Annotated in this window: 37 protein-coding genes, 3 tRNA genes and 1 pseudogene; 24 read left to right on the forward strand and 17 right to left on the reverse strand. The window is 35.6% G+C overall.

The window, feature by feature from the left end:
* Positions 1 to 133: 133 nt before the first annotated feature.
* The 3 genes from B0A66_RS19635 to bshC form a co-directional block, all read right to left on the reverse strand.
* Entirely contained in the window at positions 134 to 553 is a 420-nt protein-coding gene (locus tag B0A66_RS19635) for a nucleoside-diphosphate kinase (RefSeq protein WP_031456090.1), read from the reverse strand.
* A 205-nt stretch (positions 554 to 758) separates the two neighbouring features.
* Positions 759 to 2,030 (reverse strand): acyltransferase family protein, encoded by a 1,272-nt coding sequence (locus B0A66_RS19640; RefSeq protein ID WP_089051566.1) that lies wholly within the window; start codon positions 2,028 to 2,030, stop codon positions 759 to 761.
* A gap of 125 nt (positions 2,031 to 2,155) precedes the next feature.
* Positions 2,156 to 3,745 (reverse strand): bacillithiol biosynthesis cysteine-adding enzyme BshC, encoded by a 1,590-nt coding sequence (gene bshC / locus B0A66_RS19645; protein WP_089051567.1) that lies wholly within the window; start codon positions 3,743 to 3,745, stop codon positions 2,156 to 2,158.
* 273 nt (positions 3,746 to 4,018) lie between these two features.
* On the opposite strand from bshC, the gene B0A66_RS19650 reads away from it, so the two are divergent.
* From B0A66_RS19650 to B0A66_RS19660, 3 genes are all read left to right on the forward strand, one after another.
* Positions 4,019 to 5,296 (forward strand): MFS transporter, encoded by a 1,278-nt coding sequence (locus B0A66_RS19650; RefSeq protein ID WP_089051568.1) that lies wholly within the window; start codon positions 4,019 to 4,021, stop codon positions 5,294 to 5,296.
* Positions 5,297 to 5,310: 14 nt separating this feature from the next.
* Entirely contained in the window at positions 5,311 to 5,943 is a 633-nt protein-coding gene (locus B0A66_RS19655; RefSeq protein ID WP_123868268.1) for a hypothetical protein, read from the forward strand.
* Between the two features lie 94 nt (positions 5,944 to 6,037).
* Positions 6,038 to 8,242: a B12-binding domain-containing radical SAM protein gene (locus tag B0A66_RS19660; RefSeq protein WP_089051570.1), complete on the forward strand. Its 2,205-nt coding sequence runs from the start codon at positions 6,038 to 6,040 to the stop codon at positions 8,240 to 8,242.
* Between the two features lie 21 nt (positions 8,243 to 8,263).
* On the opposite strand, the gene B0A66_RS19665 is transcribed toward B0A66_RS19660, so the two are convergent.
* Both B0A66_RS19665 and B0A66_RS19670 read right to left on the reverse strand, forming a co-directional pair.
* Positions 8,264 to 8,950 (reverse strand): response regulator transcription factor, encoded by a 687-nt coding sequence (locus tag B0A66_RS19665; protein ID WP_089051571.1) that lies wholly within the window; start codon positions 8,948 to 8,950, stop codon positions 8,264 to 8,266.
* Positions 8,947 to 10,209, reverse strand: a complete 1,263-nt coding sequence (locus B0A66_RS19670; protein ID WP_089051572.1) for a sensor histidine kinase — start codon at positions 10,207 to 10,209, stop codon at positions 8,947 to 8,949. Before B0A66_RS19670 ends, B0A66_RS19665 begins: the two co-directional genes overlap by 4 nt.
* Before the next feature lie 163 nt (positions 10,210 to 10,372).
* On the opposite strand from B0A66_RS19670, the gene B0A66_RS19675 reads away from it, so the two are divergent.
* Positions 10,373 to 10,792 (forward strand): DUF1573 domain-containing protein, encoded by a 420-nt coding sequence (locus B0A66_RS19675; protein ID WP_089051573.1) that lies wholly within the window; start codon positions 10,373 to 10,375, stop codon positions 10,790 to 10,792.
* Positions 10,793 to 11,026: 234 nt separating this feature from the next.
* Here the strand turns inward: B0A66_RS19675 and B0A66_RS19680 are convergent, their stop codons facing one another.
* A complete protein-coding gene (locus B0A66_RS19680) occupies positions 11,027 to 11,539 on the reverse strand; it encodes a C40 family peptidase (RefSeq protein ID WP_089051574.1) in 513 nt (170 codons plus the stop codon).
* A 178-nt stretch (positions 11,540 to 11,717) separates the two neighbouring features.
* Between B0A66_RS19680 and B0A66_RS19685 the strand changes: the two genes are divergently transcribed.
* From B0A66_RS19685 to mgrA, 4 genes are all read left to right on the forward strand, one after another.
* On the forward strand, positions 11,718 to 12,806 hold the full coding sequence (locus tag B0A66_RS19685; RefSeq protein WP_089051575.1) for an SGNH/GDSL hydrolase family protein: 1,089 nt from the start codon (positions 11,718 to 11,720) through the stop codon (positions 12,804 to 12,806).
* Positions 12,803 to 14,182, forward strand: a complete 1,380-nt coding sequence (locus B0A66_RS19690) for a sialate O-acetylesterase (protein ID WP_089051576.1) — start codon at positions 12,803 to 12,805, stop codon at positions 14,180 to 14,182. Before B0A66_RS19685 ends, B0A66_RS19690 begins: the two co-directional genes overlap by 4 nt.
* A 340-nt stretch (positions 14,183 to 14,522) precedes the next feature.
* Complete coding sequence (gene bglX / locus B0A66_RS19695) at positions 14,523 to 16,814, forward strand: beta-glucosidase BglX (RefSeq protein ID WP_089051577.1); 2,292 nt, start codon at positions 14,523 to 14,525, stop codon at positions 16,812 to 16,814.
* 229 nt (positions 16,815 to 17,043) lie between these two features.
* Entirely contained in the window at positions 17,044 to 18,033 is a 990-nt protein-coding gene (mgrA, locus tag B0A66_RS19700; protein WP_262490233.1) for an L-glyceraldehyde 3-phosphate reductase, read from the forward strand.
* A gap of 34 nt (positions 18,034 to 18,067) precedes the next feature.
* On the opposite strand, the gene B0A66_RS19705 is transcribed toward mgrA, so the two are convergent.
* The 6 genes from B0A66_RS19705 to B0A66_RS19730 form a co-directional block, all read right to left on the reverse strand.
* Positions 18,068 to 20,053, reverse strand: coding sequence for a glycoside hydrolase family 97 protein (locus B0A66_RS19705; RefSeq protein ID WP_089051579.1), 1,986 nt, complete (start codon positions 20,051 to 20,053; stop codon positions 18,068 to 18,070).
* Between the two features lie 122 nt (positions 20,054 to 20,175).
* Positions 20,176 to 21,462, reverse strand: a complete 1,287-nt coding sequence (locus B0A66_RS19710) for a glycoside hydrolase 5 family protein (protein ID WP_089051580.1) — start codon at positions 21,460 to 21,462, stop codon at positions 20,176 to 20,178.
* A 107-nt stretch (positions 21,463 to 21,569) separates the two neighbouring features.
* The gene (locus B0A66_RS19715) at positions 21,570 to 22,760 is read right to left on the reverse strand and encodes an AGE family epimerase/isomerase (protein ID WP_089051581.1); all 1,191 of its coding nucleotides are present in this window, start codon (positions 22,758 to 22,760) and stop codon (positions 21,570 to 21,572) included.
* Between the two features lie 6 nt (positions 22,761 to 22,766).
* Positions 22,767 to 23,957, reverse strand: a complete 1,191-nt coding sequence (locus B0A66_RS19720) for a glycoside hydrolase family 130 protein (protein WP_089051582.1) — start codon at positions 23,955 to 23,957, stop codon at positions 22,767 to 22,769.
* 29 nt (positions 23,958 to 23,986) lie between these two features.
* Positions 23,987 to 25,378: an MFS transporter gene (locus B0A66_RS19725; RefSeq protein WP_089051583.1), complete on the reverse strand. Its 1,392-nt coding sequence runs from the start codon at positions 25,376 to 25,378 to the stop codon at positions 23,987 to 23,989.
* A gap of 181 nt (positions 25,379 to 25,559) precedes the next feature.
* Positions 25,560 to 26,690: a glycoside hydrolase family 26 protein gene (locus B0A66_RS19730; protein WP_089051584.1), complete on the reverse strand. Its 1,131-nt coding sequence runs from the start codon at positions 26,688 to 26,690 to the stop codon at positions 25,560 to 25,562.
* Positions 26,691 to 26,993: 303 nt separating this feature from the next.
* Here B0A66_RS19730 and B0A66_RS19735 point away from each other — a divergent pair, with 303 nt between their 5' ends.
* The 8 genes from B0A66_RS19735 (at position 26,994) to B0A66_RS19775 (ending at position 39,370) form a co-directional block, all read left to right on the forward strand.
* Entirely contained in the window at positions 26,994 to 27,872 is an 879-nt protein-coding gene (locus tag B0A66_RS19735; RefSeq protein ID WP_089051585.1) for a helix-turn-helix domain-containing protein, read from the forward strand.
* 314 nt (positions 27,873 to 28,186) lie between these two features.
* On the forward strand, positions 28,187 to 31,393 hold the full coding sequence (locus B0A66_RS19740; RefSeq protein WP_089051586.1) for a SusC/RagA family TonB-linked outer membrane protein: 3,207 nt from the start codon (positions 28,187 to 28,189) through the stop codon (positions 31,391 to 31,393).
* A gap of 12 nt (positions 31,394 to 31,405) precedes the next feature.
* Positions 31,406 to 33,004: a RagB/SusD family nutrient uptake outer membrane protein gene (locus B0A66_RS19745; protein WP_089051587.1), complete on the forward strand. Its 1,599-nt coding sequence runs from the start codon at positions 31,406 to 31,408 to the stop codon at positions 33,002 to 33,004.
* A gap of 19 nt (positions 33,005 to 33,023) precedes the next feature.
* Positions 33,024 to 34,073: an IPT/TIG domain-containing protein gene (locus tag B0A66_RS19750; RefSeq protein ID WP_089051588.1), complete on the forward strand. Its 1,050-nt coding sequence runs from the start codon at positions 33,024 to 33,026 to the stop codon at positions 34,071 to 34,073.
* A 95-nt stretch (positions 34,074 to 34,168) separates the two neighbouring features.
* The gene (locus B0A66_RS19755) at positions 34,169 to 35,401 is read left to right on the forward strand and encodes a glycoside hydrolase family 27 protein (protein ID WP_089051589.1); all 1,233 of its coding nucleotides are present in this window, start codon (positions 34,169 to 34,171) and stop codon (positions 35,399 to 35,401) included.
* Between the two features lie 12 nt (positions 35,402 to 35,413).
* Positions 35,414 to 36,373, forward strand: a complete 960-nt coding sequence (locus B0A66_RS19760) for a glycoside hydrolase family 5 protein (RefSeq protein WP_089051590.1) — start codon at positions 35,414 to 35,416, stop codon at positions 36,371 to 36,373.
* A 598-nt stretch (positions 36,374 to 36,971) separates the two neighbouring features.
* Complete coding sequence (locus tag B0A66_RS19770; protein WP_089051592.1) at positions 36,972 to 38,051, forward strand: outer membrane beta-barrel protein; 1,080 nt, start codon at positions 36,972 to 36,974, stop codon at positions 38,049 to 38,051.
* A gap of 242 nt (positions 38,052 to 38,293) precedes the next feature.
* Positions 38,294 to 39,370, forward strand: coding sequence for an outer membrane beta-barrel protein (locus B0A66_RS19775; RefSeq protein ID WP_089051593.1), 1,077 nt, complete (start codon positions 38,294 to 38,296; stop codon positions 39,368 to 39,370).
* 233 nt (positions 39,371 to 39,603) lie between these two features.
* Here the strand turns inward: B0A66_RS19775 and B0A66_RS19780 are convergent, their stop codons facing one another.
* The 5 genes from B0A66_RS19780 to B0A66_RS19805 all read right to left on the reverse strand — a co-directional run bounded on the left by B0A66_RS19780 (position 39,604) and on the right by B0A66_RS19805 (position 45,333).
* Positions 39,604 to 40,509: an N-acetylmuramoyl-L-alanine amidase gene (locus tag B0A66_RS19780; protein WP_089051594.1), complete on the reverse strand. Its 906-nt coding sequence runs from the start codon at positions 40,507 to 40,509 to the stop codon at positions 39,604 to 39,606.
* Between the two features lie 34 nt (positions 40,510 to 40,543).
* Positions 40,544 to 41,098: a hypothetical protein gene (locus B0A66_RS19785; RefSeq protein WP_089051595.1), complete on the reverse strand. Its 555-nt coding sequence runs from the start codon at positions 41,096 to 41,098 to the stop codon at positions 40,544 to 40,546.
* Between the two features lie 41 nt (positions 41,099 to 41,139).
* Positions 41,140 to 42,453 carry a 30S ribosomal protein S12 methylthiotransferase RimO gene (gene rimO / locus B0A66_RS19790; protein ID WP_089051596.1) on the reverse strand — a complete coding sequence of 438 codons (1,314 nt, stop codon included), beginning with the start codon at positions 42,451 to 42,453 and terminating at the stop codon, positions 41,140 to 41,142.
* Positions 42,454 to 42,671: 218 nt separating this feature from the next.
* A complete protein-coding gene (locus tag B0A66_RS19800) occupies positions 42,672 to 44,177 on the reverse strand; it encodes an OmpP1/FadL family transporter (protein ID WP_089051598.1) in 1,506 nt (501 codons plus the stop codon).
* Between the two features lie 46 nt (positions 44,178 to 44,223).
* Positions 44,224 to 45,333, reverse strand: coding sequence for a hypothetical protein (locus tag B0A66_RS19805; RefSeq protein ID WP_089051599.1), 1,110 nt, complete (start codon positions 45,331 to 45,333; stop codon positions 44,224 to 44,226).
* Between the two features lie 102 nt (positions 45,334 to 45,435).
* Between B0A66_RS19805 and proS the strand changes: the two genes are divergently transcribed.
* The 8 genes and pseudogenes from proS to B0A66_RS19845 all read left to right on the forward strand — a co-directional run.
* Entirely contained in the window at positions 45,436 to 46,914 is a 1,479-nt protein-coding gene (proS, locus tag B0A66_RS19810; protein ID WP_089051600.1) for a proline--tRNA ligase, read from the forward strand.
* A gap of 80 nt (positions 46,915 to 46,994) precedes the next feature.
* Positions 46,995 to 47,066 (forward strand) — tRNA-Glu (locus tag B0A66_RS19815).
* A 44-nt stretch (positions 47,067 to 47,110) separates the two neighbouring features.
* A tRNA-Glu gene (locus B0A66_RS19820) sits at positions 47,111 to 47,182 on the forward strand.
* 44 nt (positions 47,183 to 47,226) lie between these two features.
* Positions 47,227 to 47,298 (forward strand) — tRNA-Glu (locus tag B0A66_RS19825).
* A gap of 159 nt (positions 47,299 to 47,457) precedes the next feature.
* The gene (rpsT, locus tag B0A66_RS19830; RefSeq protein ID WP_089051601.1) at positions 47,458 to 47,709 is read left to right on the forward strand and encodes a 30S ribosomal protein S20; all 252 of its coding nucleotides are present in this window, start codon (positions 47,458 to 47,460) and stop codon (positions 47,707 to 47,709) included.
* 335 nt (positions 47,710 to 48,044) lie between these two features.
* On the forward strand, positions 48,045 to 48,443 hold the full coding sequence (locus B0A66_RS19835; RefSeq protein WP_089051602.1) for a helix-turn-helix domain-containing protein: 399 nt from the start codon (positions 48,045 to 48,047) through the stop codon (positions 48,441 to 48,443).
* 163 nt (positions 48,444 to 48,606) lie between these two features.
* A complete protein-coding gene (locus B0A66_RS19840; RefSeq protein WP_089051603.1) occupies positions 48,607 to 49,359 on the forward strand; it encodes a hypothetical protein in 753 nt (250 codons plus the stop codon).
* A 404-nt stretch (positions 49,360 to 49,763) separates the two neighbouring features.
* A pseudogene (locus B0A66_RS19845) lies at positions 49,764 to 54,618 on the forward strand (hypothetical protein); the annotation flags it as partial.

The following is a 54,618-nucleotide window of genomic DNA, read 5'->3' on the forward strand; positions in this document are numbered from 1 at the left end:
CGCTATTTCAGGACAAGACATAGCTTTAATAAAAAAGAAACCACTTCGTAAGAAGTGGTTTCTTTTTTATGCGATCTAGTAATCTAAAAATCTAAGCTAGTCTAAGAAGTCTAACAATCTAAAGATCTAAAAATTAAAATTGCTCTCTTCCTGCGAAGTGAAATGCACCTTCGATAGCAGCGTTTTCATCGCTATCAGAACCGTGAACTGCATTTTCTCCAATAGAAGTAGCGTATGCTTTACGGATAGTTCCTTCAGCAGCTTCAGCTGGATTTGTAGCTCCAATTAAAGTTCTGAAATCTTCTACTGCGTTGTCTTTTTCTAAAATTGCAGCAACGATTGGTCCACGAGACATAAATTCTACTAATTCTCCGTAGAAAGGTCTTTCTGCGTGAACTGCATAAAATGCTTTAGCATCTGCTACAGTTAATTGAGTTAATTTTAATGAAACGATTTTGAAACCGCCATTAGTAATCATTGCCAAAATGTTTCCGATGTGTCCGTTTGCAACAGCATCCGGTTTAATCATTGTAAAAGTTCTATTAGTTGCCATTTTTGTGTTTTTATATTTTGTGCAAAATTAGACTTTTTTTGTGAATTGATTTTAATAAATTCATAATTTAAATGATGTGAAACGATGTTTTAGAGAAGAAAACTTAAAAAATACGAAAGCGTTAGAGTTTAAACATAATCTTACAACCAAAAAAAAGACGCATCGTAATGCGTCCTTGTTTATAATGAATTAGTTCAAAGAAGTTTTATACTTTGAAAATCAGTTTGTTTCTGTAGAAAATCCATAAGATAAATGTCCAGATAGCAACATAAACCAAAGCGCCTGCAAGCGAGGCCGTCATTGGATTGCTGAAAAATGGTGCAATACCAAAACGGTACAAATAGTCTAATAAATTTGTTTTTTCTAAAGCATTATCAGGATTTGTAACGGGAATCATTACGAGTGCCTGCGGAATAATTTGCGAGAAGAAAAATACAATCATGGGATTGACACCCCAGATTAAGAACAGTTTAAATCCTTTTTGATAATTGGCAATGTCAATAATGTAATACAACAAAGCAAGGCAAGCCGTAGCTAATCCGGTTGTGTACAGAACGTAACTGCTTGTCCAAAGCGATTTGTTGATAGGGAAAACGATGTTCCAAAGTAATCCCGCTATGATAAGTGCGACTCCGGCAATTGCCATTTTTGAAGCCTTTTGTTTTTTTGTTATTTCGCGTTGTAATAATTGACCAATTAATAATCCAATAATTCCGTTTACGATTGATGGAATAGTACTTAAAATTCCTTCCGGATCCCAGGTTACGGTGCCGCTATACATGTGACCTTTTAGAAAAACACTGTCAACCCAGGCTGCCAGATTGGTGCCAGGCTCTAAATTTGCAGGTCCAATTCCGGGAACAGGAACTAAGGTCATGATTGCCCAATATCCTAATAGTAAAACGGATCCAACTATAATTTGAGTTTTTTGTGTTGTTTTTAGGTACAATAAAGAGGCTACAAAATACACCACGGCGATACGTTGTAAAACGCCGGGAAGACGAACATCATGATAGGCTTCGATACCACTGTAAGCTAAAAAGAGATAAACAAACAATATAGAAAAAGCGAGAATGTTTTTGATTCTGGAGCTAAAACTTCCCATTAAGGCATATCCAACTGCAATGGTAATAAGCATTCGGACGATAAGCAATGGAATGCTATCGAGACCAAATAATTGTATTTTAGAGAAATAATTAAAGAAAATTCCAAGGCACAACATGCGTAAGGAACGTACTAAGATTTTACTAAAAGTAGTGCTATCGTACTTTTTGTCCGGCATGGCAAGCGGAATCGCTACGCCCATGATAAAAATGAAAAACGGAAAAACCAAATCGGTTGGTGTGCAGCCATGCCAATGGGCGTGTAATAAAGGCGGATAAACATTTCCCCAATCTCCGGGATTGTTTACAATGGTCATTAATAAAATAGTTAATCCTCTGAAGACATCTAATGAAATCAAGCGCTCTCTGGTCATAGGTTTTGGTAATAGGTTAGTTTTTGTTTTAAAAGTTACTATTTGGTTTAGAGAGGCAATACTTTCAGATGAGGTGGTTATTTGTTTCTGAAACTTATTACTTTATTGTTTTTGCTGTTTCTTATTTATATGGTTATAATGTCAAAATTAGATTCTAAAGGTTTTAGTTTTTGAATCAAAAGAGGAATCAATTGCTCGCCCTTTTCCAGGTAAAACTCTGAAAAGTTCGTCTGACGTTCCTGCAGACTTTGATTCGGGAATAACTCGCATTGTAAATCGGTTACACGTTGTAACTGATCCTGCAATTTTCGTTTTTGAGCTTTTAGTAAACGTTTTTCCAGATTTTCTAATCCTTTGGTTTGTTTCACTTCCTGTGCTTTTACTGCTCCGGTAAAAGACTGATCTGTTTGCGCTGCCAATTCATGCAGATACTGAAATTGTTTTGCCAGTATTTCTTTTTGCGGCGTTAAGTCAATCGGAAATGGTGATATTTTATGTGTAATCGCATTCGTTAGGTGAGCTGGTTTTGTGAATAAATCTTTCCAGCTTAAACCTAATTGATCTGCTTTTTTAGCTTGTTTTTCGGTAGTTAAAAGAACTGAGTTTCGAACTAAAAGAATTGGAAATGTAATGTTTACAGCATCAAAGAATGATTTTAATTCTAACCAATACGCAATTTCTCCGCCTCCCCCAATGTAGCATAAATTCGGTAAAATGATTTCCTGATACAGCGGACGCATAATAACATTGGGACTGAATTTCTCCGGATTACGTTCTAATAATGTAAAGATTTCTTCTTTAGAAAAGGATATGCGGGTATTGTTTATGATGTATTTGTCGTTCTCAAAAATGATTCTTTCGCGCAAATCATCTTCGATATAAAATAAATTTATTTCGCGTGGATTGACCTGTACACTATATTCGCTAAGTTGCTCGATTGTTTTGGAAACAGCTTTGAATGAGGTTTGCTCGGTTAATTCTTCTTTGACAAAAGGAACAAATGCTTTTTTAAGATTAGCATCATCAGCATCCAGAATTACTAAACCTTGGTTTGCAAATAAAGTATTCGCCAGGAAACGAGTTGCATCAGCAAGATTATCGTGTTTTAGATACGCTTCTTCAAACCATTTTTTGATTGTTCCGGCATTAGTACTTGAACCTAATTCAAGTGAATAGATTTCAAAGAATTCTGCTAAACCTTCTGTCGAAAGTCGGCCAACAGGACCTGTGCTTTCCTTGTTCCATCTGAATTTTTTTCCTTTGAAATTAAAATAGTTAATCTCATCAAAATCATGATCTTCTGTCGCCATCCAGTAAACGGGAACAAAATTATACGTCGGATATTTTAGTTTTAATTCCTTGGTAAGATTTATAGCTGAAATGATTTTGTATAAGAAATACAAAGGACCGCTAAACAAATTGAGCTGATGTCCTGTTGTAATGGTAAAAGTATTTTGAAGCGCTAAAAGTTCAATATTTTGTTTTGTTGCATCAGAAATGTCAATGTTTTGGTATTGATTTTTTAAGGTGTCAACAAGAGGAATTCGGTTTGCGTTATCAAAATTAGCGGCTTTTTCGGTAAGCTGTTTTTCGAAATTTTCTAAAGTTGGAAAATTATTATACAGCGGTTTTAATTCAGCTTTCTGATCTAAATAATCTTGCATTAGTTTAGAAAAATATCCGGAAGATTGAAAGCTGATACAGTCGGTAGGCATAATTTTAGGTTTATTTTTTGATAGCTGTAAATTTAATGAAAATATACAGTTAAAAACGTTTTTAACGATTGCTTAAGATTCAATTTTTGATTTTTATTTTAAAGCTCCGATTATCAAGTTTTTAATTCTAATCTGAAAACTATTTTGTAAAGTTGAAATGATAGGTTATTTGTTAAAAAACATGTGTTGTTTTAAAACTATTTCAGGTAAAGATGAATTATTCGTGATGAAACCATATTTTTGTAATCAAAAAAAAAGTTATATCTCTTTTACATGGAAACAAGCCCGAACAAGAAAAACTCCTTAAAGCATGTTCTTTTTGGAAGCCTAATTGGAACAACAATAGAATTTTTTGATTTTTATATTTATGCCAATGCTGCCGTCTTGGTCTTTCCACAATTATTTTTCCCTAGTTCAGATTCGACAATGGCAACATTAGAATCGTTAGCCACTTTTTCGATTGCCTTTTTATCACGTCCGCTTGGTTCTGCTTTTTTTGGGCATTATGGTGATAAAATTGGGCGTAAGTTTACTTTAGTTGCCGCTTTATTAACAATGGGAATTTCTACCGTTACTATTGGATTTTTGCCAAGTTATGCCAGTATTGGTGTTGCTGCTCCATTGTTGTTAATGTTATGCAGGTTTGGACAAGGTGTTGGTTTAGGAGGAGAATGGGGTGGAGCTGTTTTGCTGGCGATAGAAAATGCACCTCCGCACAAACGTGCCTGGTATGGAATGTTTCCGCAATTAGGCGCTCCAATTGGATTGCTGCTCTCCGGTGGAACTTTTTTATTATTGACGGATTCCATGAACAATGAAGACTTTATGAATTATGGCTGGAGAATTCCGTTTATTGCAAGTTCACTTTTGGTAGTAGTTGGTTTTTATATCCGAACTAAAATCACCGAAACACCTTCATTTGAAAATTCTAAAAAACAGGATGAAGAAGTAAAAGTTCCGTTTTTTACTTTAGTTAAATCGTATAAAAATCAATTGATCTTTGGAACGTTTGCTGCTATTACTACATTTTTGGTTTTTTACCTTATGACGGTGTTTACATTAAGTTGGGCGACTTCTGATTTAGGTTATGCCAAAAGAGATTTCTTATTGATTCAGTTGTTTTCGGTTTTGTTCTTTGCTTTGTTTATTCCGATTTCTGCACTTGTTGCCGATAAATTAGGAAGACGAACGGTATTGATTATCACGACTGCTGCAATTGCGCTTTTTGGATTTTTCTTTTCGTTTTTCTTAAACTCAGGCAGTTCTTTTATGGTAACCTTCTTTTTGTGTTTTGGAATGGCATTAATGGGATTCACATACGGACCTTTAGGAACTTTTCTATCTGAATTGTTTCCGACTACAGTGCGTTATTCCGGAGCATCGTTAACCTTCAATATGGCAGGAATTCTTGGCGCTGCTTTTGCCCCAATGATCGCTATTTGGCTCGCAAGTACCTACGGATTAACCTATGTTGGTTTTTATCTGACTATTGCGGCTTGCATTTCTTTAGTTTCGTTTTTAGTGATTTCTAAGAAAGTGCATCAATTTTAATGGTAAAGAATAATATGAAAAATTGTATTTTGATTGCCTTGTTGTTATTGTTGCTTTCTTGTAAAAAAGAGGAAAATACAAATAGTGATGAAATTGAAAAAGTAGAAACTACCTCTCATTATGCGGTAGAAGATACGATAGTTGCTGATACAGCTGCTGTAGCTGTTGAAGAAGAAAGCCCCGAAACAGAATCTGTTGAAGAAGAGTCTGGAAATAGCAACATTAATTTTGAAAAATTTAGTGTAGAGGTTGATAAGGATTTTAAAAAAGCGCCTTTAGATTGGGCAAGCAATGAATATTCAGGAATGTTTAAGACCAGAATTATTGAAGCATACAAATCAGACAAGATTGATTTTGCGGGTCATTATATTGGTGTGTTATTTGGTTGCGGAGCCGGATGCGTGTCTGGATTTATGATTGATGTGCGTGATGGTAAAATTTACAGCGCTCCTTTAGGTGAACAAAATTCGTGTTTTTTTAATCAAAATTATGCTGTTTGCGAAGACAATAGCCGTTTGTTTGTATCTGCTATTTGCAAAGAAAATGAAGACGACGAGAAATTGTTTTACATCGCCTATTTATGGGATGAGGATCAAAAAGTATTTAAGGAAATTGAATCCAAAGAATTTATAACAGCAGAAAAATAACGTTTTTAGCACCCTATCGAAAACAATATAAAAGGATATTTGTTATACTTCTAAAGTTTAATAAATATCCCTTATTTTTGCAAAAATATTTCTTTTGAAAACCAAACTCTTTGTCATTACACCTCCTTTTACGCAGTTAAACACACCTTATCCGGCGAGTGCGTATATTAAAGGTTTTTTAAATACTAAAAATATCGAATCTGTTCAGGCAGATTTGGGTATTGATGTCATATTGGAATTGTTTTCAAAAAAGGGATTAATTGATTTGTTTGAATTTTCAAATCCAAAGTTTCAGGGTTCGGGTACTGAAGTTTCAGATAATTCCAAACGTATTTTTGCTTTGCAGGATGAATACATCAAAACGATTGATGCTGTAATTCAGTTTTTGCAGGGAAAAAATCCAACGCTGGCGTTACAAATCTGTCAGGAAGATTTTCTGCCAGAAGCTTCTCGTTTTGCACAGTTAGAAGAACTCGACTGGGCGTTTGGTACAATGGGAACGCAGGACAAAGGAAAACACTTGGCGACACTTTATCTTGAAGATATTTCGGATTTTATTGTAGAATGTGTCGATGAAAATTTTGGCTTTAGCCGATATGCAGAGCGATTAGGACGAAGTGCCAATTCTTTTGATGAACTTTATGAAGCTTTACAGCAAGAACCAACTTATATCGATTCGATTTTAATTTCACTTTTAAAAGCAAAGATCGAAAGTATAAAACCCACAATATTTTTAATTTCTGTTCCTTTTCCTGGGAATTTATACAGCGCTTTCAGATCGGCGCAATGGATAAAAAAACACCATCCTGAAATAAAAATTTCTATGGGCGGTGGTTTTCCAAATACCGAATTGCGTTCACTTTCAGACGCTCGTGTTTTTGAGTTTTTCGATTTTATTACGTTAGATGATGGTGAAGTTCCTATTGAAGAATTAATAGCAAATGTTGAAAATCCGGATCATGGTTTTTTTAAGAGAACCTTTTTATTAGAAAACGGAGCTGTTGTTTACAAAAACAATTCCTTACGACACGATTACAAGCAAGCGTATGTAGGAACTCCTGATTATTCTGATTTGCCTTTAGATAAATACATTTCGGTAATCGAAATTGTAAATCCAATGCACAGAATGTGGAGCGACGGGCGCTGGAATAAACTGACCATGGCGCACGGTTGTTATTGGGGAAAATGTACTTTTTGTGATATTTCATTAGACTACATAAAAGTATACGAACCGGTAGCCGCTAATTTGTTGTGCGACAGAATGGAAGACATGATGGAGCAGACAGGACAAAACGGATTCCATTTTGTTGACGAAGCAGCACCGCCAGCCTTAATGCGTGCTTTGGCACTTGAAATTTTACGACGAAAATTAGCCGTAACTTGGTGGACAAATATTCGTTTTGAAAAGAGTTTTTCACAGGATTTATGTTTGTTGCTAAAAGCTTCGGGCTGTATTGCGGTTTCTGGTGGATTAGAAGTAGCTTCAGACCGATTACTAAAATTAATTGACAAAGGTGTTACCGTAGAACAGGTAGCAAAAGTGACCCGCAATTTTACAGAAGCAGGTATTATGGTTCACGCGTACCTGATGTACGGATATCCAACACAAACGATTCAGGAAACTGTTGACAGTTTAGAAATGGTGCGTCAGTTGTTTGAAGCGGGTATTTTGCAATCCGGATTCTGGCATCAATTTGCGATGACAGCTCATAGTCCAGTCGGATTGTATCCGGAGAAATTTGGTGTTACGAAAGCGACAGAAGCAATTGGAACTTTTGCCAATAACGATATTGAATATACAGACTCAACTGGAATTAATCACGATAAATTCAGTTTCGGATTAAAGAAATCACTTTTTAATTTCATGCACGGAATCTGTTTTGATTACGAATTACAGGATTGGTTTGATTTTAAAATTCCGAAAACTAAAATAGATCCCGATTTTATTTATAATGCCATTCAGGAAGGAAATGATTTTAATACGAAACCGAATGCAAAAGTGGTTTGGTTAGGTGGTAAACCTTTTGTAGAACAGTATACGAAATCTAAAAAAGGACAGACCTGGGAAATGATGACTTTTACATTTCATGATAAAAAAGAAAGTTTCACGATTCAGACCAATAAAGAAGAAGGTGAATGGTTAGTCGATATCTTAACTAAGATAACCATAGCTAACAGTAAAAATTATACATTTCAGGAAGTCAAAGCTGATTTTGAAACCAATCTCGAGGATTTTGAATTGTTCTGGTATTCAAAACCAGTAAACACGTTGCGTGAGTTTGGTTTACTGGTATTGTGATAAATTTGGTGCTAGAAAACACTATTCCATTTTGAACCTAAAACCAACGCCATGAAGATTCTCTATCATGATGTTTTTTTCGTTGATTAAAATTTTACGTAGACGTGAAATAAAAACATCCAGACTTCGTCCCATAAAATAATCATCGGTTCCCCAGAGTGCAGTTAATATTTTTTCTCTTTTTAGAACCGTATTTTTATTGTCAAAAAATAATTTCAGTAATTCGGCTTCACGTTGTGTCAGACCAATTTTTTCTTCCTCATTAAAGAGAATGAAATTTTTAGTGTCAAACTGATATTTTCCGATTTCATAAACAGACTTTTCAATCGCTCTGTTTTTTTGAGAACGTTTCAGGAAAATTTCAATCTTTAGCAAAAGCTCTTCAATGCTAAAGGGTTTTACCAGATAATCATCTGCGCCTAAGCGTAATCCTTTTATACGGTCTTCTTTTAAGGTTTTGGCAGATAAAAAAATAATAGGAATATCGGTATCTGTTTTTCGTATTTCAGTGGCCAGGTCAAAACCATTCATTTTAGGCATCATGATATCAAAAATGCAGATGTCAAAATCTTCATTATTAAAAGCGCTCAAACCTGATTTTCCATCCGTGCAATGTACGACCTCATAATCGTTTTGCTCGAGATTGTCTTTTGTTAGAAACGCTAATGTTTCATCGTCTTCGGTATAAAGAATTTTAAAATTTTTCATTTTTTATAAGGAATTGATAGGTGAATCGTAACACCTTTTTCTACATTATTTAGGGCATAAATTTTCCAGTTTTGCAGCTCGCAAATATTTTTCACATAATACAAACCAAGTCCAAAACCGGCAACTTCATTACTTTTTGAGTTTTGAATACGATAGAACTTATCAAATATAGAGGAAATTTTCTTATTATTTATGCCAATTCCGTTATCAATAAACGCTATTTTTAACGTTGTTTTTTCTTCTTTTAGTGTAATTGTGATTTCAGGTTGTTCCTCACAATACTTAACGGCATTGTCAAGCAGATTGTATACCAGATTGCTAAAATGAAAAACATCAGTCTCAATTGTATAGTCGTTTGAAAGCGTATCTATTTTAATTTTTGCTTCAGGATATTTCAAGACAATATTATCAATCGTTTCTTCCAGAATAGGAATTACTAAAACAGATTCCGGTTTGAGTTCTAAAGTGGTATAATCTGATTTGGCAACATTCAGTATTTTTTCGATATGATGGTTGAGCTTATTACTTTGCTTGATGATGATATCCGTGTACGTCAGCAGTTTTTTATCTTCTTTGATCGGATTTTGAGCAATCAGATATTTAGATGCAATTAAGATGGAAGATAAAGGTGTTTTGAATTCATGCGTCATATTATTGATGAAGTCACGCTGCAATTCGGAATATTTCTTTTGTTGTAAAAGTGTAAAAATGGAGTACACATAAATAAGCAGAATAAAAATTAGCGCAAGCGAAAGCACAAACCAAAAACGCATCGAACTAAACAAATACGAGGTTTCATTTGGAAAACGTACTGCAAAATAATAGACCAGATTTTTATGTTTAGGAAAATAGACAGATTGTTTTACTCTGTTATTTTGAGATAATGAAATATAATTGCCATAAATCATTTCGTCGCTTTGGCAATTGTACATCGCATATTCAAAATCAGTGGTGATATTCATTTTTTTGAATTCATTTTTTAAGTAGAATTCTAAAATATCAGGTTCAAAATCGTTATCGACATTTACGATATAATAATCGTTGGCAATTTTCTGAACCGGATTCTGAGCAGGCAATTCGTGATTGGTACCTTCGTACAGTTTTTTAGTAACCTCAAGAAGGGCGATATGCGTTTTCTGACTCAGTTTTTTTTGCTCCAGCGTAAAAGCTTCTTTTGTCCAAAGTAATTGCGCAATCAAGATACCTATGATGGCAATAAGTCCTAAAAGAATGATGCTATTGAGTTTATTTATTTTCAAGAAAAAATCAGATTTAAAATTGAAATATAGGTAAAAAATCCTTTAAAAACGGCTGTTAACAAGTCGTTAACAAACATTTGACAACGCTTAACAACGACATAAACAGGTCTGTAGTACCTTTGAATTATAAATTTAACCATAAATCACTTAAAATAGATATAATATGAAAATTATTAAAATTTCAATGCTTGCTTTAGCATTAGGCTTAATGTCTTTTTCAGCAATTGCACCAGTTCAGTCAGTAGTAAGTACAGATGAAGTTATCGTAGCAGAAACAGCTTCGACAATCGTTTGGAAAGCAGAAACAATTGATGTAGGTCAGATTCCACAAGGAACACCAAAAGCAATTGTATACGAATTTAAAAACACAGGAAAAACAGCTGTTGTAATTACAAATGTTCAGGGATCTTGCGGATGTACTGCAACTGATTACACAAAAGAACCAGTTCAGCCAGGTAAATCAGCAAAAGTAACAGCAACTTACAACGCAGCTGCTAAAGGTGGTTTCACAAAAACAGTTACCGTAACAACAAGCGCAGAAACAGCTCCAAAAGTACTTACTTTAAAAGGAACAGTTATTTAAGAATAAAAGGTTGGTTATAAAGTGAAAAACTCCAAATACATTATGTGTTTGGAGTTTTTTTATTTTTAGATAGTTCGATTTTTAGATTGTTGGATTGTTAGAATTTTAGATTTTAGATTTCAGACTTTAGACTTTAGATTTTTGAAGAAAGAGAAAGATTATGTAATGAATTAAAAATTAAAAATTAAAAAATCATAACTTACATTTCACATTTCACATTTCACAATTCACAATTCATAAGACGTTAATACACTTATAAAAACGCTTGGTGTAATGTTCTGTCTCAAGAGAAGTAATTGTAACGCTTTTTACTTTTCCGGAAGAAGAATGTATAAATTTTGACTGCATACCATTGGCTTCGCAGATAATTCCTAGATGACCTACAACGGTTTTGTCTTTGTACCCATAAAAAACCAAAATATCTCCCACTTTAAAATCTTCCGGAGCAACCGGAGTACCTAAGTTTTTGTAACTGCCCGAACTTCTGGGTAAGCTAACGTCGAAATGTTTAAAAACATAACTCACAAAACCGGAGCAGTCAAAACCTTTTTTAGGATCGTTTCCTGCATAGAGGTACGGTGTTCCTAAATAATTTTTGGCATACGCCACAATCGAATCGCGGTCTATTGCTGTTTGTGTTTTTACGATAGTTCTTTGAACAGTTTTTTGCGGAACAACCTTTTCTGTATTTTTTGATGAAGAAGGGAAAAAGGATAACGCAGTAAGAATACAGAGGATTAATTTCATTTTGATGGAATAACTAAAAGTGTTTATTTCATAAAGGTAAGCCGTTGCTTTTGAATATCAAAGAAATTACTGACTGCTGTTTTGGTGTTTTTTTATTACTTTTTGATGTTTTAGTATCTTCCGCAACATTATAATTCGGGTATATTTGTGAATCACAATTTTATTTAGCCTTTAAATTATGTTTCTAAAAAAAATACCACTTTTAATTTTGTTTTTGCTGACTTCTATCATTTTAACAGCACAAGACAAGAATAATGCCTATTTGTATGAAGGACGTGTTGAAAAAAAGCAAAATGACAATGTTGTTTTGATCGGAACGGCGTCTTCTGTTTCTTTTAATTTTACCGGAAACGAATGTTCGATTACCCTACAAAGTGTGGATGCATGGGAACATCATAATTATGTGTCTTTGATTTTAGATGGAAAATATATAGGCAAACTACGAATAGAAAAAGGAGCAGCACAATCTTTTCCCATAAAAATCAAGGAGGCTAAAAAAGAACACCGACTTGAGATTTACAAAACTACCGAAGCCCATAGCGGTGGTATTTTGTTTGTAGGAACAACAGCAAAGCTAACGTCGATTACTGCAAAAAAGAAAAAGAAAATTGAGTTTATTGGTGACTCGATTACCTGTGGTGCGGCAAGTGATGGATCTGATATTCCATGTGATAAAGGCGAATACTTTGATCATCATAACGGATATTACGCTTACGGTCCTGTTCTTTCGAGAAAAATTGGAGTTGATTACCTGATGAGCTGTGTTTCGGGAATTGGAATGTATAGAAACTGGAACGATGAGAACAAAGACGAAGCGATTATGCCGGTCGTTTATGAAAATTTGTATTTAAATAAAACACTTCCGGAACCTAAGTATGACTTTGCTTTTCAGCCCGATATTATCAGCATTGCTTTAGGAACCAATGATTTTTCCGGTGGCGATGGTAAAAAAGAACGCTTACCATTTAATGCAGAAAAGTATGTATCGAATTATATTGGCTTTATCAAAATGCTATACAAACACAATCCAAATGCGCAGTTGGTGCTTACCAATAGTCCAATGGTGAGAGGAGAAAATGCCGTTGTTTTCGAAGATTGTCTTAAAAAAGTAAAAGCGGCATTTGACACTGATAAAACACACAAACTTATTTTGATTTTTAAATTTAAACCAATGCAACCGCATGGTTGTACAGGACATCCCGATGTAGCAGATCATCAGATTTTGGCGAATGAATATGGTCCGTTTTTAAAAAAGTTACTTAAATGAAAAATAATATATTTAAGTTTGTTTTCTTTCTGATGATTTCCAGTACTATGATGGCAAACGTTACACTTCCGAATATTTTTGGTGATAATATGGTCTTGCAGCGAAACTCGCAAGTGAAAATTTGGGGTTGGGCAAATCCAAAAGAAGAAATCAAATTGGTTTCCGGCTGGAACAATCAGGAATATAAAACCGTTGCCAATAATCAGGCGCACTGGGAAATTGTAATCCAAACACCCGAAGCGGGAGGACCTTTTACAATTTCGATAAAAGGTTATAATGAAGTAATCCTGAAAAACATTCTGATTGGAGAAGTCTGGCTTTGTGCGGGACAATCGAATATGGAAATGCCGGCAAGCTGGGGAATCGATAATGGTGAAGAGGAAGTGAAAAAGGCTGCAAATCCTAGCATTCGATTTTTTTCTGTTCCAAAATTAACTGCTGTAACGCCACAAAATAATGTGTCAGGAAACTGGACAGAATCTACTCCGGAAACCATGAAGCAATTTAGTGCGGTTGGCTATTTCTTTGCCAAACGTTTGCAGGAAGATTTAAAAGGCATTCCAATTGGTTTAATATCATCTAACTGGGGCGGAACTCCCGCTGAAATCTGGATGCCGGAAGAAGTGGTTCAGAACGATCCTGTTTTATTAGAAAATGCCAAGAAGCTAAACGAAGAAGAATACGGTCCAAGACAACCCGGACGCGCTTACAACGCCATGATTTATCCGCTTACAGGATTTAAAATTGTAGGAACGATTTGGTATCAGGGTGAATCGAATGTTGGCTCTTTGGTATATGACAAAACATTAGGCGCGTTGATTTCGTCTTGGAGAAAAATGTGGCAAAATGATTTTCCGTTCTACTATGTTCAGATTGCACCTTATAAAACAGGAAGCAATAACTTCTCGAATGTTACTTTACGTGATTCGCAACGCAAGATGCTGAAAGAAGTTCCAAATACCGGAATGGCAGTTATTAGTGATGTTATTGAGGTAAAAGAAATTCACCCAACAGATAAAAAGTCGGTTGGCGTTCGCTTAGCAAATCTGGCTTTGGCTAATACGTATAAAACCAATTCTAATTTGGTTAATGGTCCGCTTTATTCATCTGTTACCATAGAAAAGAATAAAGCCATAGTTTCTTTTGACTATGCTGAAGGATTATATTTTAAAGATAAAAAAAACGATCAGTTTGAAGTAGCAGGTCAGGATGGTATTTTTTACCCAGCCGAAGCTTCCATAAAAAACAATCAGGTGATCTTGACAAGCAAAAAAGTTCCGGTTCCCGCAAAGGTTCGCTTTGCCTGGGGAAATACCATTGTGTCCAATTTGTTTAACAAAGCAAATTTACCAGCTTCTTGTTTTAGTACGGAATGAGAGATTGATTTTAGATTTTAGATTTTAGAATGTAGATTTTAGATTTTTGGATTCTTAGATTCTTAGATTGTTAGACTTTAAGCCCAATCTTGTCATCTCGACGAAGGAGACCCGAGCGAAAGCGAACAGACGAAGTAGATCCCCACGAGAAACTCGACAAAGATTAGTAATACTTTACGAAGCTACTTACTAAGATCTATCCGTCGAGATGACAAGATTGTACACAAGTTCGCGTGAGGGATAGCAGCGGAAAGCCCACAGCCTGACGAAGGAAGGGCGAGGACTTGAAGCGAATAGCCCGACCCGGAGGGACACGCCCAAAAAAGAAAACTATTTAACCATGAAACATAATACAATAACCATTGGGGTGTTTGCCCTGCTTACTTTTGGAAATATGAATGCACAGAAAAAAGCTTATTTAGATAAAAACAAAACGATTGAACAACGTATCGATCTTCTTTTGCCATTAATGACTTTGGAGGAAAAAGTGGGGCAAATGAATCAGTACAATGGTTTTTGGGATGTAACGGGACCGGCTCCAAAAGGAGGAACTGCGGAATTGAAATACGAGCATTTGCGAAAAGGCTGGGTAGGATCGATGCTTACGGTGCGCGGTGTGAAAGAAGTTCGTGCTGTGCAGAAAATTGCGGTAGAAGAAACGCGTTTGGGGATTCCGTTAATTATTGGTTTTGATGTGATTCATGGCTACAAAACGTTAAGTCCGATTCCGTTGGCAGAAGCGGCGAGTTGGGATCTGGAAGCGATTAAAAAATCGGCAGCGATTGCAGCAGATGAAGCTTCGGCATCGGGAATTAACTGGACTTTTGGACCCAATGTAGATGTGTCTAACGATGCGCGCTGGGGACGTGTGATGGAAGGTGGGGGAGAAGACCCGTATTTAGGAAGTAAAATTGCTATTGCACGTGTGCATGGTTTTCAAGGTGAAACTATTGCTGATTTAGCTAAGGTAAACACCATTGCTGCCTGCGCCAAACACTTTGCTGCTTATGGCTATGTAGAAGCGGGATTGGAATATAATATTGTAGATATCAGTAATTCTAAATTGTATAATTCGGTTTTGCCTCCTTTTGAAGCTACGGTGCAAGCGGGCGTTCGTACGTTTATGAATTCCTTTAATACACTAAATGGCGTTCCGGCAACGGGAAATGTTTTCTTGCAAAGAGATATTCTTAAAGGAAAATGGAAGTTTGACGGTTTTGTAATTTCGGATTATGCTTCGATTCGCGAAATGATCGCGCATGGTTATGCAAAAGATGAAGCTGATGCTACTGCAAAAGGCGTAATCGCAGGTTCTGACATGGATATGGAATCGTATTTGTATGTGGCGAAATTGGCTGATTTAGTAAAAGAGGGAAAAGTAAAAGAAGCCTTGGTTGATGATGCTGTTCGCAGAATTTTACGCGTAAAATTTGAACTAGGCTTGTTTGATGATCCGTACAAATATTGCGATGAAAAACGTGAAAAAGAAGTTGTGGGCAGTAAAGCCAATAATGATGGTGTTTTAGACATGGCGAAGAAATCGATCGTATTGTTGAAGAATAAGAACAATTTGCTTCCGCTAAAAAAATCTGGGCAAAAGATTGCTTTGATTGGTGCTTTGGCAAATGATAAAAACAGTCCGCTGGGAAGTTGGAGAATTGCCTCTGATGATAATTCCGCAGTTTCGGTTCTGGAAGGAATGCAGCAATACAAAGACAATAAACTAACCTTTGAAAAAGGTGCTGATCTAACGGTTGGAAAAACTTCATTTTTAGATGAAGTAGTTTTTAACACAACAGATAAAAGCGGATTTGAAGCGGCTAAAACAGCAGCGAAAAATGCAGATGTTGTGGTGATGGTTTTAGGAGAACACGGTTTTCAAAGTGGAGAGGGAAGAAGCAGAACCGATCTTGATTTGCCGGGTGTTCAGCAGGAATTGCTGGAAGAGATTTATAAAGTGAATCCTAATATTGTTTTGGTTTTAAACAACGGGCGACCGCTTAGTATTCCGTGGGCTGCAGAGCACATTCCTGCAATTGTAGAAGCTTGGCACTTAGGAACTCAGGCTGGAAATGCTGTTGCTCAGGTTTTGTATGGTGATTATAATCCAAGCGGAAAACTGCCAATGTCGTTTCCAAGAAATGTAGGTCAGGTTCCTATTTATTACAACAAATACAGTACAGGAAGACCAACCAATACCGATAAAAATGTGTTTTGGTCGCATTATACAGATGTGGAGAAAACACCGCAATATCCGTTTGGTTTTGGATTAAGTTATACCAAATTCGATTATAAAGATCTTAAAGTAAACAAAACCGTTTTTGAAAAAAAGGAGAACGTTCAAGTAAGTGTTTCTGTAACCAATTCTGGAAATTATGACGGTAAAGAAGTAGTGCAATTGTACATTCACGATGAGTTTGCAAGTATCGTGCGACCAATTAAGGAATTAAAAGGTTTTGAATTGGTCAATCTGAAAATAGGCGAAACCAAAACAGTAACGTTTACACTCACCGAAAAAGAATTAGGTTTCTATGATAACGACGGAACATATTTAACAGAACCGGGTACTTTTAAAATTTTAGTTGGAGGAAGCTCTGATAGCGGACTGGAAAGTAGGTTTGAATTGAAGTAACTAAGAAATAATTGCGCAAAGTAGCAGCATTTTTTCCGCCACGAATTCACGAATGAATTGTTGAAAATTCGTAAATTCGTGGCTGTTTTTTTACATAACCTATATCGTCAGCCAGAGCAATAAGAAAAAAAAACTTTGCGTCTTTGCGCCTTTGCGTGATTAAAAAAATATCAACTTCATCTTTACTACTTTTTTTCTACCTTTAAATTCTATCATTTTAAAATAAACTATAAACGATCAACACCAAAAAAGAAACCAAAAAATGAAATACAACAGATGTGGAAAAAGCGGATTATTACTGCCTGAAATTTCTTTAGGATTGTGGCATAACTTTGGGTCAGTAGATAATTTTGATACTGCCGAAAGTATTGCAGTAGAAGCATTCGATAAAGGAATTACGCATTTTGATCTGGCGAATAATTACGGACCAGTTCCAGGATCTGCAGAAACTAATTTTGGTAAAATTCTGTGGCATAATTTCCAGGGTAATCTGCGAGACGAAATTATTATTGCCACAAAAGCCGGATATACCATGTGGAATGGACCTTACGGAGATTGGGGTTCAAGAAAATATTTATTGTCTAGTTTAGATCAGAGTCTAAAACGAATGAAGGTAGATTATGTCGATATTTTTTATTCGCATCGTCCTGATCCAGAAACGCCAATCGAAGAAACAATGATGGCGTTGGATCATGCCGTAAGAAGTGGAAAAGCATTGTATGTTGGAATAAGCAATTACTCTGCTGAGCAAACCCGAATTGCGGTCGATGTTCTAAAACAATTGGGAACTCCTTGTCTGATTCATCAGGCAAAATATTCGATGTTGGAGCGTTGGGTCGAAAATGGTTTGCTGGATGTTTTGGAAGAAAAAGGAGTGGGCTGTATTGCATTTTCTCCTTTGGCACAAGGACTTCTTACGGACAAATACCTAAACGGAATTCCGGAAAATTCGAGAGCACATAATCCAAACGGACATTTAAAAGAAGATGAGGTTACGCAAGAGCGCCTTCATAAATTGGTACAGCTCAACGAAATTGCCAAAAACAGAAATCAGTCTTTGGCTCAAATGGCTTTGGCGTGGCTGCAAAAAGACAAACGAATTACATCTGTTTTAATTGGGGCAAGTTCCGTAAAACAACTAAACAACAATATTGACTGTTTGCAAAGTCTGGTGTTTTCACACGACGAACTAAATGCAATCGAGAAAATTTTAGCTTAAAAAAAATGGGACACTCCAAAAGCGTCCCATTTTTTTATTTTGTTTCCAAAATCATGGCCAACCCGCCACCGGCAGCCAATCTGTATTTTAGCTTTGTCGAAGCATCGACAGTAATGATTTCTCGTTTGTAATCCTGAGCCGCTTTATCAGCATTTAATCCATCAGAGAAAATTTCAGCTTCGAATTTTTTACTCTTTTCAAGAAAAGAAAAATCGATTGTAATTTCTCGGGAATCCCAATTTGTTATAGCACCTATGTACCAAGTGTTTTCTTTTTTACGGGCAATGGCAACAAATTTACCCACTTCGCCATCCAGCGCAACCGTTTCATCAAATACAGTAGGTGTTTTAGCAATAAAAGTAGTGCTTTCCTGCTCTTTGCTGTATGCCGTTGGACTATCCGCCATCATTTGCAAAGGCGCTTCAAAAATGGTGTACAATGCCAATTGATGACATCTTGTTCCCTGACTCATTGGGTTAGAATGACTTGGTTTGAATTCGCTTTTAGACGCATTTCGCATTGCTCCCGGCGTGTAATCCATTGGACCGGCAATCATCCTGATAAACGGAATCGTACAATCGTACGTAGGTACATCATCTGTTCCCCATTTGTTATTTTCAAGTCCTTTTACGCCTTCAAAATTCAGAATGTTCGGATACGTTCTCTGAATTCCCGTTGGTTTGTACATACCATGAAAATCGATCAGTAATTTATGATCTGCGGCCTTTTGCGAAATATCATAAACAGAATTAACCATCTTGGCATCGTCACGATCTAAAAAATCAACTTTAAAACCTTTGATGCCTAAGTCAGCATAATTTTTAAATATTCCTGCCGTGTTTTTAGTCAAAGCCATCCAGGAACTCCATAAAATAATCCCCACGTTTCGTTCCTTTCCGTAAGCAATCAAAGCTTTTAGATCTACATTAGGATTGTGTTTCATAATGTCTTCCTCTAAACTCCAGCCTTCATCCAGCACAACATATTCTACTTTGTTTTTTGCTGCAAAGTCAATATAATGCTGATACGTTTTAGTATTGATTCCTGCCTTAAAATCAACGTTGTAAATGTTCCAGTCGTTCCACCAGTCCCAAGCCACTTTTCCGGGTTTTATCCACGAAATGTCTTTAATTTTTGAAGGTTCTGCTAATTTCTGAATCATATCATTATTAGCAAGTTCTTTATCACTTTCAGAAATCACAATAATTCTCCACGGAAAATTTCGGTTTCCTTTTGTTTTAACCAAGTAGTCCGCTCTTTCTGTAATTAGCCTGTTGATGTTGTTAAATCCTCCGTTTGTTTCCTGCAACGGATATTTAGAAAAACGAGATTCAAAACCTGATTTAGAGCCATTGTTCGTTACAAACAATCCCGGATAGTCTTCTACATTAGCTTCAAAAAATACCGCTTTTTTATGGTTTTTAAAATCAACTAAAAGTGGCAAAAATGCCAGAGTATCTTTGGTGAATTCGCTTATTTTTTTGTTTTCATAATGTGCTTCAAACGACGAAATATAAGGATCCTTAGGATTACGTAAATCACGAACATACGGAATCAGTGAATTATAATCCTGATCAAAATTCAAAACTACTTCTTCATTTTTTACCGTAATATCCTTTTTCTTCTTGGTTACAAATCGATACGCTACACCATCATCGAAAGCACGATATTCGATACTAAAATCATTCTTGAAATTTAGAACCAACTGATTGTATTCGTTTTTAATCGATTTCTTTTTATAAATAGGCGATGCAAACGAGTTAGAAAAACTTTCTTTTTTCGAATTCAAAACCACCGCATTTTTTCCTAAAATCACGTTTTCGTCAATAGTAAGAGACATTGCCGATGGAGCCAGAATAAGATCTTTTTCATGCGAAATAGTCCAGGTAATTTTGTCGTTTACAGCAATTTTAATTTCAATTTTTCCGTTAGGAGAATTTAAAATAAAATCCTGCTTTTTTTGCGAGAAGGAGAGCGTAGAAAAGAATAATATAATCAGTAAAAAAAATGTGTTTTTCATTAGATGCCTAATTTGAGAACTTGGTTTAGTAGTAAAGTATAAAACGGGAAAGTTAGCGGAATTCTCACTATCCCGCTCTTTTTAACTACCAGTTTGTACACAAAACCAAATCAGTTTTTGTGCTATTTCTTTAATTCCAGATTGTATTTTTTTATAATATCCAAAGTCGATTTATCTGCTGAGAAAACCGAATTCAATCCTTGAGGTTCTTGCGGAGGATCAGTCGTTAAAGGATCGCCCGGATTCCATTTTCCTGTCGCATTAACCGCTTTTCCTTCACCACCAAATCCCCAGAAATTAGCCGCCTGCAACGGACCATTATTTTTACGGCTTTCTACAATGCGCTCAAAAATATACGAGTAAAACGTATCTCTGTCAGCCGTTGAAGAACCGGCAACTAAATTTTCGTGTTCTCTTGGCAAACCAAATTCTTCAATGATAATAGGTCTTTTTAAATTATTGGCCACCTTTATGTGATCGTCAATATATTTTCCTGCATTCTGCAAAGCGATTGGCAAAGTTTCCTTTGCATTTTCAGCTTTATACCAATTCCAGTTTTTAGGCCAAATGTGCATCGTTAAATAATCAATATTCGGATTTTGATGCGTTCTTTCAAAAATCTCCATGCTGTCGTTCGAACTGTTTTTTCCTTCAGATCCTGTTGAAACCAAATGATTTTTATCTAAACTGTCAATTAAGTCAACGATTTTGTTCAGCCAAGCCGTAAATTTAGCTTCATTCTCCAGTGTAAAAGTTCGCGGTTCGTTCCCCACTTGCCAGGACATAATCGTGTTATCGTCCGTATATTTCTTTTTCGAATATTTATTAGTTCGTCCCATAATAAACTTCACATGATTTTCGAGTCCTTCCATGCAAGGTTCACAACTATGAAATGCTGCGGTGTAAGCCATAAATTGAGGCCAGGTGTTCGGCGCAATATTCGGAACCGGAATTGCACCTTTACCATTCCATTCCATATACTGCGACATTCCGCCGGACCATTCCCAATTGTTTGTCAAATACAAAACAGCATACATATTACGTTTTCCCATCTCATGCACCAAAAAATCCAGACCATCCAGTAAGTCCTCATCGTATTTTCCCTGCTCATATTGCAAAGCCGGGCGAACAGTAAAATCGTATTTTCCACCATCAGCACCTACAAGAACGCGCAAGTTATCGATTCCGTTTTTTTGCATAAAATCCAGCTCACGAAGCAGGCGTTTACGATCTCCCACTTTTTTAGAAGCCAGTAAACTGCCATACCAGTAATTAGTACCAACGTAAGCATAAGGTTTATCGCCTTTGTAAAATTGAGTTCCTTTTACCGTAATTCTTTCCTGTGCCTGACAAGCCAGAGCCGAAAATGCTAAAGCCAATCCGAGAGTTTTTAAAAGTCTGTTTTTCATAATTTATTTTTTAGGAGCTATTCCCGCTATCCGTTTCAATCTTTTGTGCCGAACCCCGGCACAAAAGGATTTTCACTACTATCGGGGCTAGAACCTCAGTTTGTTGTTTAAGCTGTAATTCTGTTTATGAGTTCAAGACAAGCACGACTGTTATGATAAGGACATTTCCAGAAACCCGCTTTATCTTTTTCTATACGAGAATAATCACGGTTAATTCCCCAAATCCATTCCCCGTTTTGACTATCCAGAATATACTTTTTAATAAAATTCCAGTTGTTGTAAACAAGGTTCAGGTAATTTTCATCACCTGTTAATTGATATGCATTATAAAAACCAATCAAAGCTTCTGCCTGAACCCACCAGTGTTTTTCAGCAACGAGCACATCGTTTTCAGGTTCCAGTTCGTACCACAATCCGCCATCTGTATCTAAGCCTTCTTTCGTTACTTCCGCCATTTGAATGGCATGCTTTTTATAATTTTTAATCAGCGTTTCATCTTCTGCAATTTCAGCGCAGTGCAACAAAAGCCAAGCCGCTTCGATATCATGTCCGTACGAGATAACATCGGGTTTTTCGATCCAGTTTTCATCAAAAAACAGATGCAAATGTCCCGTTTCCGTATTAATAAAATGCTTTTCTATAGTTTGCAGTAATTCAATAATAACAGTTTGAAGTGATTTATCCTTCCAAACCTTAAATAAATTGGCATACGCTTCAACAATGTGCAAATGCGTATTCATTGTCTTTTTTTCGTTAGCATCTTTATCACTCAGACGCAAATCCTCAATCGGTTGCCAATCCCGTGTAAAAGCTTCCAGATAGCCCTGATGAACAGGATCGTAACTATGCTTCTGAATATTTGAATACAGATTAATAGCAATCGCCAGCGCCTCATCATCTTTAGTAATGCTGTAATATTCGGATAATCCATAAATGGCGAACGCCAAAGCATAAATCTGATTTTTAGTATCTTTTGGTGTTCTGTCCGCATTAATGCTCCAAAACAAACCGCCAAACTCAGGATCATAAAAATATTTCGACAAGTATTCAAAAGCACGCGTTGCGATTTCTTTGTGCGCTTCGTTTTTGGTGACTTTGTAACTCGCAGAAAAAGACCATAAGATTCTGGCGTTCAATACAGCACCTTTTTCGGCAACTGCATTTACGTTTTCGTCAGCATCAATCTGACCAAAGAAACCGCCTTTCTCCGTATCAATTGTATTTTTCAGCCAATAATTCAAAATAGAATCCAGTTCAGCAGAAAGTTCAGTTTTAAGTTCCTTTAATTGTTTTGACACAGTTAATTATATTGCGTTGTTTTTTTCAATTTGAGCGATGATCGTTTGTACAGAACCAGCTGAGGTAAACGTATCTTCAGGAGTATTCGTTACATAATCGACTAATTTTGCTACAGACGAAACCGCCACGTGCATTCTTGTGTCTGAGGAAGCATAATAAATATAAACAGTTCCGTCAGTATCTTCAATCCATCCATTAGAGAACAAAACGTTTGAAACATCACCAACTCTTTCAATGTCTTCCGGTCCCATAAAATGTCCGGCAGGAACGTGTGTTACTTTTGCAATATCATTCAAATCCGTCATAAAAACATACAAAGTGTAGCGCAAACCGGCAGCCGTGTTACGAACACCGTGTGCTAAATGCAGCCAGCCTTTATCGGTTTTAATAGGAGCGGGACCAAGACCGTTTTTCAATTCATAAATCGTATGATACTGTTTTCCAAAAATAATTTTCTCATCCTGAACAACCGGATTGGTCATATTATCAACATAACCTAAACCAATTCCGCCACCGGCACCTACATCAATAAAACCATCTTGCGGACGTGTGTACAAAGCATATTTTCCGTTTACAAATTCAGGATGCAAAACCACATTACGTTGTTGTCCCGTGTTGGAAATCAAATCCGGAATACGTTCCCAATTTACTAAATCTTTAGAGCGAACGATTCCCGCATTGGCAATAGCCGAACTCGTATCACCTTTTGGAGCTTTAGGATCTTTTCTTTCCGTACAAAAAATACCGTATACCCATCCATCTTCATGGTTGACCAAACGCATATCATATACATTGGTGTCCGGTTCTTCGGTTTGTGGAATCACACAGGGTTTGTCCCAGAACTTAAAATTGTCAATTCCGTTTGGACTTTCCGCAATAGCGAAAAAAGATTTTCTGTCGATACCTTCCACACGAACAGCCAAAAGATATTTGCCATTCCATTTGATTGCACCAGCATTAAAAGCCGCGTTAATTCCGATTCGTTCCTGCAAAAACGGATTGTTTTTTTCGTTTAAATCAAAACGCCAGTTCAGCGGAATATGTGCTGCCGTAACCACCGGATTTTTGTAGCGTTGGTAAATTCCGTTTCCGGCATGATCCTGAGGAGCATTTTTTTGCCCGATCAAAGTGTTATGTTCTTTTTCTAATACTGCTTTTCTGTCCTGAAAAGTAGTTGAAGAGGTTAGTGTTGCCATATAAATTGATTTCTTATATCTGTATGTTTTTAATTGGATAAGTCTCTTTTGTCATTTAAATCCTGTTCTATTATTTGAAGTTTATCTTCGGATAAAGGATAAAACAGTATAAAAACGACCGATATTAAAGCGGCAATAGCAGGAAGTATACTCAGCATTAATTGAATTCCGTTTTGAGCAACCGCCGTTTGTTCAACATTTGCCTGAAAACCATAATAGCCCAAAAGCCATCCCGTTCCGGCTCCGCCAATAGTCCAGCCAAATTTTTGAGACATAGACGAAGCTGAGAAAACCAAACCGGTTGCTCGGCGTCCTTGTTTCCATTCAGAATAATCAGCGCTGTCGGCATACATCGACCAGATTAGCGGAAACACGCAACCGGCACAAATACTTATCAAAAGCTGAAAAAGCATGATTAGTAGAATATCTTCTTTTCCAAAGAAATAGAAAATCAGACTTAAAATAGCCGCTAAAGCCATAGCACCGAAAAAAGTTTTCTTTTTACCAATTCGATTAGCGATGGGCGTTGCAATAATTACCCCGATAATATTTGCTGCCTGACCCAGTACTAAATAAACGGAAGTTGGTGTCATGTGAAAGTCAGTTCCGAAAAGCGAAAAATCGAAGTTTACACTTTTGCCGACATAATATTTAAAGTAATACACAGCCGCTCCATCGCGAATCGAGTTAAAGATCAAAGCGCCAATTCCGGCACCTAATAAAATCCACCAGGGTTTGTTTTTGAGCAGGTCTTTTAAGTCTTCCTTCAAATTGTTTTGTTCGTCAGCAATTGGTTTTACACGCTCCTTCGTAAAGAAAAAGCATCCCCAGAAAAAAGCAGTTGTAATAATTCCAAATACTGAAATCGTAGCCAGCCAGCCTGATTTAGAGTTAAGGCTTCCGCCGAAGTAATTCACTAAAGGTTCAATAAGCCACAACGCTAATAGACTTCCTCCAAAAGCAAAAACCATTCGGTACGAAGACAATGTATTTCTTTCTTTCCTGTCAGATGACATAACGCCTAAAAGCGAGGCATACGGCACGTTGATTAGAGAGTAAATCATCATCATTGCCGAGTAAGTGACATAGGCATATATTATTTTACCTTTTTCGTCAAAATCAGGAGTGTAAAAAGTAAGTACACCAATAACAGCAAAAGGTATTGCAACCCATAACAAATACGGTCTGAATTTTCCCCATTTGCTTTTTGTCCTGTCAGCGATGATCCCAACAATAGGATCAAAACAAGAATCCCAGATTCGGGTAATCAAAAACATGGTTCCTACCACCGCAGGCGCCAATCCGAAAACATCGGTGTAGAAAAATAAGAGATACATACTGAAAATCTTCCAAAACATAGAAGAAGCAGCATCTCCAAGACCGTAACCTATTTTTTCTTTTAAAGTAATTCTGTCTTGCATTAGGTTTTTTATTGGTTGTGGTTTAGCTTTTATTAATTATTTTAATGTTTCTGTGCGTGTTTTAACGCGGATAAAGCGGATTTACGTCGTAAAAACGCGGATAAAAACAGATTTTATTTTTGAATTCTTCAGCGCTGATGAAACTGATTGAAGCTGATTTTTAATTTTTAATTCTCAATTTTTAATTTTTTTTAATGTCTTTTTCGAATAAAGTCTTGTCGAGTTTATAAAAATCAACAAAATCCTTCTCGCTTACTTGTCCGCTAAAAGGCGCGTAATAATGCATTTTTTGTTCCTTTTCCTGCCAGCCATGATTTCTCCAAAGTAGGACGTATGAAATTTTATATTCTCCAATTGCCTTTTGCAAAACGCCTGTCCACCAGTTAGGATCAGGAATAGCTTCGTATCCTGCTTCAGCAAGGGCGATAGGTTTGTGTTGTTCCAGACCAATTTTGTTTATAATTTTAAATTGATTTTGTACTTCTTCAATAAATTTAGTTCCGTCTTTGTCACTGTTATTTTGATACGTATCAAAGCTCAGCATGTCAGCATATTCACTTCCAGGATAATTGGCCAGAAATTCTTCTTCCGTTTTAAAACTGCTGGTATTGTACACATAGATAAGATTATGAACGCCTTTTTGCTGTAAATAATCAAAAGTAAATTTCCATAAAGTTTTAAACTCTTCCGGAGTACAATTTCCTTTTCCCCACCAGAACCACCCCCCGGTAAGTTCGTGATAGGGTCTAAAGAGAATTGGAATATGTTTTCCTTTTTTATCTTTTAAAGACAGAATAAAAGTAGCTGCCTTGTCTAGCCAGGTTGTAAATTTTTGATGATTTTCTCCACCAGGTAAAACTGTTTTTAGTGAGTTTGGCGTATTATCCCAGGCGCTTTTACCCGTAGCCGGATTGTCGAAATGCCAGCTAATGGTCGAAATGCCGCCTCTTTCATGCGATTCCTGAATGTACTGTTTCATTTTAGCAAAGGGAACATTGTCTATATTATTGGCTTTATCATTTTCTAAACCCGCAATATCCCAACCGTAAATTGCAGGATAATCTCCCGCTACATCTTTTATGTCGCTTCTTCCGTCTTCATACTTCCAGTTTACCCCATAAGCAAGATCGTCCTGATGCCCGAACATATATCCTTTTTTAGTTAACTCATTTAATTTTTTGTACAAAGCAACCGTCTCAGGTGTTGCTTTTTTATCTGAAATTGACAAATTAGTATTAGTCATATTTGCTTTAGAAGAACAGGAAGTTCCAATTAATAGCGCCATTATAAAGGTTGATACCGTTTTTTTCATTACAAATAATATTGTTTTTCAGGATGATACAGTTAAATGAATACCATTACGAGATGTTTTATAAATACTAATTTCAACAATCTGTAATTTAATATTCTTTTTGATCTAAAATTATTAAAACTATAAAAAGGCTGGGTAATAAAAATGATTAATGTTTATTATTCTGACTGTTTTTATAAAATTGTTAATTCTATTTTTCAAAGATAGATGGATGTTTCTAGTGCAATTAATATTATTTTATCATTTATATATCATATTATTGCAAATAAAAAATAAAGTCATACTTCGTAAATTGTTTAAATCATGAGTGCTTCTAAAAATTTTTATAGAGAAATCGCGCCGCTTTCTGCCGGAGATAGTTTTTTAGTTTTTGATAGAATCAAAGATAATTTTGATTTTCCCGTACATTATCATCCGGAATTTGAAATCAATTTTATTCTAAACGGAAAAGGAGTAAGGCGTGTTGTAGGAGATAATATTGAAGAAATAGATAGCGTCGAATTGGTTTTGATTGGGCCTAATTTATATCACGGTTGGGAACTGAATAAATGCACCAGCAAAAAAATTCATGAGATCACAATTCAGTTTCATAACGATTTATTTCCGGAAACTTTTCTTTCCAGGCGTATAATGAATCCCATTCGTGATATGTTTAATAGATCTATTCATGGTATTTTGTTTTCTAAAAAAGTAGCCGAAGAATTAACGCCTAGACTAATAAGACTCTCGAAATTAGACGGAATGGACTACTTTTTAGAAATTACTTCTTTATTATATGATTTGGCCAATTCCAGAAATCAGCGTTTGCTGTCTACCTATACAGTAGATTATGATACGTTTGATGATTATGATAAAATGAAACTCGTTTACGAATATGTGCAGAAACATTTTGCCGAAAAAATTACATTAGAAGATGTTGCCAATGTGGCGAGCATGTCGATTATTTCTTTTAATAGATTTATTAAAAAACGTACCGGAAAAACATTTGTAAATTATATCAACGATATCAGAATTGGTTACGCTGCAAGATGGCTCGTAGAAAAAGACATGAGTGTTTCTGAGGTAGCTTTTAAATCCGGTTTTAATAACATTGCCAATTTCAATCGCAGCTTCAAAGTCATTAAAAATTGCACACCAAGCCAGTACAGAGAGGATTTTTCCGGATTGAAACGAATTTTATAGTGATACTTTTTTTGCACAAACAAATATTATTTTTAACGAAATCGTTTGAATTTTATCAATTTCGTTAATTTTTATTGATTTTTTTTAGTCGTTCATAGGGTTGTGATTGCGAATAATGTAATTTTTAACCCTGTTTATTTTTATATATGTTTTTTTAAACCCTGATAGTAAAAATATTATCATTAAATGATATAATACTATTAATTTAATGTTTCGTGGTGTTATAGATTTGTTAAATAATTTAGAAATAAAAACTCCTCCCTTTTTTATTGCTGAATTGAGAATAAAACAATCTAAACTAACCAAACATTATTATGAAAAAACTAATGACTAACTTTATTCATTGGAGTGCGAACCACAGCGCAATTCCTTTGATTTTATTCTTGTTACTGACTAGTAGTTATATGACAGCTCAGGTTAAAATTTCAGGAATAGTTTCTGATGATAAAGGAATGACCATTCCGGGAGCCAATATAGCGGTAGTGGGTTCTAAAACATCGGCATCAACAGACTTTGACGGAAGATATACAATAAGTGTTCCGGAAAATGCAACACTACAATTTTCTTTTATAGGATTTGATTCTCAAAAAATAGCAGTCGCAGGCAAAACCCAAATCAACGTTTCACTGGTTTCAAGTTCAGAAGATTTGAAAGAGGTAGTGGTAATAGGTTACGGAAGTCAAAAACGAAAAGACGTTAACGGAGCCATATCATCTGTAAGTGCCAAAGATATAGAGAATATAAAACAAGTCTCTGTAGATCAAATGCTTCAGGGTAAAGCAGCGGGGGTTTCGGTAACCAATAACTCAGGACAGCCAGGAGGAGCGGCATCTGTTCGTGTTCGAGGAACAACTTCTATTACAGGAACAAACGAACCTTTATATGTTATTGATGGTGTGCCAATTTCCGGCGATGCTACAGGTAAATCAACAAGTGGTCAGGCTTTGGCAGGAAGAGACGGATTTTCTTCATCGGGAGGAAGCGGGAATAATGCTATGAGCCCATTATCGATGATTAATCCAAACGATATTGAGTCATTAGACATCTTAAAAGACGCTTCGGCAACCGCTATTTACGGTTCGAGAGGAGCTAATGGAGTTGTTATTATTACCACAAAATCCGGTAAAAAAGGAGCAGGAAGAATTGCGTATGAAAATTTTACTTCTTTTGCTACAGTAGCTAATAAACTAGATGTTTTGACCTTGCCTCAATATGCGACGCTAAAAACGGATCTTGCTAATTTATGGGGATTTCAAACCCGTCAGGAATTTTCGCATCCGGAATTATTAGGGTCAGGAACCAACTGGCAGAAAGAGGTATACAGAACCGCTATTTCAAACAGTCATCAATTATCCTTTTCTGGAGCTAAAGAAGGAACAAGTTATTATTTGTCCGGAAGTTATTTAGATAACGAGGGAACCATTATTAATTCAGGGTTAAAAAGATACACAGTAAGATTGAACTTGGATTCTAAAGTAAAATCATGGCTTAGAGTTGGAGGAAACTTAACGGGCGGTATCACAAACGAAAAAATTACAGTAAATCAAAGTTACGCAGGATTAATTTCGAATACCTTATTGCAGGCGCCGGATATTCCGGTTCGAAATTCAGACGGATCATTTGCAGGGCCGCCTACATCAGAGCAAAGTGTTACGTATTACAATCCCGTAGCAGAAGCATTGACCAGAGAGAATAAATTGGTTAGAAAAAACTTCCTTGGAAATATTTATGCTGAAGCAGAACTTTTTAAAGGTTTGAAATACCGTATTGAAATTGCGGCTAATACAGAGTTTTCTGAAAACGAAGATTTTAGACCTTCTTATGCATGGGGAAGCCAGGTAAACGTTTTGGCAGATTTAGATGTAAGAAGACAAAATTGGTATTCTACAAATATCAAAAATTTACTGACGTACGATAAGACTTTCGGGAAACATAAATTCACGCTTTTAGCAGGTCAGGAAGCCAATGATTCTCATTGGGAAGGTTTGATTGCATCGGCACAAGGTTTTAAAACAAATTCAATTCACACGCTTAACTTAGCTGATGTTGACAATAATACTGTGACACAATATAAAGGTAGTGCATCACTTTCATCACTTTTTGCCCGTATTATTTATGACTTTAATGATAAATACAGTATTACGGCATCTATCAGACAAGACGTTTCTTCTAAATTTGATCCTACAACAAACAATCAGAAAGGGGTTTTTAATGCCGTTTCAGGTTCATGGAAATTATCAAACGAATCTTTTATGGAAGGAACACGCCAGTATGTAGATAATATTAAATTTAGAGTAGGTTACGGAGAAACAGGGAATCAGCAAATTCCAAACAACAGTTACTCTGCCATGTTAGGAACTCAGAATTCCGGTTTAGGAAGCGGTTTCTTGCCATCAAATTATCCAAATCCAAATTTAGTTTGGGAATCATTAAACCAAACCAACTTTGGACTTGATTTTACTTTATTCGAAAATAAATTTTCGGCTAGTTTCGATCTTTACGATAAAAAATCAAAAGGGTTTTTGTTCAAAGTTCCATTACCACTTTACCTGACAGGTGATAATACGCCAGAAGGAAACGGACAATACGGAGGTGTAGGTGCACCATACTCTAACTTAGGAACAATGAGTAATAAAGGATACGATATTACAGTTGGTTATGATATGAGATCTGCAGGAAACTTCAATTGGAGTACTTCATTAGTAGTATCGCATTACAAAAATAATTTAGATGATATTGCCAATGGTATTATTTTGACACAAGAAGTAAATACAAACGGATATCAGCCAGTTGTAGTAACTAATACAACGATAGGGAACCCAATTGGAATGTTTTATGGTTACAAAACAGATGGATTGTTTAAAGATGATGCAACACTAAACAGTGCTCCACTTCAGTTTGGACAAGCAGTAGGAACAGGTGCGGGACAAACTACGTTAGGAGATGTAAAATATGTAGACGTAAACGGAGATGGTAAAATTGATCCGAGCGATAAAACTTTCATCGGAAATCCGCATCCAAAGTTTACGTATGGTTTTACCAATAACTTCAAGTATAAAAATTTAGATCTTTCTATTTTTATGCAGGGTTCATACGGAAATGATGTTATGAACTTAACCAGAAGAGGCGGAACTACGAATACCTCTTTATACGATAATCAATTAGTAGAGGCGTTAGATTATTATTCTCCAACGAATACAGCGAGTAATAATCCGAGACCAATTGCCAACTCTGCGAATACCAACTTATTAATTTCTGATCGTTACGTAGAAGATGGTTCTTATTTAAGAATTCAAAACATAACGCTAGGATATTCATTACCACAAGATTTTATTTCAAAATATAAATTGTCAAGATTAAGATTATACGGATCTGCGCAAAACTTATATACGTTTACAAATTACTCAGGTTATGATCCGGAAATAGGATCTTTTAATCAAAATGTTCTTTTGTCCGGAATTGACAACGGAAGATATCCGATAGCACGAACATTTTTAGTGGGACTAAACGTAGAATTTTAAAAATTAAAAGAAATGAAAAAGAAATCTTTTTTAAATAGATATAGTGTGCTGCTTATGGCAACAGCATTTTTGGCCTTCGGTTCTTGTCAGGACGATTTTACCGAAAGACCATCAGAAGACGGAATTAGTTTAGACTCCTATTATAGTACAAACGAACAGGTAACTTCTGCTACGAACGGTATGTACAGTAGAACATGGTTTCAGATGTACAACAAATTCAGATGGGCTTTAGAAGTTGGTTCTGGCAATATGTATTCCGGTTCAGCAGATGTTAGCGGTTTACGAACATTTGCATTGAACGGAAGTGATCCGGAACTTGTAAATGGCTGGGCATCGCTTTGGGCAAATGTGCAGCAGGCTAATATGATTATCAACTTTTTGCCTGCACGTGTTGGCGCAGAGGTAGATGCCGCTGTTTTAAACAATACAATGGGAGAGGCTTATTTTATCAGAGCCACTGCTTATTTCGATTTGGTACGTCTTTGGGGACCGGTGCCTATTATTGAAAATCCGTTAGATTATACTAGTGATCCGTATGTGAACACTAATACAGTTGCAGATGTGTACAAATTAATCGTAATGGATTACTTAAAAGCAATTGAATTATTGGCAGACAAAAACAGAACGTCAAATTATAGTGTAAACGGACGTGTGTCAAAAGGTTCTGCAAAAGCAATGTTGTCAAAAGTGTATTTGTATCAAAAAGATTATACGAATGCGAGAGCTATGGCAGAAAGCGTGATTAATAGCGGTGAGTTCAAACTTTTAGGAGGTGATCTGTTACCGGGTAAAAGCTTTGCAGATCTGTTTACCTATCCAAATAATAATAACGAGGAATCTATTTTTGCTATTCAGTGGAAAGGTGATGGAGCGTACGGATCAGCCAATAATTGTAACACACAATTTGGTTTTGTAGATGGTACTTTATCAACTTCAAATGCATCTTATGGTGGTGTTTTTGGTCCGAGTCAGGAAGTTATATTGTCTTTATACGATTCCGGAGATTTAAGAAAACATGAAACTGTAATGGTAGGAGGAGCGGTTTATCCTACTATAAAAACTTCATTAGGAGTTGGTTTAACAGTTCCTACAGGAAAAGATCTGGCTCAGGGATCTGGTGGTGCGATTAAAAAATATTGTTTAGGAGTTGTTAACGGTAACGAAACAGGTCAAATAGATGGCTGGGCAATGATGGACAACAATACTTATGTAATGCGTTATGCTGAATTACTTTTAATTCATGCTGAAGCCATTTTAGGTGCGGGTTCAAGCACGTCAGATGCATCTGCTTTAAATTCTATCAATCAGGTAAGAAGAAGAGCAGGATTGAGTAATCTTACTTCGGTAACTTTTGATGAAATTTTTCTGGAAAGAAGAAAAGAACTTTGTTTCGAGGGAGATTATTGGTTTGACTTAGGGCGTATTGATAAAGGAAAAGCTATTACTATTATGTCAGCACAAAACAGAGGAGACAGACATGGAGCACGCTTTTTTACGCCAAAGTATAGCGAGGATCATGCAGCCAATGATTTTTATATGGATTATCCGGACAATGAAGTAGCGAAGAATCCAAAATTATTACAAGCTCCGGTTCCGTATACTTTTAAATAATTATTAAAATTTCAACACTATGAAAAATTTAAAAATAAAAAATCTGTTGCATTTCATTGCAGTGATCCTTTTGGCTTTGGGGCTGTTTACTTCTTGCGATAGTAATGACAGCACTCCGGCAGGTGGCGGACCATTAACCATTACAAGAGTAGCGTTGGCGGAAGCAGGCGATTTAGTTCCGGTTGAAACAGGTGATCCAAAAAATTATTACATCATTAGCGGAAGCGGATTCAGCACTGTACAAAAAATTTATTTTAATGATTTCGACACCTACTTTAATCCTGTATTAGTTACAGATACGGAGATTTTTGTTTTGATTGATGAAAAAACACCTTATGCAAATTCTTCGAATCAGTTAAAAATAGTGACCAAAACTGGTTCTATAGTTTATGATTTTGTGGTAAAACCACCAACGCCAAGATTAGGAAGTTACAATCCGATTAATGCCGTAGAAGGAGAAGAAGTTACTATTTATGGTGATTATTTTTTAAATCCTATACTAAAAGTAGGCGATGTTGAGGTTCCGGTGGTTTCATCAACTTTAACTGAAATTAAATTCTTAATGCCGGCAGATGCAAAAGATAAATATGTTACAGTAACTAATATTTCCGGTTCTACAGTTTCTTCAGTTGCTATTGGTTCCGCATTATATGATGATGTTTCCTATTATGGTCTAAGCTTCCCGGATTGGAATAATCATACCTATCCAAAAGACGGAACAGCTGCTCAGGGATTAATTTACATCAAATCAAAAATGACAGCTTTTGGCAGCTTACAGGGAGAATGGTCTTGGTTTGACGAATTAGAGCCGTATGCCGGTATTCGAGTTACGATAAAAGCAGAAAAAGAAGGACAAATAAAATTCTGTTTCAACGGTGATTGGGGTGATTCGACAGCGCCTTTATTAAAGGTAACAAAAGAATGGAAGACATTCCTAATTCCGTGGTCAGCATTATCATCATCAGATCGCGTACAAAATATTACATTTCAAAATATGACAAAAAATGCAGCTGGAGATGGTATCGAAAATACATTCTCTATCGATGACATCGGTTTATATTTGAAATAAGAACAAGTTATTTTATTTTGAGTTTTGTTTTAAGTATTCCCTGATTGTAGTATTAGGGAATACTTTTTTAGTTTATTTAATTTCAATTGTATATAATGAAAAAAATAATTGCACTATTCGTTTTGAGTATTTCTTATTTCGGTTTTAGTCAGGGAAACACACATACACAAGCAGGAGGAAAGTTTGAAGGTCTGGCAATGACACCGCCAATGGGCTGGAATTCATGGAATACTTTCGCAACAAACATAGATGAAAAATTAGTAAAAGAAACCGCCGATATTATGGTGTCATCCGGAATGGCTGCAGCAGGATACAATTATATTGTGCTCGATGATGGCTGGATGACAAAAGAACGCAATGCAAATGGCGATTTGGTTCCGGATCCCGTTAAATTTCCAAGCGGAATGAAAGCGCTTGTAGAATACGTTCATAGCAAAGGTTTAAAATTTGGTCTGTACAATTGTGCGGGTACGCAAACCTGCGCCGGTTATCCGGGAACGCGTGGTTACGAATATCAGGATGCCCGTTTTTATGCTAAGTTAGAAATAGATTTTTTAAAATACGATTGGTGTAATACAAAAGGAATTACCGCTGTAGAAGCCTACACTACAATGAGTAATGCACTTAAAACGGCCGGAAGACCAATTGTTTTTAGTCTTTGCGAATGGGGAGACAATCAGCCTTGGGAGTGGGGCAAACCAGTTGGTAATCTTTGGAGAATCTCCGGAGATATTTACCCTTGTTTTGACTGTGAATTTAAACATCCCGAAAATTGGTCTTCCTGGGGATTTATGAAAATTGCCGAAATGCGAAAAGACATCCGTAAATATTCAGGTCCCGATCATTGGAACGATTTTGATATGATGGAAGTCGGAAATGAAATGAACGATACCGAAGACAAAGCACATTTTTCTATTTGGTGTATGATGGCATCTCCTCTGGTTGCAGGAAACGATTTTAGAAAAATGTCAAAAGAAACACTGGCGATTTTAACTAATAAAGAATTAATTGCAGTGAATCAGGATAAATTAGGGATTCAGGGTTTTAAGCATTCGGCAGAGGATGGCTTAGAAGTTTGGGTAAAACCATTAGCAGATGGAAGCTGGGCGGTTACCTTTTTAAACAGAAGTGAAGTACCTAAGAAAATTAATTTTGACTGGAAAAAGAACCCAATTAAAGATACGGATTTTGGTTATGAAGCTGATTTTAGTAAAACCGTATTCAAACTAAAAGACCTTTGGAAGAATAAAGAAGCAGGGACTACCAAAAAGAATTTTGTATCAGACCTTGCTTCTCATGATGTAATTACATTACGATTAACACCATAAAAGGAATTTATCATGAAACTAAAAGCTAAAATTTTTACAATCATTTTGATGATGGTATTTTCCGTTTCGAAAGCACAGTTTGTAAAACGTCATGGACAATTAAGCGTTGAAGGGACACAATTAGTAGATCAAAATAAACAACCAATAGTATTACGAGGCATGAGTTTTGGCTGGCACAGTATGTGGCCAAGATTTTACAATGAAAAAGCAGTAGATTGGTTAAAAAAGGATTTTAAATGCAATGTCGTTCGTGCAGCATTGGGTGTCGAGTTAGGCGCAATGTCCTATAATAAAGAGCCGCAACAATCGAAAGATAAAATAGAGGCGGTTATAAAAGGAGCAATACAATCAGATATTTATGTAATTGTAGATTGGCACAGTCATAATATCAATTTGAATGAAGCCAAATTGTATTTTGATGAAGTTTCTAAGAAGTATGCTAAATATCCCAATATCATATATGAAATCTTTAATGAACCCGATGATGAAACCTGGCCGGAAATCAAGGCTTATGCCGAAGAGGTGATTAAGGTTATCAGAAAGAATGATCCAAAGAATATTATTTTGATAGGTTCGCCGCATTGGGATCAGGATGTCAATCTTCCGGCAGCAGATCCTATAAAAGGATACAATAACTTAATGTACACTATGCATTTTTATGCCGCTACACACAAAAAAGAACTCAGAGACAGAACGGACGCTGCGATAAAAAGTGGTCTGCCCATCTTTATTTCTGAATCTGCAGGTATGGAAGCCACAGGCGATGGTCCGTTAGATTATAAAGCGTGGCAAGAATATATTGATTGGATGGAAGCCCGTAAATTAAGCTGGATTACATGGTCTGTTTCTGATAAGGATGAAACCTGTTCTATTTTAAAGAAGTCAGCAAAATCCGAAGGAAAATGGAAGAAAGAAGATTTAAAAGATTCCGGAATTAAGGTTCGCGAGTATCTAAGGAAGTACAATCAGTAGAAAAACATTTTCTATTTTTTTTAAAAGCCTGTTTGTTTTAAACAGGCTTTTTTTTGGCTAAAAACTAATGTTATACTGTAACGATAAAACAGGATTGTTGGCAGTTTGAATGCAGTTTGTTTACGTATGTTATTTGTAAGAATATTAACTTCTTTTAGCAAACTAGTTAATGGATTGCTTTTTTAGGTCTATTTTTTATTGTTTTTATATCAACCCCTAAAAATTTAGGGGTGTTTGGTTTTTTTAATTGATTTTTTTGTTTTTATTGTTCTTTTTTGGTGGGTGTTATCGTGTTTTGTGTTTGTTTTTTGAATTTTGTCAGCGTTTTTTGTTGTTGAATTTTTAAAATTAAAACACTATAAATATCAAATAATGATTAAAGTCAAATTAAAATTTGTAATCCGTAATTCTTCATCTAAAACACCAAAAAAGTCAGGTTCAATTCTAATAGTGATACAAAAGTTAATAAATTCGCTAATGAAAAATGATGAGGTTTTAGGGGGAGAATAATAGGTTTTAGCAGTGCATTATATTTTAAATAGATATATAACGATTAACTAACCAGAATCAATTAATTAACTAAAAAACCAATTAACACATGAAGAAAGTAGTCCATGTTTTAGCCGCAATGTTGACCAGTTCATTTGCGTTTGCACAAGACGATACTGAAGCCCCCGCCTCTCCTGTAACCACTTTTGGTGGTTCTGCAGATGCATATTATAAATATGATTTTTCAAAACAAATGAATGGTCTGACGAGCTTTACCAACTCTCAGGATTCTTTTGAGTTGGGGATGGCTTCAATCGAAGCCGGACACCAATTCGGAAAAGCTTCTGTTTTTGTTGATTTAGGATTTGGGAAGAGAGCAGAAGAATTTTCATATAATGAAGAGAATACAAAATTCATAATTAAACAATTGTTTTTTACTTATGAAATGACAGATAAGTTTAAAGTCGTAGCGGGGAGTTTTGGAACTCATTTTGGATATGAGCTGTTAGATGCCGTAGACAATAAAAATTACAGCATGTCGTATGCTTTTACATGTGGGCCATTTTTTAATACAGGAGTAAAGGCGCAATATACATCCGGTAAGTTTACTGCGATGGCAGGGATTACAAATCCTACTGATTTTAAATCAGCAATGGATTCGGGCTCAGCGCAAAAAACATACATCGCGCAATTGGGTTATATCGCAGACACAGGGAGTGCCTATCTGAATTTTACAACTGGAAGTACTAATCCTATTCCGGGAACTTCAATTGCAGTATCAGATGAAAATAAAACACAAATTGATTTTGTGGCATCGAAAACAATAACAGATGCATTTTCTCTTGGTTTTAATGGTACCTATGCCTCGACAAAACACGATTTTGATAAAGAACTCGATGGAGACTGGTTTGCATTAGTTGGTTATGCAGCTTATTCTTTTAAAGAATCATTGAGTTTGCATTACAGAATGGAATATTTCGATGCCAAAAAAGCGGCTCCAAGTTTAGGAACTTTAAGTGGTGCGAGTATTTTTGCGAACACGGTTTCATTGAATTATAAAGTTGGAAAACTAACTATAATTCCGGAGTTAAAATACGATGCTGCATCAGAAGATATTTTTCTGGATAAAGATGCTTTACCAACAGGAGGATCATTTTTTGCACTATTAGCGACAACATACTCTTTTTAGAGATAAAGACTGATATTTTTTTTTTTTTTGGAGCTGTCAAAACATACTAATGTTTTGGCAGCTTTTTTATTGCTGTGAAAAATGTCCTAATCTGGTATTTTTTAGAATTATTAAGATTTTGATAATGTGTTACTTTGTCTTGTAAATAAGTAGAGATTTATACGATGTTAAAAATCTACTTTAGTTATAAGTCATTTTTAGGATATTGACTTGTGCTTAATAATTATTAAAATTCCTAATTTATGAAAAAACAATTACATGTTTTAATTGCAATTTTAGCAAGCTCTTTTGCATTTGCACAAGATACCGAAACACCAATTTTTTCCGGAATTACATTCGGCGGTTCTGCAGATGCGTATTACAAATATGATTTTTCGAAACAAGATAATGGATTATCGAGTTTTACCAATACACAGGATTCATTTGAAATAGGAATGGCTTCTATTAATGCAGGTCATTCGCTTGGAAAAGCATCCGTTTTTGTTGATTTGGGTTTTGGAACAAGAGCAGAACAGTTTTCTTATAATGAAAAAGATACAAAATTTATAGTAAAACAATTAACCTTTACTTACGATATTACGGATAAGTTTAAAGTAGTAGCAGGTAGTTTTGGAACTCATATCGGGTACGAAGTGTTAGATGCGGTAGATAATAAGAATTATAGTATGTCGTACGCCTTTTCATGTGGACCATTTTTTAATACAGGAGTAAAAGCGCAATATACGTCAGGTCAGTTTACGGCAATGGCAGGAATTACAAATCCAACTGATTTTAATTCAGCACTGGATTCAGGTTCTAAGAAAAAAACATATATAGGTCAATTAGGTTATGTGGCAGATAAAGGAAGTGTTTATCTTAATTTTACAACCGGAACTGCTAATCCTTCTCCTGGAAGTGAAATACCTTTGCCTAACGAGAGAAAAACAGAATTTGATTTGGTTGCATCCAGAGAAATTACAGATTCATTTTCTTTAGGATTTAATGGAGTATATGCAAAGACTACTAATGAAATGGATAAAGAATTAGGCGGGGAATGGTATTCATTAGTAGGCTATGCTAATTATTCTTTTAGAGAATCATTGATTTTAGCATACCGAATGGAATATTTTGGAGCAAAAAAAGCTGCTGCAACTATTGGAAATTTATCTGGAGCAAATGTGTTTGCTAATACGGTTTCTTTAAACTACAAAGTAGGTAAGTTGACCATAATTCCTGAGTGTAAATATGATATTGCATCAGAAAAAATTTATGTAGATAATAATACACTAGCAACCGGAGGAATGTTTTTTGCCCTTCTTGCTACGACATACTCTTTCTAGAGGAAAAAAGGTTGTTTTTTATTTGTTTATTTAGTTGAGCTGCTAGGATAGTGATATTTTAGCAGTTCTTTTTTGTTTTAATTTGGGCTGCTAATTAATCTTAAAAATTTTCAAAATTAGTCTGATTTTCTTTCGGATACCCCAATGTTAAATCCGAGATAAAATAGTAGGAGTAGTGCATAAAAAAACGCGCTTCTTAGAAACGCGTTTATATTTTTTATCCCATTTATGATTTATTGAACTTGTTTTTTATAAATAGAATAAATGGTGTCTATTGTTTTTCGGTCTAAAGTTTTTGTTACATCGGTTTGAATATAATGTAATTTAAATGCTACTATGGCTGCTGTTAGATTTTTGGTGTTGTAACCAATAATTCTTAAGGCATTTTCGATTTTAAAATCAAATGGAGCGGGTTCTAAAACTTCATCCGGCCAAATTCCAAATCCTTTTTCAGCTAAAGTTTTCCAGGGAAAGAAAGCGCTTGGATCTTGTTTTCTGCCTGGAGCAATATCAGCATGTCCTATGAAATTTTGAGTCGGAATGTTGTAATCTTTCTTCAATTTCGTTAATAAAGCGATTAAACTTCCAATCTGTGCTTCAGTAAAGGGTTTAAAACCGTTGTTGTCCAGTTCAATACCAATTGAGCTTGAATTCAAATCCATGTTTTTCCCCCAGGTTGAATTGCCCGCATGCCACGCTCTTAAATAGTCATTCAGCATTTGAACAACTTTCCCATTTTCAGAAATTATATAATGAGCACTAACTTGCGTTTTTGTTTTTGTAAAAGTACTTATAGTCTGCTGAAGAGAATCTTGCGCCGTGTGATGAATAATAACAAAACTCGGTTTTCTCAAATTAAAATTCACAGTTCCAATCCATTCTGTGCTTATACCATTTAATAGAGCAGTAGATCCTGTTTTTGACAAAGAATCTCTCGCAATACCCAATTGTTTTGCATAAGTAGTATCAATAACAAGTGGACTAACAGGAGGTAACGCCTGAGAGTCTTTATTGGTAATTTGACTTTCTAATGTTTTAAGTGTCTGATCGTACTTTTTCTCCGTATTTTTATAAGGATTTGTAGAGCAGGAAGTAATAATAATCGCCAGAATCAGATAACAAAGATTTTTTTGAATCATATTGAATTACGTTGTGATTGTTATATTGAAACGACTATTCTTTCTCTTTTATTGCTTCGGTATCCTCTTTGCTTTCTTTAGATTTTTTCTTCTTTTTAGACTTCGATTTTTTATCATCTTTAAGATTATCCATGAAATTGGTATATTTTTCTACCTGATCCGGATTCAAAAAAGCCGTTATTTTTTTATTGGTAACTTCTCTTAAAGCATTAATCTGCTCAATTTTCTTTTCCTGGCTGCTGCTTTCGTTTTTAAGAAGAACCCCTTGCTCTTTCATGCTGTCTGCTAAAACATTTGTTATCGCAATAGCTTGCAATTCATCCAGTTTTACCTCGGGTTTCATTTGTTCCACAAGCTGAGCTGCTATTTCTTCTGCAGGAGTTTCTTTTTGTTTCTTTGGGTTCGTTTGTTGTGCCTGCATAAGACTTCTGTCCATTCCAGCAGTTCCCATTCCGCCCATTCCGCGTCCGTTTCCGTAGCCACTGCCGCCACCATAGCCATTATTATATCCATTTCCGTATTGAGCAGAAACAGATGTATAGCATAACAAACCGAAAACTAAAAGTATTATAGATTGAATAGATTTCATAAAATGTTTTTGTCTAAAATTAGCAATTGGATGCGGTAAATTTAAGCAGGTTCTCCGTATAAATCAAATTCTGTCGCCTCAATTATTTTAATGTTAACAAACTCTCCTGTTTTTACATAATGCTTAGAAGCATCAATCAAAACTTCGTTGTCAACATCCGGGCTGTCAAATTCAGTTCTGCCCACAAAATGAGCACCTTCTTTTCTGTCGATAATACATTTGTAAACCTGACCAATTTTTTCCTGATTCAAGTCCCATGAAATTTGCGATTGCAATTCCATTATTTCATTAGCTCTCGCTTGTTTTACATCGTCCGGAACATCGTCTTCTAATAAGTACGCATGTGTGTTTTCTTCATGAGAATACGCAAAACAACCCATTCTGTCAAACTTCATTTCCTGAACAAAATCTTTTAAGATTTCGAAATCTTCTTGCGTTTCACCAGGATATCCAACGATCAAAGTTGTTCTGATTGCCATTCCCGGAACAGCAGCGCGAAAATCTTTTAATAATTGTGTTGTCTTAGCCTGAGTAGTACCACGACGCATTGATTTTAAGATAGAATCAGAAATATGCTGTAACGGAATATCAATGTAATTACAAATTTTAGGTTCACGTTTCATGATTTCCAAAACATCCATTGGGAAACCGGTAGGGAAGGCGTAATGCAAACGAATCCATTCGATACCTTCTACTTTTACTAACGCTTCTAAAAGTTCTGCAAGATTTCTCTTTTTGTAAATGTCAAGACCATAATACGTTAAGTCCTGAGCAATTAAGATCAATTCTTTTACGCCGTTTTTAGCCAAACCTTCTGCTTCTTTAACCAGTTTTTCGATTGATTGCGAAACGTGTTTACCACGCATAATCGGAATAGCACAAAAACTGCAAGGTCTGTCGCAGCCTTCTGCAATTTTAAGATAAGCGTAGTTTTTAGGAGTTGTAGTTAAACGTTCTCCTAATAATTCGTGTTTATAATCTGCTCCTAAAGCTTTTAATAGCTGAGGTAATTCTGTAGTACCAAAATATTGATCTACATTAGGAATTTCTTTTTCTAAATCAGGTCTGTAACGTTCAGAAAGACATCCTGTCACAAAAACCTTATCAACTAAACCTTTGTCTTTTTTATCAGCATATTCCAAAATCATGTTTACTGATTCTGCCTTGGCATTGTCAATAAAACCACAAGTGTTTATTACAATAATGTTTCCTTCTTCGGCTGCAGGTGCTTCATGTGCTACATCTTTTCCGTTTGCACGAAGCTGTCCCATCAACACTTCACTGTCATATACATTTTTCGAACACCCAAGAGTGATTACGTTAATTTTGTTCTTTTTTAAAGACTTGGTTCTCATACTTTTATAAATTGGAGTGCAAAATTACACTTTTTTTATCCAAACACCACTTGTTTCGGTTTCTTTTGTTGTTTTTTCTAGCGCTAGATTTGCTATTTATCTTCGTTCTTTGCAGTTGTTTTTATGGAATACGCAGAAAGAATGCCGTTTGGATGGGTTAAAAAAAAACCGTCAAGGCAATACCCTGACGGAAATTAAATTATCTATTTATTTTCTAATTACAATTCAAATAATAAAGTCAAAGAAATATTGTTAAGTTTCGATGAGAAATTGGCGCCATCAGTAAGTCCTGTTGAAAAGAATGCCGGATTCGATTTTCTTTCTAAATAAGAATAAGCTAAATCTACTTTAGTTCCTCCAAAGTTATATCCTAAACCTCCTGAATAGCTGGTTAAATCTCCAATTGTTGTTCCGTTTTTATAAGGACTTCCTTCAAATCGGTAACCACCGCGAAGGCTTAATTGTTTAATTTTATATTCAGCACCTACTCTCAATTCTCCGTTGCTTGTTAATTGCTTGCTAAGATCGTTGTTTACGCCTTGCAAGCCCGGATCATTTGTTGGCTTGTATTTTGTATTAGAGTAATCTTTAATAGCATAATCAACACTAATTAAACCTGATTTTCCAAATACGTAAGCAGCACTAAAAGTTGTTTTTCCGGGAGTTTGTAACTTATACGAATCGTATACATTTACAATTTTAGGATTAACAGATTCATTTATTACTGAACCTCCGTCTGCTTGTCTGCTTGTCGCTAAAGATTGTGTAACTTCATCAAATAACTCGTACCAGGTATTAGATTCGTAAGCGAAACCTAAGCGGAATGATTCTGTAACTTTTGCAATAGCTCCAACTTGAAATGAAAACCCATTTCCATACGTGTATAATTCGTTGTTAAAACGTAGACTTGATATAGTTTCTCTGGTTTCAAGTGGATTATCATTGTCTTCGTAAAAACTGCTTGTTCTTCTATAATCAGTAATATGAACGTTTAAATTTGCTCCTATATAAAGTCTGTCTTTATATGATGTTGCAAGGTTAAAACTTGCTTTACTATTGTATCCTCTTGTGTATACATCGCTTTCGTGATAATAATTTCCATTTGCAGGTACGGCGCTTGTGTATTGCGTATTGTTAGCGTCAGTTCCCTCTAGAGGATCAATTACGTGTCCCCAATAACCTAAGTAAGCTTGTTGTTCTCTGTAATTTAAGTTAGAGAAGTTATTGTCGTCGATAACATTTAACGGAATTCCATTTGCGTAAGAAAGAAAATATTGATCTATAGAATTGTTCGGGTTTGTTCCGAATGCACGAAAACTATTGTCAAAATTATTGGTCTGCTCGTAGGTAACTCCAAGTGCAATTTTTTTCCAATTATTACTTGGATTATTGTCATGAAATACAAATACAGCACCAGCCTGATTTAGTGAAAAAGAATTTTCTTTATCAGAAGCCGGAGTTCCAAAATAATTAGAGTTGTTTTTGATATTCTGATTGCTTAAGGTAAGACCCGCTTGATTGTTTAAGAACACTGCAGATCCTGCAGGATTTACTGATAGTGAAGATAAATCGCCTCCAATAGCTCCAAATGCACCACCCATAGCTCTGAATCTTGCAGTTCCGGTTAAGTTGTCTTGCGCATAACGTACAGCATCTGAAACATCTTGAGAGTATGAGGCGCTGAAAGTTAATCCTGTTATAAGAAGGAATAATACTTTTTTCATTTAGTTTTAATTTTAAATAATTTCGTGTGATTAAGGAGAGTAAGAATTATCTTCTTCCTCCACCGCCAGATGATCTTCCTCCACCGCCACCGCCGCCAGATGATCTCATGCTTCCGCCGCCACTATTCATAGAACGTGATGGACTAGGAGAGTACGATCTCGAAGGAGCATTGTTACTGCTGTTATTGTAGCTTCTGTTTGTGGTGTTACTGCTGCTGTTGGATGATGATCTTCTGTTAGAATAATCGTAGCTGCTATTATTGTTTTGATATTGTCTTTGAGTACCTTGACTTTGCGTTGAACTTCTTCTATTAGTAAAAGTAGGACTTGAGTAAGATCTGTCAGTTGTAGATGATCCTCTTCTAAAGTCTGTTCCACTGCTTTGTCTGTTCGTGGTGTAGCTGCCTCTGTTAGTTGTATAAGTGTTAGAGCTGTTTCTATTGGTGAAGTTTCTGCCAGAATAGTTTCTGTTTGTAGAATAGGATCTGTTTGAAGAATAGTTTCTTCCGTCATAATAGCCGGCAGAACCTCTTCTTCCGCTACTGTAAGCATAGTTGTTGCGTCCGTAATATCCGGAATTGCCCCATCCGTAACCATAGCCGCCACCCCAATATCCAGGGTAACCCCATGCGTATCCAGGATAGCCCCAGTATCCGCCGCCGTAGCCCCAGCCTCCACCGTAGCCCCAGCCTCCGCCAAAGCCCCAGCCACCACCGTAACCCCAGCCACCACCGTAACCCCAGCCTCCGCCATAACCCCATCCGTAGTAAGGATAGCCCATGCCTAATCCCCAAGACCATGAATTGTTTGGATAAACATTTATAGCTACATCGGTATTACCGCTTCCCCAGGCAGGGTAAGAATTTGTGTTGGTTTGAGTGCTGTCGTCTGAATAGCTGCCATAGCTGTCTACGTCAGTAAAAATTTCATTGGGTTGTTCGTCCTCCTGCAAAGATTTGAAGTAATCTTTGTATTGATTATTAGCAGCCGTATTGGTCTGTGCATAGTTGTTGTTATTAGGTCTGCTACCATAAATACCGTCATTATCATGATAAGAGGTGTTTTGGTAAGAACCACACGATGTTGCCAGAAAACTTAGTAATCCAATTACGTATAGATAACTTGAGTTTCGGCGAAGAGAATTAGAAGTTTTCATATCTGTGGTGTTTTTTATTGTTACACATTACAAAAATAGTTAGTTTTGTGCTAACTTTTAGTTAAAATTATTTTAAACAAAATTTGTGCCAAATTATATAATATGAGTAAGAACCTTACTACGAGATCAGAAGATTATTCTAAATGGTATAACGAACTGGTTGTAAAGGCTGATCTGGCTGAAAATTCAGGGGTTAGAGGATGTATGGTTATTAAGCCATACGGATATGCTATTTGGGAAAAAATGCAAGCAGAGTTAGACAGAATGTTCAAAGAAACGGGACATCAAAATGCTTACTTTCCTTTGTTTGTACCTAAGAGCATGTTTGAAGCTGAGGAGAAAAATGCAGAAGGATTTGCAAAAGAATGTGCCATTGTAACACATTATAGATTAAAAAATGATCCGGATAAACCCGGAAAATTAATGGTAGATCCTAATGCTAAGTTAGAAGAAGAACTTATTGTTCGCCCGACTAGTGAAGCTATAATTTGGTCTACTTATAAAGGATGGGTACAATCATACAGAGATTTGCCTTTGCTTATTAATCAATGGGCTAATGTAGTGCGTTGGGAAATGCGTACTCGTTTGTTCTTAAGAACTGCAGAGTTTTTATGGCAGGAAGGGCATACCGCTCATGCTACAAAAGCAGAAGCAATAGAAGAGTCTGAAAAGATGATGAACGTTTATGCGGATTTCGTTCAGGATTTCATGGCGATTCCGGTTGTAAAAGGAATAAAAACCGAAACAGAACGTTTTGCCGGAGCTGATGAAACATATTGTATTGAAGCATTAATGCAGGATGGTAAGGCATTGCAAGCTGGAACATCACACTTTTTAGGACAAAACTTCGCAAAAGCATTTGATGTGAAGTTTGCTAATGCAGAAGGAAAACAAGAGCATGTTTGGGGAACATCATGGGGAGTTTCAACTCGTCTGATGGGGGCTTTGGTTATGACACACTCTGATGACCAGGGATTGGTATTGCCCCCTAACTTAGCACCTATACAAGTGGTTATTGTGCCGATTCATAAAACAGATGAGCAATTAGAGCAAATTACAGCAGCTGTTAATGACTTGATTGCTAAATTCAAAAAATTAAGAATTTCAGTTAAATATGATAACAGAACAACTCAAAAACCAGGATTCAAATTTGCTGAATGGGAATTAAAGGGTGTGCCTGTTAGAATTGCTGTTGGACCAAAAGATCTTGAAAACGGAACTTTTGAAGTAGCAAGACGTGATACTTTGACAAAAGAGGTAGTTGCAGCTGATGGAATCGTAAACTATATAAATGACTTGTTAGAGCAGATTCAATCGGATTTGTTTAACAAAGCTTTAGACTATCGTAATACACATATTACGGAAGTAAATAATTTTGAGGAGTTTAAGGAAATTTTAGATGGAAAAGGTGGTTTTGTATCGGCTCATTGGGATGGTACGGCAGCTACTGAAGAAAAGATAAAAGACCTGACAAAAGCAACAATTCGTTGTATTCCTTTGGACAGTGTAGAAGAGGCGGGAACCTGTGTATTTACTGGGAATCCTTCTTCAAAAAGAGTGTTGTTTGCTAAGGCATATTAAAAAAATATATTTTTTTTTGCATTAGGTGTTGTACATCTTAAAAATAGATGTATCTTTGCATCCGCATTAGAGAAACACACGGTCCGTTCGTCTATCGGTTAGGACGCCAGGTTTTCATCCTGGTAAGGGGGGTTCGATTCCCCCACGGACTACTTTTTTTCTTTGCATGTTGAGTTCTTACACTTAATAAAATTATGGTCCGTTCGTCTATCGGTTAGGACGCCAGGTTTTCATCCTGGTAAGGGGGGTTCGATTCCCCCACGGACTACAAAATTTCAATTTATTAAAATTGAAGAAACTTAGAAGAAAGCTGGTCTGTTCGTCTAGGGGTTAGGACTCCAGGCTTTCGTCCTGGTAACAGGGGTTCGATTCCCTTACAGACTACTAAAATTAGTTGTGAATAAGTTTTGTAAAATAAAGGTTGGTGTCTCGATTTTTATTTTATTAGTTAAAACCAAAGTGATTGTTTTTTTTGCAATTGTGGGAGGTTTTTCTTTTTTAACTAGTATTTATAATTATTATTACATCTAAAATTAAAAGAAAATGGCAAATCATAAGTCAGCATTAAAAAGAATCAGAAGTAACGAAAAAAGAAGAGTTCTTAACAGATACCAACACAAAACTACTCGTAATGCTATTAAAGCATTAAGAATAGCTACTGACAAATCTGATGCTACTGCAAAATTATCAACTGTAATTTCTATGATTGATAAATTAGCTAAAAAGAACATCATTCATGATAATAAAGCTTCAAACTTGAAGTCTAAATTAACTAAACATGTTGCTAAATTGTAATTAATTACAATTTCCTAAAAAATATAGAAAGTCCTCTTTTAGAGGACTTTTTTGTTTTTACAGAGATTGTGAATTGCGTGATTTTCTAACAGTTCTCCTAAACCTGTTAGGTATAAGATGAGTTAGAAAAAAATTAATATTTTAATAAATTTAGAACTAAAAACGTTTAGTATTCAGTATTGAAACAGCATTATTTAAAGAGAATAATTTAAATAAAATACCTTCATAACACCTGATAAAACAATTTTGTACAGGATCTTTTTTTATCTTTGAAACTCAGACTATTTTAATTAGAATGGCTTTATCTTTGAGTCTTCAGAAAATTGACAATCATTATGGAACAGAAAATACATCAGGGAAGAAACGTAAAACGTTTTAGAGAAATGCTTGGCATCAAACAAGAATCATTGGCTTTTGATCTTGGCGAAGAATGGAATCAGAAGAAAATTTCTATGCTGGAACAAAAAGATGTAATTGAAGATAATTTACTTAAACAAATATCAAGTTCATTAAGAATTCCAGTTGAAGCATTTCAAAATTTTAGTGAGGAACAAGCAATAAATGTTATTGCAAATACTTTTGGAGAACATGCCGTTGCATTTAATTATGGGACGATTAGCTTTAATCCAATCGATAAATTGGTTTCGCTTCATGAAGAGAAAATAGCATTATACGAGCGAATGCTAAAAGATAAAGAAGAAATGATGCTAAGAGTTGAAAAATTAATCAAGTAAATTATATCAAAATAATTAATTTTATAATACTAATGGAGTCAACCTTTTTCGGGACAACTCATTTCTAGTAAATATATCTGCCTTAATTTTTTTTATTCGTTATTGTTATCTTTGAACTTTAGGTACTAACAGGTACAACTTTTTTTCAATTGATATTGTACGTATGAAGTTATTTGATAAAGCAATCAATCTTTTTGACAAGTTTATTAAAGCCGATGTGGATTCTGAAAATCGTGCTTATGATTTTTATTTATTATTTGGAGATACAGACGAAAATAAATCTCCCTGGTTAAAATCAAATTGGTATACCATTTTCAAACCTTATTTCGAAACACTTCTTACTCCAGTTGATACTCTTAAAGAAACAGGAATCTACGTTAACAAGTTTAAAGCTGAAAACAGACTGACTAAAAAAGACGGCGAACAATTTATTTACCTTTCTGAAATGAAATTAGGACATTTAAAATGGGACGATAAATCACATGATAAATGGACAATTGAAAATGGTAGTGAAGAATATTTTGAACATTTTGAGCTTTGGACTCCAAGTCGGACAATTTGCGAAAAACGACAAATAGCACCAGATATTTTTATTTCGATAGCGAACCAGAGAGATTTTGATACTAAACGAAATGTTCAATTTGGTTGTTTTATCGTTGTTGCAGTTGCGAAGAGTTTAAAGATTGATGCAAGATCTGTTTTAGCTGAACTTTCAAAGAAAGCAAATATAAAAGCTACAGTTGTAAAAAGTAGAAGGTGGGGCGTACCCGAAAAAAATGGAAAATGGATTTTTTGTAATGGAATTCAGGATACTTTTAGCGCCGGTATTTACAAAGAACAAGATTTACACTCGATCGATTTTAATGATGTAGAATTTGAACCATTTTGGGAAATAATATATCAGCAGAAAGTATAAAGCTCAAAGTTTCTTAAATAATTTTTTAGTTTTATTCATAATTCAAAATAGCCCTGACAATTTATTGTCAGGGCTATTTTTTTATACTAGTAAAATAGCTTTCTCCCTTAATTGTACGATGAAATTTCATTTTTTCTTATTTGAGTTTATGCAATTTTTTTTAAAAAAAAATAGATCTCCGGTCTATGTAAAATATGTCTTAATCTGGTAGTATTTAAAGTTTTTAAAACTAGACAGCGATTTAAATTTGTGGAGTATAGAATGTAAAAAACTTATTGTTATCAGAACGACAAAAGTCCCCTGTTTTTAGATGGAAGTTGAAGATAACAAAAAAAGATACAGCTTATTATTTTGTTTTGAAAGTGTTTAAAAATAGAATAGTAAGTGAAACACTAGAAACGCTTATGAAAAAGACTACTCAATTAAGATGGATTGTATTTGCTTTGATGTTCTTTCAAAGTTATTTTATGGTAGCCCAGAATTATGTACCATTTACTAAAAGATTTGATAGGGGACTAAAAGGGGATATGTTGATTATTGGTAATAATATTGTGGGCCAACATAAAACAAGGCCTTATAATGGTACTTCAGATAATAATTCCATTAACATGGTTAATATCGATGTGGATAGTGACAATACTACAGTGAATTCCAGTAGTGCTACTTTGAAAATTCCAAAAGCTAATTGTTACAAAATAGTATATGCAGGTTTGTATTGGGGGGCACTTGAACGTAATGCAAGTATTATTGAGCAGGTGAAATTTAAATTGCCAACAGGTGGTTATGTTGACGTAGTTGGTAGCATCATATATGATAATTTTGCATATGCTTGTTACGCTGACGTAACAAATATCGTTAGTAATCAGGCTGATGCTCAGGGTGAGTATACAGTCGCAAACGTTAAGGCAAATACTGGATATGGCGCTGCCGCAGGGTGGTCACTTTTTGTTGTTTATGAAGACCCTACACTTCCTTCAAAATTTATTACTTCATTTGATGGATTTAGTAAAATATCAAATGGAAATTTAAACATACCTGTTTCCGGTTTTACTACGGTTCCGTCAGGACCAGTTCGTGCAAAATTTGCTTTTACTGCTTTAGAGGGTGATCGAAACATTGCAGGAGATTTCTTAAGTATTAATAATTCAAGGATTTCAGTTACTAATGGTGCCAATCAGCCTATACGACCAGTGGCAAACTTTTTTAATAGTACGATAACCCATGTAGATCCGGTAACTGGTATAACAGAGAACTTTATGGATCGTGTTCCACCAAGCACCAATACGATTTCTTATGATGCGGGTGTTTTAAATGTTAATAATCCTCAAAATAGGGTTATACGTAACAATGCTACTTCAGCTAATATTACTTTGGGAAGCTCCGGAGATGTTTACTATTATTATTTTAGCGCTCTTGCTATAGATGTTATTGAGCCTAATATTGCACTTACAAAAGTTGTTAAAAATACTGCTGGTACAGATGTTGGTGGTCAGACAGTAGCATTAGGTGATTATTTGACATATGAAATTGGTTTTCAAAATACAGGTTCTGATGATGCAACTTCATTCACGATTAGAGATGTTTTACCGGATAATGTTATATTTGATTATCCTGCTGGTTTAGGGACTTTACCTAGTGGTGTAACGGTACAAAGTTATAATGTTGCAACTAAAGAAATTACTTTTGCAATTGATGATGCGCTGGTTCGTAAGAACTCTCTAAATCAGACTGTAATAAAACTTCAAATTCAGGTTGATCCTGATTGTAATTCTTATGTAAATGCTTGTTCTGATAGTATTGACAATTCAGCGTATGCAACCTACAGAGGGATTGTAAGTTCTAGTATAATTACAGATGATCCAAGTATTAATTCTAATGTTGCATGTGTTTTAACACCTCAGCCTACTAATTTTGTAGCCGATATTTCTAATTGCCAATTTATTCAAAACGTTACCTTATGTGGTACTAGTATCGATTTAACAGCCGGTAGTGGTTATAACAGTTATACCTGGTATAGCGATGCGGCGCTTACGAATCAAATAGGGACCGGACAAACACTCAATGTAACAAATTCAGGAACATATTATGTTCGTAATGTAAGTGCAACTTGTACTTCTATTACGCAATCTTTTGTAGTCACAGATCCTGGAAATGTGAGTACTAATCCAGTTTCTCCATTTGAAGATGATCATGCAGTATGTCTTAATGATGGAAAAGAATTACCGCATATTATCTTATGTGGTGCTAATGTTTCAAGAAATATTAATATCAATATTTCAGGTACTACTAGTATCGTTTGGGAAAGACTGGATACAGCGAGTTGTACAGCAACATCCAATCCGGATTGTGCTAATGAAGACCCGGCATGTACTTGGAATTCTGTAGGCAGTGGTTCTAGTTATACTGCAAATACTGCCGGACAATATCGTTTAACATTAAATTATACAGGAGGTTGCTTTAGCCGCTTTTATTTTAATGTTTATACCAACTTATTAAATCCGACAGAAACGCATAAAGATATTATTTGTACAACACCAGGAAATATTACAATTGGAGGTGTTTCCGGTAGTTATGAGTACAGTATTGATGGTGTAAATTATGTGCCAAGTAATAGTTTTGATATAGCTACTCCAGGTTTATATACAGCTTATATTAGACAGGTAAATGCGCCGGCAAACAGTTGTATTTTTACCATTTCTAATATTTTAATTAGTCAGCCAATATTTACTGCTACCAGAACTATAGTAGACCCATTATGTTATGGTGGCACGGGAGAAATTCATGTTGGCGCAAATGGAATCGGATCTCAATCTCAATATTATTACAGGCTTCTCGATGCCACAGGAACCCAAATAGATAATGTTGGTCCTATAAGTCAATCTAACTATAATTTTACTAATTTGCCTACTAATGCAAATTATACTATAGAAGTCACTACAGATGATGGTTGTTTTTTTGCTTTATATGCTTACATACAGGGTTACTGGAATCAGCCTTTTATTGCTAATGCTGCATTAATTGAACCTTTAACTTCTTGCGATTATAAGGGAAAGATTAAAGTAATAACGACGGGAGGTAGTGCACCATATTTTTATTATATAAATGGTTCGACAAATTTTCAAACCTCAGATGAAATTGATATTACAGCTCCGGGTGTTTATGATATTGAGGTTTTAGATTCTAATAACTGTGCAATTCAAACATCAATTACGGTTACAGATAATCCAAAACCTGTTTACACGCTTACAAGTACAAACAGTAATTGCTACAATGGTGCTGCTGAAATTAGGGTTACGGTTGCAAATGCAAATGGTTATGCAATGTCTTATAGTGTTGATAATGGTGTAACTTTTCAAAACACACCTCTTTTTTCTAATTTATATCCTGGTACGTATGACGTAGTGGTTAAATATGGTATATCTTATTCACCAGTACCAGGTCAGGCGCCTGTTGTAAAATATTGCGAAGATAAAAGCCAAATCGTTATTACAGGGCCAACTTCTGCTATTTCTGCATCAGGAGGTGTGGCAGGTTTAACAGGATGTACATTGGCTGGACAAGGCGGTAAATTGAGAATTAATAATGTGCAGGGAGGAACTGCTCCTTATGAATATAGTTTTGACGACGGTATTACATGGCAGCCAACAAAAGAAAAAGACGTATTGCCCGGACAATACATTCTAAAAGTAAAAGATGCAATAGGTTGTGAATATACGATTCCTTATAGCGTTATTTTAGATCCTAAACCGTCAGACCCAATAATTACAATTGATCCTCCAGTGTTTAATTGTAATGGTACTGCAACAACTGTGGTAACAGTTACCAATAATAGTTCTGCTAATTTTAGTTATGAATTTTATTTAGATGGTATTCCAAACACACCTATAACAAATACTGTATTTACGAATGTAACTAGCGGAAATCATATGGTTACTGTGGATTATAAAGTTACGAGTGTATCTACGTATAGTAACTTATTAATAGAAGACTTTGGAAGGGGAGATGATACAACAACACCAGGAATTCATCCTGCTTATTGTTGGGAGAAACAGGATAATGTAATAGATTGTAATGGCTCAATTCTATTAAATGATGGTGAGTATGTAGTAACTAAAGCATTATTACCAGATCATGCTAATAATTTTAATTGGGTTTTGCCTAAAGACAATACAGCGGTTATTAATAATACACCTCAAATCGTTGATGGTAGATTTTTAGCAGTAAATGTTGGAGGTGTAGTGCCAATTGGAGGTATTTTATACAAAAAAACAATTGTAGATGTTATACCAAATCAGGATATTCAGGTATCTCTTTATATGCTTAATTTATTAGCACCACATAATAATTTACCATCTCCTCAATTAGCAATAGAGCTTCGGGATGCTAATGGAGTTACTATACCTGGAGCTTCTAAAACTACAGCGCTTATTCCGAGAGATGGACAGTGGCATGACTCCACAACCTTAGGAAATGGTCAGGTATTAACTTTAAACCCAGGGAATAATACTACTTTAGATTTTGTTATTTTATCAAATAGTCAGGTTATTACAGGTAATGATTTAGCGATAGATGATATTTGGGTTCGTCAGATCCCGGAATCTTGTCTTTCTACAAAAGATTTTCCTTTTGTTGTTCCAACGGACAAAGCTTTTAAAGCGTCAGTGACAGGTTTTAAAGATGTTAGTTGTTTTGGCCAAAGTAATGGAGAAGTAACTATTACGGCAGAAAACTTTAAACCATCTTATGGTTTTGATTATTCATTAGATAATGGAACTACCTGGATTAATTCTATGGTTTCACCCGTTACTATTACAGGATTATCGGCTACAAATTATAACATACAAGTGCGTTATGATGCTTCAGCTTCAACATGTGTTCAGCCCATAGCTCATACAGTAGGTTCACCGCCACTTTTAACGATAAGTGCCTCGGTAACCAGTCTGGCTACTTGTATTCAGGGAGCTACCATTACTGCTACGGCAACAGGCGGAACGACTCCTTATGAGTTTGAATTAAGAGATGCTGCAGGAGTTGCTGTTATCGCACCTTTCCAGTCTTCGGGTATTTTTACCAATGTTGGAGCGGGAGTGTATACGGTGTTCACACGAGATAATAATGCTTGTTCTTCAAGCGCTTCTGCTCAGGTAACGGTTATGTCGCCGGTTTTATTGGCAGCAGCTTTATCGAACAGTTCAAATTTATGTTATAGTTCGACAAGTCCTGCGACTTTAGTAGTTATAGCAAACGGAACAGCTCCTT

Source organism: Flavobacterium hercynium, from assembly GCF_002217285.1.
Taxonomy (GTDB): Bacteria; Bacteroidota; Bacteroidia; order Flavobacteriales; family Flavobacteriaceae; genus Flavobacterium; species Flavobacterium hercynium.

What these genes read in the sequence shown, in the direction of transcription:
- B0A66_RS19635 (WP_031456090.1), bottom strand. Translation starts at nt 553, where the DNA reads ATGGCAACTAATAGAACTTTTACAATGATTAAACCGGATGCTGTTGCA.
- B0A66_RS19640 (WP_089051566.1), bottom strand. Translation starts at nt 2,030, where the DNA reads ATGACCAGAGAGCGCTTGATTTCATTAGATGTCTTCAGAGGATTAACT.
- bshC (WP_089051567.1), bottom strand. Translation starts at nt 3,745, where the DNA reads ATGCCTACCGACTGTATCAGCTTTCAATCTTCCGGATATTTTTCTAAA.
- B0A66_RS19650 (WP_089051568.1), top strand. Translation starts at nt 4,019, where the DNA reads ATGGAAACAAGCCCGAACAAGAAAAACTCCTTAAAGCATGTTCTTTTT.
- B0A66_RS19655 (WP_123868268.1), top strand. Translation starts at nt 5,311, where the DNA reads ATGAAAAATTGTATTTTGATTGCCTTGTTGTTATTGTTGCTTTCTTGT.
- B0A66_RS19665 (WP_089051571.1), bottom strand. Translation starts at nt 8,950, where the DNA reads ATGAAAAATTTTAAAATTCTTTATACCGAAGACGATGAAACATTAGCG.
- B0A66_RS19675 (WP_089051573.1), top strand. Translation starts at nt 10,373, where the DNA reads ATGAAAATTATTAAAATTTCAATGCTTGCTTTAGCATTAGGCTTAATG.
- B0A66_RS19680 (WP_089051574.1), bottom strand. Translation starts at nt 11,539, where the DNA reads ATGAAATTAATCCTCTGTATTCTTACTGCGTTATCCTTTTTCCCTTCT.
- B0A66_RS19685 (WP_089051575.1), top strand. Translation starts at nt 11,718, where the DNA reads ATGTTTCTAAAAAAAATACCACTTTTAATTTTGTTTTTGCTGACTTCT.
- B0A66_RS19690 (WP_089051576.1), top strand. Translation starts at nt 12,803, where the DNA reads ATGAAAAATAATATATTTAAGTTTGTTTTCTTTCTGATGATTTCCAGT.
- bglX (WP_089051577.1), top strand. Translation starts at nt 14,523, where the DNA reads ATGAAACATAATACAATAACCATTGGGGTGTTTGCCCTGCTTACTTTT.
- B0A66_RS19705 (WP_089051579.1), bottom strand. Translation starts at nt 20,053, where the DNA reads ATGAAAAACACATTTTTTTTACTGATTATATTATTCTTTTCTACGCTC.
- B0A66_RS19710 (WP_089051580.1), bottom strand. Translation starts at nt 21,462, where the DNA reads ATGAAAAACAGACTTTTAAAAACTCTCGGATTGGCTTTAGCATTTTCG.
- B0A66_RS19720 (WP_089051582.1), bottom strand. Translation starts at nt 23,957, where the DNA reads ATGGCAACACTAACCTCTTCAACTACTTTTCAGGACAGAAAAGCAGTA.
- B0A66_RS19725 (WP_089051583.1), bottom strand. Translation starts at nt 25,378, where the DNA reads ATGCAAGACAGAATTACTTTAAAAGAAAAAATAGGTTACGGTCTTGGA.
- B0A66_RS19730 (WP_089051584.1), bottom strand. Translation starts at nt 26,690, where the DNA reads ATGAAAAAAACGGTATCAACCTTTATAATGGCGCTATTAATTGGAACT.
- B0A66_RS19735 (WP_089051585.1), top strand. Translation starts at nt 26,994, where the DNA reads ATGAGTGCTTCTAAAAATTTTTATAGAGAAATCGCGCCGCTTTCTGCC.
- B0A66_RS19740 (WP_089051586.1), top strand. Translation starts at nt 28,187, where the DNA reads ATGAAAAAACTAATGACTAACTTTATTCATTGGAGTGCGAACCACAGC.
- B0A66_RS19745 (WP_089051587.1), top strand. Translation starts at nt 31,406, where the DNA reads ATGAAAAAGAAATCTTTTTTAAATAGATATAGTGTGCTGCTTATGGCA.
- B0A66_RS19750 (WP_089051588.1), top strand. Translation starts at nt 33,024, where the DNA reads ATGAAAAATTTAAAAATAAAAAATCTGTTGCATTTCATTGCAGTGATC.
- B0A66_RS19755 (WP_089051589.1), top strand. Translation starts at nt 34,169, where the DNA reads ATGAAAAAAATAATTGCACTATTCGTTTTGAGTATTTCTTATTTCGGT.
- B0A66_RS19760 (WP_089051590.1), top strand. Translation starts at nt 35,414, where the DNA reads ATGAAACTAAAAGCTAAAATTTTTACAATCATTTTGATGATGGTATTT.
- B0A66_RS19770 (WP_089051592.1), top strand. Translation starts at nt 36,972, where the DNA reads ATGAAGAAAGTAGTCCATGTTTTAGCCGCAATGTTGACCAGTTCATTT.
- B0A66_RS19775 (WP_089051593.1), top strand. Translation starts at nt 38,294, where the DNA reads ATGAAAAAACAATTACATGTTTTAATTGCAATTTTAGCAAGCTCTTTT.
- B0A66_RS19780 (WP_089051594.1), bottom strand. Translation starts at nt 40,509, where the DNA reads ATGATTCAAAAAAATCTTTGTTATCTGATTCTGGCGATTATTATTACT.
- B0A66_RS19785 (WP_089051595.1), bottom strand. Translation starts at nt 41,098, where the DNA reads ATGAAATCTATTCAATCTATAATACTTTTAGTTTTCGGTTTGTTATGC.
- rimO (WP_089051596.1), bottom strand. Translation starts at nt 42,453, where the DNA reads ATGAGAACCAAGTCTTTAAAAAAGAACAAAATTAACGTAATCACTCTT.
- B0A66_RS19800 (WP_089051598.1), bottom strand. Translation starts at nt 44,177, where the DNA reads ATGAAAAAAGTATTATTCCTTCTTATAACAGGATTAACTTTCAGCGCC.
- B0A66_RS19805 (WP_089051599.1), bottom strand. Translation starts at nt 45,333, where the DNA reads ATGAAAACTTCTAATTCTCTTCGCCGAAACTCAAGTTATCTATACGTA.
- proS (WP_089051600.1), top strand. Translation starts at nt 45,436, where the DNA reads ATGAGTAAGAACCTTACTACGAGATCAGAAGATTATTCTAAATGGTAT.
- rpsT (WP_089051601.1), top strand. Translation starts at nt 47,458, where the DNA reads ATGGCAAATCATAAGTCAGCATTAAAAAGAATCAGAAGTAACGAAAAA.
- B0A66_RS19835 (WP_089051602.1), top strand. Translation starts at nt 48,045, where the DNA reads ATGGAACAGAAAATACATCAGGGAAGAAACGTAAAACGTTTTAGAGAA.
- B0A66_RS19840 (WP_089051603.1), top strand. Translation starts at nt 48,607, where the DNA reads ATGAAGTTATTTGATAAAGCAATCAATCTTTTTGACAAGTTTATTAAA.